Origin of the sequence: Silvanigrella paludirubra (assembly GCF_009208775.1) — a bacterium.
Lineage (GTDB): Bacteria > Bdellovibrionota_B > Oligoflexia > Silvanigrellales > Silvanigrellaceae > Silvanigrella > Silvanigrella paludirubra.
On the sequence record NZ_WFLM01000009.1, the window covers coordinates 1 to 53983 of the forward strand.

General features: G+C 28.1%; 83 protein-coding genes. 60 read left to right on the plus strand and 23 right to left on the minus strand.

The features are described from left to right. Window positions 1-318: 318 nt before the first annotated feature. The 5 genes from GCL60_RS16660 (at window position 319) to GCL60_RS16680 (ending at window position 3023) form a co-directional block, all read left to right on the plus strand. The gene (locus GCL60_RS16660; RefSeq protein WP_153421812.1) at window positions 319-615 is read left to right on the plus strand and encodes a hypothetical protein; all 297 of its coding nucleotides are present in this window, start codon (window positions 319-321) and stop codon (window positions 613-615) included. 103 nt (window positions 616-718) lie between these two features. Continuing rightward, a complete protein-coding gene (locus GCL60_RS16665; RefSeq protein ID WP_153421813.1) occupies window positions 719-991 on the plus strand; it encodes a hypothetical protein in 273 nt (90 codons plus the stop codon). A gap of 22 nt (window positions 992-1013) precedes the next feature. Further along, window positions 1014-1565 (plus strand): helix-turn-helix domain-containing protein, encoded by a 552-nt coding sequence (locus tag GCL60_RS16670; protein ID WP_153421814.1) that lies wholly within the window; start codon window positions 1014-1016, stop codon window positions 1563-1565. 52 nt (window positions 1566-1617) lie between these two features. Continuing rightward, entirely contained in the window at window positions 1618-2625 is a 1008-nt protein-coding gene (locus GCL60_RS16675) for a hypothetical protein (protein WP_153421815.1), read from the plus strand. 62 nt (window positions 2626-2687) lie between these two features. Further along, complete coding sequence (locus GCL60_RS16680) at window positions 2688-3023, plus strand: hypothetical protein (protein WP_153421816.1); 336 nt, start codon at window positions 2688-2690, stop codon at window positions 3021-3023. Here GCL60_RS16680 and GCL60_RS16685 read toward each other — a convergent pair. Genes GCL60_RS16685 through GCL60_RS16710 form a run of 6 tightly spaced genes read right to left on the minus strand, consistent with a single transcriptional unit; the run spans window position 3020 to window position 5826 of the window. Further along, complete coding sequence (locus GCL60_RS16685) at window positions 3020-3907, minus strand: DUF7986 domain-containing protein (protein ID WP_153421817.1); 888 nt, start codon at window positions 3905-3907, stop codon at window positions 3020-3022. The genes GCL60_RS16680 and GCL60_RS16685 overlap by 4 nt on opposite strands. Window positions 3908-3958: 51 nt before the next feature. Beyond that, complete coding sequence (locus GCL60_RS16690) at window positions 3959-4123, minus strand: hypothetical protein (protein ID WP_153421818.1); 165 nt, start codon at window positions 4121-4123, stop codon at window positions 3959-3961. Window positions 4124-4140: 17 nt separating this feature from the next. Next, window positions 4141-4521, minus strand: coding sequence for a hypothetical protein (locus tag GCL60_RS16695; RefSeq protein ID WP_153421819.1), 381 nt, complete (start codon window positions 4519-4521; stop codon window positions 4141-4143). Between the two features lie 40 nt (window positions 4522-4561). Further along, entirely contained in the window at window positions 4562-4945 is a 384-nt protein-coding gene (locus GCL60_RS16700) for a DUF6573 family protein (protein WP_153421820.1), read from the minus strand. Window positions 4946-4998: 53 nt separating this feature from the next. Beyond that, window positions 4999-5379, minus strand: coding sequence for a hypothetical protein (locus GCL60_RS16705; protein WP_153421821.1), 381 nt, complete (start codon window positions 5377-5379; stop codon window positions 4999-5001). Between the two features lie 45 nt (window positions 5380-5424). Continuing rightward, a complete protein-coding gene (locus GCL60_RS16710) occupies window positions 5425-5826 on the minus strand; it encodes a hypothetical protein (RefSeq protein ID WP_153421822.1) in 402 nt (133 codons plus the stop codon). A gap of 213 nt (window positions 5827-6039) precedes the next feature. On the opposite strand from GCL60_RS16710, the gene GCL60_RS16715 reads away from it, so the two are divergent. From GCL60_RS16715 to GCL60_RS16775, 13 genes are all read left to right on the plus strand, one after another. After that, complete coding sequence (locus GCL60_RS16715) at window positions 6040-6429, plus strand: hypothetical protein (RefSeq protein ID WP_153421823.1); 390 nt, start codon at window positions 6040-6042, stop codon at window positions 6427-6429. A gap of 21 nt (window positions 6430-6450) precedes the next feature. After that, window positions 6451-6681: a hypothetical protein gene (locus GCL60_RS16720; protein WP_153421824.1), complete on the plus strand. Its 231-nt coding sequence runs from the start codon at window positions 6451-6453 to the stop codon at window positions 6679-6681. Between the two features lie 3 nt (window positions 6682-6684). Continuing rightward, window positions 6685-6981, plus strand: a complete 297-nt coding sequence (locus GCL60_RS16725; protein WP_153421825.1) for a hypothetical protein — start codon at window positions 6685-6687, stop codon at window positions 6979-6981. Window positions 6982-6998: 17 nt separating this feature from the next. Continuing rightward, complete coding sequence (locus tag GCL60_RS16730) at window positions 6999-7709, plus strand: hypothetical protein (protein ID WP_153421826.1); 711 nt, start codon at window positions 6999-7001, stop codon at window positions 7707-7709. 7 nt (window positions 7710-7716) lie between these two features. Further along, the gene (locus GCL60_RS16735; protein WP_153421827.1) at window positions 7717-8094 is read left to right on the plus strand and encodes a hypothetical protein; all 378 of its coding nucleotides are present in this window, start codon (window positions 7717-7719) and stop codon (window positions 8092-8094) included. Between the two features lie 12 nt (window positions 8095-8106). Next, window positions 8107-8823, plus strand: a complete 717-nt coding sequence (locus GCL60_RS16740) for an exonuclease domain-containing protein (protein WP_153421828.1) — start codon at window positions 8107-8109, stop codon at window positions 8821-8823. 60 nt (window positions 8824-8883) lie between these two features. Beyond that, window positions 8884-9315: a hypothetical protein gene (locus GCL60_RS16745; RefSeq protein WP_153421829.1), complete on the plus strand. Its 432-nt coding sequence runs from the start codon at window positions 8884-8886 to the stop codon at window positions 9313-9315. Beyond that, window positions 9315-9881, plus strand: a complete 567-nt coding sequence (locus tag GCL60_RS16750; protein ID WP_153421830.1) for a hypothetical protein — start codon at window positions 9315-9317, stop codon at window positions 9879-9881. The genes GCL60_RS16745 and GCL60_RS16750 overlap by 1 nt, the downstream gene beginning before the upstream one ends. 8 nt (window positions 9882-9889) lie before the next feature. Continuing rightward, window positions 9890-10126, plus strand: a complete 237-nt coding sequence (locus GCL60_RS16755; RefSeq protein ID WP_153421831.1) for a hypothetical protein — start codon at window positions 9890-9892, stop codon at window positions 10124-10126. After that, the gene (locus tag GCL60_RS16760) at window positions 10123-10719 is read left to right on the plus strand and encodes a hypothetical protein (protein WP_153421832.1); all 597 of its coding nucleotides are present in this window, start codon (window positions 10123-10125) and stop codon (window positions 10717-10719) included. The genes GCL60_RS16755 and GCL60_RS16760 overlap by 4 nt, the downstream gene beginning before the upstream one ends. Continuing rightward, a complete protein-coding gene (locus GCL60_RS16765; RefSeq protein ID WP_153421833.1) occupies window positions 10716-11285 on the plus strand; it encodes a hypothetical protein in 570 nt (189 codons plus the stop codon). The genes GCL60_RS16760 and GCL60_RS16765 overlap by 4 nt, the downstream gene beginning before the upstream one ends. Window positions 11286-11615: 330 nt before the next feature. Next, complete coding sequence (locus tag GCL60_RS16770; RefSeq protein ID WP_153421834.1) at window positions 11616-12023, plus strand: hypothetical protein; 408 nt, start codon at window positions 11616-11618, stop codon at window positions 12021-12023. 1 nt (window position 12024) lies between these two features. After that, window positions 12025-12516, plus strand: coding sequence for a hypothetical protein (locus GCL60_RS16775; RefSeq protein WP_153421835.1), 492 nt, complete (start codon window positions 12025-12027; stop codon window positions 12514-12516). An 18-nt stretch (window positions 12517-12534) separates the two neighbouring features. On the opposite strand, the gene GCL60_RS16780 is transcribed toward GCL60_RS16775, so the two are convergent. From GCL60_RS16780 to GCL60_RS16795, 4 genes are all read right to left on the minus strand, one after another. Continuing rightward, the gene (locus GCL60_RS16780) at window positions 12535-12858 is read right to left on the minus strand and encodes a hypothetical protein (RefSeq protein WP_153421836.1); all 324 of its coding nucleotides are present in this window, start codon (window positions 12856-12858) and stop codon (window positions 12535-12537) included. Window position 12859: 1 nt separating this feature from the next. Then, a complete protein-coding gene (locus tag GCL60_RS16785; RefSeq protein ID WP_153421837.1) occupies window positions 12860-13654 on the minus strand; it encodes a ParA family protein in 795 nt (264 codons plus the stop codon). 153 nt (window positions 13655-13807) lie between these two features. After that, window positions 13808-15217 carry a phage terminase large subunit gene (gene terL, locus GCL60_RS16790; RefSeq protein WP_153421838.1) on the minus strand — a complete coding sequence of 470 codons (1410 nt, stop codon included), beginning with the start codon at window positions 15215-15217 and terminating at the stop codon, window positions 13808-13810. Next, window positions 15207-15698 (minus strand): helix-turn-helix domain-containing protein, encoded by a 492-nt coding sequence (locus tag GCL60_RS16795; RefSeq protein WP_153421839.1) that lies wholly within the window; start codon window positions 15696-15698, stop codon window positions 15207-15209. Before GCL60_RS16795 ends, terL begins: the two co-directional genes overlap by 11 nt. 76 nt (window positions 15699-15774) lie before the next feature. On the opposite strand from GCL60_RS16795, the gene GCL60_RS16800 reads away from it, so the two are divergent. Next, window positions 15775-16194, plus strand: a complete 420-nt coding sequence (locus GCL60_RS16800) for a hypothetical protein (protein ID WP_153421840.1) — start codon at window positions 15775-15777, stop codon at window positions 16192-16194. Next, a complete protein-coding gene (locus GCL60_RS16805; protein WP_153421841.1) occupies window positions 16163-16702 on the plus strand; it encodes a hypothetical protein in 540 nt (179 codons plus the stop codon). The genes GCL60_RS16800 and GCL60_RS16805 overlap by 32 nt, the downstream gene beginning before the upstream one ends. Here the strand turns inward: GCL60_RS16805 and GCL60_RS16810 are convergent. Further along, window positions 16695-17357 carry a hypothetical protein gene (locus tag GCL60_RS16810; RefSeq protein ID WP_153421842.1) on the minus strand — a complete coding sequence of 221 codons (663 nt, stop codon included), beginning with the start codon at window positions 17355-17357 and terminating at the stop codon, window positions 16695-16697. The two genes, GCL60_RS16805 and GCL60_RS16810, sit on opposite strands and share 8 nt — an antisense overlap. Before the next feature lie 595 nt (window positions 17358-17952). Here GCL60_RS16810 and GCL60_RS16815 point away from each other — a divergent pair. Then, entirely contained in the window at window positions 17953-18303 is a 351-nt protein-coding gene (locus GCL60_RS16815) for a DMT family protein (protein WP_153421843.1), read from the plus strand. 148 nt (window positions 18304-18451) lie between these two features. Here GCL60_RS16815 and GCL60_RS16820 read toward each other — a convergent pair whose 3' ends face one another. Further along, window positions 18452-18886, minus strand: coding sequence for a helix-turn-helix domain-containing protein (locus GCL60_RS16820; protein ID WP_153421844.1), 435 nt, complete (start codon window positions 18884-18886; stop codon window positions 18452-18454). A gap of 113 nt (window positions 18887-18999) precedes the next feature. Here GCL60_RS16820 and GCL60_RS16825 point away from each other — a divergent pair, with 113 nt between their 5' ends. From GCL60_RS16825 to GCL60_RS16860, 8 genes are all read left to right on the plus strand, one after another. Next, window positions 19000-19278, plus strand: coding sequence for a hypothetical protein (locus GCL60_RS16825; RefSeq protein ID WP_153421845.1), 279 nt, complete (start codon window positions 19000-19002; stop codon window positions 19276-19278). Between the two features lie 43 nt (window positions 19279-19321). Next, complete coding sequence (locus tag GCL60_RS16830) at window positions 19322-19912, plus strand: SLATT domain-containing protein (protein WP_153421846.1); 591 nt, start codon at window positions 19322-19324, stop codon at window positions 19910-19912. A gap of 52 nt (window positions 19913-19964) precedes the next feature. Further along, the gene (locus GCL60_RS16835; RefSeq protein WP_153421847.1) at window positions 19965-21335 is read left to right on the plus strand and encodes a phage portal protein; all 1371 of its coding nucleotides are present in this window, start codon (window positions 19965-19967) and stop codon (window positions 21333-21335) included. Further along, window positions 21328-22173 carry a phage minor head protein gene (locus GCL60_RS16840; protein ID WP_153421848.1) on the plus strand — a complete coding sequence of 282 codons (846 nt, stop codon included), beginning with the start codon at window positions 21328-21330 and terminating at the stop codon, window positions 22171-22173. Before GCL60_RS16835 ends, GCL60_RS16840 begins: the two co-directional genes overlap by 8 nt. 76 nt (window positions 22174-22249) lie before the next feature. After that, the gene (locus GCL60_RS16845; RefSeq protein WP_153421849.1) at window positions 22250-23320 is read left to right on the plus strand and encodes a hypothetical protein; all 1071 of its coding nucleotides are present in this window, start codon (window positions 22250-22252) and stop codon (window positions 23318-23320) included. 19 nt (window positions 23321-23339) lie between these two features. Further along, window positions 23340-23996, plus strand: a complete 657-nt coding sequence (locus GCL60_RS16850) for a hypothetical protein (RefSeq protein WP_153421850.1) — start codon at window positions 23340-23342, stop codon at window positions 23994-23996. Between the two features lie 2 nt (window positions 23997-23998). Continuing rightward, window positions 23999-24850, plus strand: a complete 852-nt coding sequence (locus GCL60_RS16855; RefSeq protein ID WP_153421851.1) for a hypothetical protein — start codon at window positions 23999-24001, stop codon at window positions 24848-24850. Then, complete coding sequence (locus GCL60_RS16860; protein WP_153421852.1) at window positions 24847-25806, plus strand: hypothetical protein; 960 nt, start codon at window positions 24847-24849, stop codon at window positions 25804-25806. Before GCL60_RS16855 ends, GCL60_RS16860 begins: the two co-directional genes overlap by 4 nt. Here the strand turns inward: GCL60_RS16860 and GCL60_RS16865 are convergent. From GCL60_RS16865 to GCL60_RS16875, 3 genes are all read right to left on the minus strand, one after another. Further along, window positions 25793-26437, minus strand: coding sequence for a hypothetical protein (locus GCL60_RS16865; RefSeq protein WP_153421853.1), 645 nt, complete (start codon window positions 26435-26437; stop codon window positions 25793-25795). The genes GCL60_RS16860 and GCL60_RS16865 overlap by 14 nt on opposite strands. A gap of 114 nt (window positions 26438-26551) precedes the next feature. After that, complete coding sequence (locus tag GCL60_RS16870; RefSeq protein ID WP_153421854.1) at window positions 26552-26866, minus strand: hypothetical protein; 315 nt, start codon at window positions 26864-26866, stop codon at window positions 26552-26554. Beyond that, entirely contained in the window at window positions 26841-27287 is a 447-nt protein-coding gene (locus tag GCL60_RS16875) for a hypothetical protein (protein WP_153421855.1), read from the minus strand. Before GCL60_RS16875 ends, GCL60_RS16870 begins: the two co-directional genes overlap by 26 nt. Before the next feature lie 103 nt (window positions 27288-27390). Here GCL60_RS16875 and GCL60_RS16880 point away from each other — a divergent pair, with 103 nt between their 5' ends. The 30 genes from GCL60_RS16880 (at window position 27391) to GCL60_RS17025 (ending at window position 48196) form a co-directional block, all read left to right on the plus strand. Beyond that, entirely contained in the window at window positions 27391-28560 is a 1170-nt protein-coding gene (locus GCL60_RS16880) for a DUF2213 domain-containing protein (protein ID WP_153421856.1), read from the plus strand. Window positions 28561-28576: 16 nt separating this feature from the next. Beyond that, window positions 28577-29065, plus strand: a complete 489-nt coding sequence (locus tag GCL60_RS16885; RefSeq protein ID WP_153421857.1) for a structural cement protein Gp24 — start codon at window positions 28577-28579, stop codon at window positions 29063-29065. Window positions 29066-29084: 19 nt separating this feature from the next. After that, window positions 29085-29984: a major capsid family protein gene (locus GCL60_RS16890; protein ID WP_153421858.1), complete on the plus strand. Its 900-nt coding sequence runs from the start codon at window positions 29085-29087 to the stop codon at window positions 29982-29984. After that, window positions 29984-30307, plus strand: coding sequence for a hypothetical protein (locus GCL60_RS16895; RefSeq protein ID WP_153421859.1), 324 nt, complete (start codon window positions 29984-29986; stop codon window positions 30305-30307). Before GCL60_RS16890 ends, GCL60_RS16895 begins: the two co-directional genes overlap by 1 nt. Next, window positions 30308-30658: a DUF4054 domain-containing protein gene (locus GCL60_RS16900; protein ID WP_153421860.1), complete on the plus strand. Its 351-nt coding sequence runs from the start codon at window positions 30308-30310 to the stop codon at window positions 30656-30658. Next, entirely contained in the window at window positions 30655-31173 is a 519-nt protein-coding gene (locus tag GCL60_RS16905) for a hypothetical protein (RefSeq protein ID WP_153421861.1), read from the plus strand. The genes GCL60_RS16900 and GCL60_RS16905 overlap by 4 nt, the downstream gene beginning before the upstream one ends. Beyond that, complete coding sequence (locus GCL60_RS16910) at window positions 31170-31505, plus strand: hypothetical protein (protein ID WP_153421862.1); 336 nt, start codon at window positions 31170-31172, stop codon at window positions 31503-31505. The genes GCL60_RS16905 and GCL60_RS16910 overlap by 4 nt, the downstream gene beginning before the upstream one ends. Next, complete coding sequence (locus GCL60_RS16915; protein WP_153421863.1) at window positions 31502-31990, plus strand: phage neck terminator protein; 489 nt, start codon at window positions 31502-31504, stop codon at window positions 31988-31990. The genes GCL60_RS16910 and GCL60_RS16915 overlap by 4 nt, the downstream gene beginning before the upstream one ends. Then, entirely contained in the window at window positions 31990-33081 is a 1092-nt protein-coding gene (locus GCL60_RS16920; protein ID WP_153421864.1) for a DUF3383 family protein, read from the plus strand. The genes GCL60_RS16915 and GCL60_RS16920 overlap by 1 nt, the downstream gene beginning before the upstream one ends. 21 nt (window positions 33082-33102) lie before the next feature. Then, window positions 33103-33561, plus strand: coding sequence for a phage structural protein (locus GCL60_RS16925; protein WP_153421865.1), 459 nt, complete (start codon window positions 33103-33105; stop codon window positions 33559-33561). Then, window positions 33561-34094 carry a phage tail assembly chaperone gene (locus GCL60_RS16930; RefSeq protein ID WP_153421866.1) on the plus strand — a complete coding sequence of 178 codons (534 nt, stop codon included), beginning with the start codon at window positions 33561-33563 and terminating at the stop codon, window positions 34092-34094. The genes GCL60_RS16925 and GCL60_RS16930 overlap by 1 nt, the downstream gene beginning before the upstream one ends. A 106-nt stretch (window positions 34095-34200) precedes the next feature. Next, window positions 34201-37719 (plus strand): phage tail tape measure protein, encoded by a 3519-nt coding sequence (locus tag GCL60_RS16935; protein ID WP_153421867.1) that lies wholly within the window; start codon window positions 34201-34203, stop codon window positions 37717-37719. A 5-nt stretch (window positions 37720-37724) separates the two neighbouring features. Beyond that, window positions 37725-38300, plus strand: coding sequence for a phage baseplate protein (locus GCL60_RS16940; RefSeq protein WP_153421868.1), 576 nt, complete (start codon window positions 37725-37727; stop codon window positions 38298-38300). A 95-nt stretch (window positions 38301-38395) separates the two neighbouring features. Beyond that, complete coding sequence (locus GCL60_RS16945) at window positions 38396-39244, plus strand: DNA adenine methylase (protein WP_153421869.1); 849 nt, start codon at window positions 38396-38398, stop codon at window positions 39242-39244. A 49-nt stretch (window positions 39245-39293) separates the two neighbouring features. Beyond that, window positions 39294-39611, plus strand: a complete 318-nt coding sequence (locus tag GCL60_RS16950; protein WP_153421870.1) for a phage baseplate plug family protein — start codon at window positions 39294-39296, stop codon at window positions 39609-39611. Between the two features lie 11 nt (window positions 39612-39622). Continuing rightward, window positions 39623-40441 carry a baseplate hub protein gene (locus tag GCL60_RS16955; protein WP_153421871.1) on the plus strand — a complete coding sequence of 273 codons (819 nt, stop codon included), beginning with the start codon at window positions 39623-39625 and terminating at the stop codon, window positions 40439-40441. Then, complete coding sequence (locus tag GCL60_RS16960) at window positions 40438-41211, plus strand: Gp138 family membrane-puncturing spike protein (RefSeq protein WP_153421872.1); 774 nt, start codon at window positions 40438-40440, stop codon at window positions 41209-41211. The genes GCL60_RS16955 and GCL60_RS16960 overlap by 4 nt, the downstream gene beginning before the upstream one ends. Beyond that, the gene (locus GCL60_RS16965; protein WP_153421873.1) at window positions 41211-41438 is read left to right on the plus strand and encodes a hypothetical protein; all 228 of its coding nucleotides are present in this window, start codon (window positions 41211-41213) and stop codon (window positions 41436-41438) included. Before GCL60_RS16960 ends, GCL60_RS16965 begins: the two co-directional genes overlap by 1 nt. Then, window positions 41435-41812 carry a contractile injection system sheath initiator gene (locus GCL60_RS16970; protein WP_153421874.1) on the plus strand — a complete coding sequence of 126 codons (378 nt, stop codon included), beginning with the start codon at window positions 41435-41437 and terminating at the stop codon, window positions 41810-41812. Before GCL60_RS16965 ends, GCL60_RS16970 begins: the two co-directional genes overlap by 4 nt. Further along, the gene (locus tag GCL60_RS16975) at window positions 41805-42977 is read left to right on the plus strand and encodes a baseplate J/gp47 family protein (protein WP_153421875.1); all 1173 of its coding nucleotides are present in this window, start codon (window positions 41805-41807) and stop codon (window positions 42975-42977) included. Before GCL60_RS16970 ends, GCL60_RS16975 begins: the two co-directional genes overlap by 8 nt. After that, window positions 42978-43550, plus strand: a complete 573-nt coding sequence (locus GCL60_RS16980) for a hypothetical protein (RefSeq protein ID WP_153421876.1) — start codon at window positions 42978-42980, stop codon at window positions 43548-43550. It abuts the gene before it with no gap. A gap of 2 nt (window positions 43551-43552) precedes the next feature. Continuing rightward, on the plus strand, window positions 43553-44239 hold the full coding sequence (locus GCL60_RS16985; protein ID WP_153421877.1) for a hypothetical protein: 687 nt from the start codon (window positions 43553-43555) through the stop codon (window positions 44237-44239). Window positions 44240-44249: 10 nt separating this feature from the next. Next, on the plus strand, window positions 44250-44621 hold the full coding sequence (locus GCL60_RS16990; RefSeq protein WP_153421878.1) for a hypothetical protein: 372 nt from the start codon (window positions 44250-44252) through the stop codon (window positions 44619-44621). Further along, window positions 44618-45040, plus strand: a complete 423-nt coding sequence (locus GCL60_RS16995) for a D-Ala-D-Ala carboxypeptidase family metallohydrolase (RefSeq protein ID WP_153421879.1) — start codon at window positions 44618-44620, stop codon at window positions 45038-45040. The genes GCL60_RS16990 and GCL60_RS16995 overlap by 4 nt, the downstream gene beginning before the upstream one ends. A 6-nt stretch (window positions 45041-45046) precedes the next feature. Next, the gene (locus GCL60_RS17000; protein ID WP_153421880.1) at window positions 45047-45727 is read left to right on the plus strand and encodes a hypothetical protein; all 681 of its coding nucleotides are present in this window, start codon (window positions 45047-45049) and stop codon (window positions 45725-45727) included. Between the two features lie 17 nt (window positions 45728-45744). Then, window positions 45745-46302, plus strand: a complete 558-nt coding sequence (locus GCL60_RS17005; protein ID WP_153421881.1) for a hypothetical protein — start codon at window positions 45745-45747, stop codon at window positions 46300-46302. 16 nt (window positions 46303-46318) lie between these two features. Next, window positions 46319-46924: a GNAT family N-acetyltransferase gene (locus GCL60_RS17010; RefSeq protein WP_153421882.1), complete on the plus strand. Its 606-nt coding sequence runs from the start codon at window positions 46319-46321 to the stop codon at window positions 46922-46924. Between the two features lie 71 nt (window positions 46925-46995). Further along, on the plus strand, window positions 46996-47520 hold the full coding sequence (locus GCL60_RS17015) for a hypothetical protein (RefSeq protein ID WP_153421883.1): 525 nt from the start codon (window positions 46996-46998) through the stop codon (window positions 47518-47520). A gap of 13 nt (window positions 47521-47533) precedes the next feature. Continuing rightward, window positions 47534-47944: a hypothetical protein gene (locus GCL60_RS17020; protein ID WP_153421884.1), complete on the plus strand. Its 411-nt coding sequence runs from the start codon at window positions 47534-47536 to the stop codon at window positions 47942-47944. 51 nt (window positions 47945-47995) lie between these two features. Continuing rightward, window positions 47996-48196: a hypothetical protein gene (locus GCL60_RS17025; RefSeq protein WP_153421885.1), complete on the plus strand. Its 201-nt coding sequence runs from the start codon at window positions 47996-47998 to the stop codon at window positions 48194-48196. Window positions 48197-48212: 16 nt separating this feature from the next. On the opposite strand, the gene GCL60_RS17030 is transcribed toward GCL60_RS17025, so the two are convergent. Further along, window positions 48213-48497, minus strand: coding sequence for a hypothetical protein (locus GCL60_RS17030; protein WP_153421886.1), 285 nt, complete (start codon window positions 48495-48497; stop codon window positions 48213-48215). Next, the gene (locus GCL60_RS17035; protein ID WP_153421887.1) at window positions 48494-49507 is read right to left on the minus strand and encodes an acetate and sugar kinases/Hsc70/actin family protein; all 1014 of its coding nucleotides are present in this window, start codon (window positions 49505-49507) and stop codon (window positions 48494-48496) included. Before GCL60_RS17035 ends, GCL60_RS17030 begins: the two co-directional genes overlap by 4 nt. A gap of 356 nt (window positions 49508-49863) precedes the next feature. Here GCL60_RS17035 and GCL60_RS17040 point away from each other — a divergent pair, with 356 nt between their 5' ends. Further along, complete coding sequence (locus GCL60_RS17040) at window positions 49864-50304, plus strand: DUF2513 domain-containing protein (protein WP_153421888.1); 441 nt, start codon at window positions 49864-49866, stop codon at window positions 50302-50304. Window positions 50305-50367: 63 nt separating this feature from the next. Here GCL60_RS17040 and GCL60_RS17045 read toward each other — a convergent pair whose 3' ends face one another. Genes GCL60_RS17045 through GCL60_RS17070 form a run of 6 tightly spaced genes read right to left on the minus strand, consistent with a single transcriptional unit; the run spans window position 50368 to window position 53873 of the window. Then, window positions 50368-51294: a hypothetical protein gene (locus GCL60_RS17045; RefSeq protein WP_153421889.1), complete on the minus strand. Its 927-nt coding sequence runs from the start codon at window positions 51292-51294 to the stop codon at window positions 50368-50370. Between the two features lie 31 nt (window positions 51295-51325). Next, window positions 51326-51952, minus strand: a complete 627-nt coding sequence (locus GCL60_RS17050) for a hypothetical protein (RefSeq protein ID WP_153421890.1) — start codon at window positions 51950-51952, stop codon at window positions 51326-51328. Between the two features lie 22 nt (window positions 51953-51974). Beyond that, a complete protein-coding gene (locus GCL60_RS17055; protein ID WP_153421891.1) occupies window positions 51975-52421 on the minus strand; it encodes a phosphatase domain-containing protein in 447 nt (148 codons plus the stop codon). A gap of 47 nt (window positions 52422-52468) precedes the next feature. After that, window positions 52469-52894 carry a single-stranded DNA-binding protein gene (locus GCL60_RS17060; RefSeq protein WP_153421892.1) on the minus strand — a complete coding sequence of 142 codons (426 nt, stop codon included), beginning with the start codon at window positions 52892-52894 and terminating at the stop codon, window positions 52469-52471. Between the two features lie 28 nt (window positions 52895-52922). Then, window positions 52923-53264 (minus strand): hypothetical protein, encoded by a 342-nt coding sequence (locus GCL60_RS17065; RefSeq protein ID WP_153421893.1) that lies wholly within the window; start codon window positions 53262-53264, stop codon window positions 52923-52925. Between the two features lie 33 nt (window positions 53265-53297). Continuing rightward, complete coding sequence (locus GCL60_RS17070; RefSeq protein ID WP_153421894.1) at window positions 53298-53873, minus strand: siphovirus Gp157 family protein; 576 nt, start codon at window positions 53871-53873, stop codon at window positions 53298-53300. Window positions 53874-53983 lie beyond the last annotated feature (110 nt).

The following is a 53983-nucleotide window of genomic DNA, read 5'->3' on the forward strand; positions in this document are numbered from 1 at the left end:
CACCATAATGATAGTTATCATAAGTGATTGTTATTGTGCTTAATTTTTAGGCGTTAATTTCGCTCGTTTATAAACAATTTCTGAGCTTTGAGGTTAGGGAAAATTTTTAAATTGTTGCTCTAATGGAATTTGTGTTTATCAGTACCTATATAGTTACCTTATTTAAAATTATTGAACTTGCAGTTAAGAAACTAAAATTATTAAAAAATATTGACCGAGGATTTGACAAGCCGACCATTGGACGGTATAAATATCTTATGAAGATTCCAGGGTTGGAACTTCATAGAGCATTTAAGCTCATTTTTAGGAGATCATGCAATGACTAATTTAAATTATTCTGCTTTTGATTTAAATCGCCACGAAGAGCTTTTTAATATTATTAATGCGCATGATGCATGGCGCGAAATGATTGATGATGGTTTAAATAAAACCCCAGAGCAAATTTTTAACGAATCAGTTTCTATTTTGTATGAATGTTTGCCATATTACGACCAATTAAGTAACGAATCAGAAGAAGAATTTGAGGCCAGAAAAGAAGGAATGCCAGACAAATTAAAAAAATTAATTGAAGAATTTTGCTTTGATATGAAAAAACAAAAAGAAGAGATGAACTAAAAAACCCCCATGCAAATGGGGGCTAGCTTCGGGTGATTGCTGCTGAGAACAGCAATCGCAACTTTAAACAAACTACTAACTAAATGCAATAAGGGATTTTAAAATGACAGATTTTATATCAAAAAATGGCATATATTATAATGATTTTAATGACGAATTTAATTACATTGTTTACATTGAAGAAACGACTTCTTTTAATGATTCAGGCGAACCAGGAGAATGGAACGCAAGGATAGAAACAATAAAAGTTTTTGATCCAAGCCAAGAAGAAGAGGCTTTAAAATATGCAGAAAGATTAAATTTAAATGTGATAGAATTTCCCAAAGGCTCGCGCGTTTCAATTTCTACTCATAAATCCATGTTTAATTTTGTATAAATTTTAAAAAAGGAATATTAAAATGGAAATGACAAACCTAGTAAAATTAATTCGTAAAAATGCAAATTTAACGCAAGAAAAAGCCGCTAATATATTGGATGTTGAGAAAAGGACTTGGGAGCGATGGGAAGAAGGGTCACGCACCCCTAGTATTCAAAACATGGAATTATTTTGTATAAAAACTAATCAAAATTTTGATGATTATAAAGATGAATTTGAAACTTATTTAGAAATAAATAAATTATTTAGTGAACATAAATTTGATAAAGAGAAAATTTTACTTATAACTGATATAGCTGAAAAAATTACGAAAGATATTTTAAAAGAATCTGAAAAAAGAAGAGCAAACGCAGAATTTTGTAAACTAGAACATTTTAAAAACGAAATATTAATCACTAGATGGGGTGATAGGGCTATTTATGCTGGTACTAAAATAGACGCAAATATTAGAACTTGGTACAATTTTTTGTTAGAAGATTTTCTAATTAAAAAACAGGTTATAAATTATTTAATTGAATGTGACAGTAAAAATTTAAGTTTAAATTACAATATTTCGGAAGAAAATGCCTCTTAAATAAATAATTATTCCAATTTATTTATTATTATGATTTTGACCGAGGTTGATAATGGGTAATTTTTGTAAAAATTTTTTAAAGCTTTTTGATTTTGAAATAGAATCATTAATTAATAAAGATTTAAATATTTTTAAAGCAAAAGAATTAGATTATAGTAATTTAATTACAAATAATAATGATAATTTAATTTCAAAATTGCATAAGATTTCAGATATATATGAAAATAATAAATTTGAAATAATAAAAAATATAGGCTTTGATCCAATTCAAGATTCTGAATATACATATATCCAAAGACGTTTTATTATAAATAATTATTTAATGTTTTTACAAAATGGTTGCTTAATGTATAAATTTAATGATGATTTTTTAAATGATTTTTTAAACTATCCATTAAATATTGAGGACTATATTTTAAGTAATAAAATATCATTAAATAACGATTCATTTTGTATTTATGCTAAAGATATTTATAATTTAGAACATAATAATAATAAATATAATTATAATTTAATATATGTTTCTAAAATGACTATACTTAATAATGGCGTGAGAAAAAATATATACCGATTCACATTAAAAGATATCAATAAAAATTATGGTAATATGTATCATTTTTTTAGAGAGACAGATGTAAATTTTAGTCTGGAAAGTATCTTTAAAATTAATAATATTTTATCTAATAATAATGAAGATCAAAATATAAACTTAGAATTAGCTAAGAAAATAATTAAATTAATTATTTATATTCAAAGTTCAAATGTTGATTTAAGAGAAATTAAGACTGAAGTTCCTAAAAATGATACTAGAAAAGAAAGAGACAGAGCTACAACAATTAATAATATTAATGATTCTTTAATTTCCTACTATAATGTAGGATATTCATGGAATAAATTACCAATTTATACACAAGATCAATGGTCTGTAATAGGGCATTTTAGACTTCAACCATGTGGACAAAATAGACAAAACCACAAAATAATATTCATAGAACCTCAGATAAGAACAAGACAATCTTCTAAAAATATAGAATTATCTAGTAATATTGCACAAATATAAATCTATTGATTTTCAAATTAGAGAGTGTTAATCCTTATTTTTAGAGGTTATTTTTCTAGTATTTGAGATTATATATGATAGATATTGAAGATTTAAATAGATATGACTTTACAGATGTGCTTCGTCAAATGAAAAAATACGTTGATATTACCATAAACGACGCTATGGAAAGCCAAATATATGAAGCTCTCGATACTATAAGCGTTGAAGAAATCATTCTTTTTCTAAAACACTATAATATAGACGACGTTAAATATCGGAGTAAAGAGTTTATTAAAATTCTTTCAATTTATCTTAATGAAGAAATTAAGAGCTATATTATTAGTAAGGGATATATAGCAAAAGAGTCTTATTTTATGAAAAATAAGACTAAAATAAGTGGTGTGGTTTTGAATTAGCCTATTGTCATCCCATGCAGCGCACCACCACGTAAAGCTAGGCCATACATTTTTCTTACACATTCCCTAACATCAGGGCTAAAACAATCATTAGTGTTTCTTATTTTATCTAAATATTTTGAGAGAATAGACAAAACTGTTTTTCCACCTGTAGATTTTGGGTCTAAAGGAAGACCGCCACCGCTAGAAATAACATAATCATTTAAATTTAAAATTGAACAAGCATAAAGTAACCCTTCTTTTTTAGAACGATTTAGTGCCTTATCTATTAATATATATTCATTTTGAGAAATTATATCAGTTACTTTAATAGCCCCATGATCTAAATTATTATCAAGCCTTAATAATGCAAAACTAGCCTGCTCGTATGCTTTTATTAATTCTTTATTTTCATCATTTATTAAATTAGGATTTTTTAAATACCAATTTATGATTGCTCTTTTGTCATCTAGTTCTCTGTACAATGCAATATAATCAAAAAATATGTTCATCTCAGAATCATTTAAGAGAACTATTTTATTACTAAATTCGTTGTAATTACCTAATTCTTTTGCCGCTTCAATTCCGCTTGCCATAGCATTGTCGTAGTTAGCATGGTCAAATTTTTCTATAATTTTTCTTTTATCAGTATATTGATTTGATAATAATTCTAAATTTTTAGGAACTTCAACTTTATTTATTGGTTTTAATTTAATGATTGTATCTATAAAATCTTGATTATAGTCGTTAATATCATCAGGATCAATATAGCCATAATTTGGATTTGTTTTGCGACTCATTAAAAAATCGCTACCAGCAACCGAAGAATGGTTGCCTGTCATCATCAAATCCAGAGCTGTATATAATTCATTTAAATTATTTTTTCTTGATGTTTTCTTAGCCATAAAAAAAGCCTCCCTATAAGAAAGGGAAACTTACATATATTTAAATTAATTTCAATCTTTTCTCCTATCATATTTTTTACAATAATCCATAGCCATTTCAACATGCTCAAACATATTATTGTACAATTTTTTATCTATTTCCTCGTTTTTTATGCCTTCATTTAAGGTATCAAATACTACTTTATAGCCAGACTTATATTCTTTTTTTGCTTCCATAAAACACCTCATTTTAATTATCTGTCGCCATAATTTTCATAATATTCTATCATATCAAAATTTTCTATCTCTCTATTCATTAAATCAAGATCAATTAGATTGAGTTTATTGATTATATAATCACTAATTTGGTCTCTTGTTTGATATTTCATTTTAGTGTTTAATTTATCAAATATGATTTTATATTTATTAATTATTTTTTTAATAATTATGGCAATTTTGTCATCCCAAACAATATACCCTTTATCGTTGAATTTGCTTATTTGATAAGATTTATTAGTTAATTCCCAATTTTTAGGCTCGCCTTTTAAATACCCTTCTTTATATAAAAATAAGTTTATTATAAAGCTTTCATATTTGATATTATTCTCATTCAAATGTTTGCTTAATGATTTCATTTTATACCCCATATTAGCGCATATTAATGAGCATTTTTTATTAGTCCTCAGATAAATCTTTTAAAATAAAAAAATTATAACCATCAAATTTTAAAACTGCTGTTATCTCTTTTGCTTTCATTTCATCAACAACACAATAAAATACAAAATGTGAATAGCCATTTTTAACTGCTTTATTCATCATAAACCCTGCCATGAAAAGAATATCCCAAGCTCTACCTTTTATATCATTTAACATTTTTTTTGCGCATTCAGTTAGATTTATGTAATTTTCATAAACATATTTTGAGCAATACACGGGGACACTAATTCCTAATTCGCATACTTCATTTTTAAATTCTCTTGATAAATTAAAAAGACATCCATCTTCAACGGCATTCTCAATTGTGTACTCAAAAATAACTTTAGCATTTTGATTTGACATTATATTATTCCTTTAGTTTTAAACTTATTATTGTTAGCCGCAATTTATGCGGATTATAGGATATTCTTAGAATTTTCCCAATATTCTTTTTTTCTTAGAGCTTTATTATATAACGAATATAATGTTTTATAAATTCTTGGGTTTTCATCCGAGTTATATTCAAACATACGTAATTCTTTTAAGAATCTATCAATTAAATCAGGTTTTAAATATTGTTTGTAACCATTCCCTGAATTTAATGAAATCAATTCTTTATTAAGCTCTTCTATATGAATACTCATGTTTTCATTATATCTTTCTGAATAAGCGCTCCAGTTGCTTTCTGCTAATTGATTAACTAACTTAATGCAAGGCAATCTAAATTCATCATCATCCTGAATTAGTAATGCTGTTGCAGTAAAGTAAAAACTCATATTAAATGCTATCACGCTCATGATGTATCCTTTTTATATTTTAGAAGTGTATTTATTTGCCGCTATTTATGCGGCTTTTTGAGCGCCTTGAACTGAATTAAAAAGCTTTTCTCTTAATTCTAAATCAAACAAATCATCAATATTATAAAAGTCAAAAACTTGATCGCCGCAGTGAAAATGTAGTTCATTTTCAAAATCGCTTGATTCGTCATAAACAACAACATCAATTTTAAATTTACCAATGAAGTCTACAGCTACCTCGTCATTAGAATCATAAATCTCATTAAATAAATGAATATATTTTAGTTCTTTAGATAAAAAGATTAATTGTTCAAGACCATCATTTTTATCAATGTAAGCAGCTTCTGAATATATATAGTCATTTGGTGAAATATTAATTTCTTTCGAGGATAATTTACAAGCTAAATCAAAAAAACTTGGGTAAGATAAATATCTTTGGTATTTCATTTTCGATACTCCCTATGGGAATGAGTTAATTGTGAGTCGTTTTGTCTCACAATTAATTGTTTACACCTGTTAAAAAAATTTGTCAATTTAATTTTGAAATTTTTTTAACAATTAATTTTCTAATTTTATTTGACAAAATTTTAATTACATGTAAATATTTATTTGTGGAACGATAGGCGTCCATAAATAAACTTTCCCATAGGGAGAACCGATATGACAAAGTCATTAAATATTTTACCATTTCAAAAGATAAATTTATTAAAACTAAACCCAAAAGATGAAGTTTTGCTTTCTGACGGCCAAATAAGAAAAGTTAAAAAAGTTGAGTTTGATACAATTAAAAATAAAACATTTTTAGATATAACATTTGATAAAAAAGTAACTGGTTATATTAATTCTAAATTAAAATCTAATAATCAATTATACTATTCAAATGGCAATCATATTGAAGAAGAAAATGGTAGTTGTATAAATATAATTGGTATAATCAAAAGAAAGAATCCAATCAAACTCACTGATAAATATTCAAACTACACTAGGGAAGATTTAATTTATCAATTAGATAATCTAATACAATGCCAAAGAAAATTAGTAAATCAATAATATATTTTGAGGTATTTTAATATGAAAATTTCCGAGATAATAGAGCTTTTAGAGATAATAAAAGAAGAGCACGGGAATAAAGAATTTTGGATATTTAATGATACTTTTGGCGACCACAAAGTTTATTCTATTAAGGTTGGCCAAAACAAATTAAATAAAACTGTCGCATATTTTGACCACGATGATAAAGAAGATGCGAAAGATATTGAGTATACATTGACAGATTTAAACACAACAAAGAAAGCGAGTTAAAATATGAATTGTTCAGAATGCAATAACTCAGGACATGTTGAAGTTTTTACTTGCTGCAAAGGTTTCGATGACTTGCTTAATAAAGAATGTTGTGGAATGCCTTATTTTGCTGAAGAATTTTGTAAATGCGGAATAATAAAACTGTATCAAATAACATATATCCATAACAATGATGAAGAAGAATCAGAAATTTATATCAATGCTAAGTCAGAAAAAGAAGCAAAGAAAATTTATTATTCAAAGGTTGAGAATGATGAATTGCCAGAGGATTCTAGTTTTTCAAGTATATCTGAAATTTAATCAAAGAAAGCGATAATATGACTAAAGAGCTTATAAATTTCAAAGAATATTTTAATGAACATATTCTAAAAATTGACACAGAAAATGAAATAATTAAATCATTTTTTTGCGCACGAAAAAACAATTCTGCCTACTGGTTTAGGGTTATTTTTGCTCCATATCACATAACAATTTATGGAGATATCGGTAATTTAGCTTTTCATGTTTCCGACTATGACTCATTAAAATGGTTATTATCTACCGATAAAAAGCATATTCAATATTTGATGAGTAAAGTTCCTTCTGAATTTAAATCAGCAGTGTTTGAGTTTTCGCATGAAAAAGCATTGTCTTTTCTTGATGAGCAAGAAAATGATTTAAAAAAATCTATACAAGACAAAAAAGAATCAGACGAGGATATGGATTTTTATGATGATAATTCTTTTTTTGTAAAGGAAAATATAGTCATAAAAGAATGTGAAGACAAAATTAATAAAATACTATCTCTAAAAGATGATTTACCAGATATTAGCGAAGAAGAATTTTATCAAAGACTTGTTGTTGATTTAGATGAAAGTGATTTAGAAACTTCTAGTTTTAAAGACTATACAAGCCATTGTTATTTTATTGCTGCCGCTTTATTTAAGTTTTGCAAATTATATAAAGAATATAAAGAAATAAATTTAGACCATGATAAAAATATTTATATGAATACTCAAGTAATAGTCAACTCTAATAACAATTATTGAGGTTTAAATGAAAGCTTATATCAATAAAAATACTCATTACAAATGTGACTACGATTTAAAATATCCATGGCCTGATCATACGGTTTTAAAACCTATGTATGATACTGATGAAAATAATAACAAAATAAATTTTTGTTTTGATCTTTATATTAAGAAACCTGAAACTATTATATTTACAGAAGGTGAAAGTTTTGAACAATGCGAAGATTTTGCTTGGAATAAATATAATGACTTTATAAATTGTTCTCTGCATGATTATGAATTAATAAATAAAAACCTCTTTCCAACTTCTTCTTGGGTTTTTGTATGCAACAAATGCGGACACATGAATTTAGGTGACAAAGCTTTATTAATCAAAAATAAATTAGCGGATACAGCTTTTTAAAGGTAAATATTTATGAATAAAATTTTAATTCTTGACACTGAGACAACTGGTTTAGATCCAAAAAAAGACTCCATAATTGAAGTAGCTGCAATTCTTGTTGATTTAAATCATAAAAGAATTGAATGCCAAAGATCAGGGTTAATTTATGCGCTGACAAATGAGGACTCAGAAAAAATAACGGGAATTACTCAATTAATGTTAGATGGAGTTAAGAACGCTTTTGATGATCCATTTAATTCTATTAAAATAATGGCTGAACAAAGTATTTGCATTGTCGCTCACAATGCAGAATTTGATAAAGCTTTTGTGGAAGCTAAGGGGATTGTTTTGAGTGGCATAAATAATCTACCTTTAGCGTGGATTTGTTCATATCGCGACATAAATTATGACATTCAAACTGAAAATAAAAAACTAAGCACGCTTGCAGAGGCTTATAGCGTCGATTCTGGCGGCGCTCATCGTGCGTTATCAGATGTTACGATGCTCGCTCAAATATTATTTAAAGTACCAAATATTGAATCGCAAATTATTAGTGCAATCGAAAACAAAAAAAAGCCAGAAGTTAAAATAATTTCATTAGCTCCGTTTGATATGAAAGAGGATGTAAAAAAAGCTGGTTTTCGTTGGAACCCTCAAGATAAAACTTGGTGGAAGAATATTCGAGCTGCTAATGAGAATGAAATAAATAATATAATTAGCTCATTTGGATTTGATGTCAAAATAGCTTAATAAAATTAAGATGTTTTCATTTATAACTGAGACATGATTTTATTATAACTAGGAATGAAAATGATTTTGAAGAAAAAAAACCGCAAAATAAAAGAACTAACGGAACATCAAATGCTTTCTATGAGTAGTGAAGAGTGGCGTGCGTATAAAAAAAGACAATACCGTGCCAACAGAACACCAGAAGAAAGAGAAAAAGAGCTAGCTAAGCGTAGGGTTAATAGACCTAAATTAAAATCTGGCAAAAAAGCTCCTGCTTGGTTTGTAGAGTTATTAAAGCTTCCAAAGGGAAAATATTTAGCCAAAGATATTGCTGATAAATTAGGAATTTCAGATAGAAATTTAAAAATTGTTTTGCGTAAGAGAGGAATAGAACCAGCAGGAACGGAATTGATTGAGGGTTATTATTTTGCGTATTATTTAACTTCTCAATTTAAAGAACTTCCTAAAGAAGATATTGAGGAAGCAAAAAACAAATTAAAGGAAGAAAAATAATGAAATTCAGGGCAATAAATTTAGAAGGTGATTATGATATAAAAACTGATTGTTCATCAGGGTTAGATGCAGTTAAATCATTAATACAAAATATTGACGACAATTATAGTCATGATGATTTTTATGATGATGGTTATTTTTATTATTATGTTAAAAATATTGAATCCAAAAAAGTTAAAAAATATAATCATATTAGAAAAATTGAAGTCACATCAGAAGCAGAAGAACAAGAATTAACAGAATCAGATATTAATTTTATGACTGAAAATTTTAAAAATCAAAATCCCATAAATAAATTCCTTATCATGTCGGATGATGATGCTAAATTTAATTTTGATAACGCATTTGAATCAGAAAACTTTGATACAGCAGCAAAAGATTTTGCGGATTCTTTTAATGAAAGAGATGTATTATCAGACGAAGAATTAGACTTTATGGTCATAAATTTGTTAACAAATGAATATAAATCTTATCATCTTTGGGTTAATGTAAAAGTTGATGATATAATTAATGAAGTAGAAATAACTGAAAATGATAAAGAAGATATCAACAGGTATTTAAATTAGGAGTATATATGACTAACTTAGTACAACTTGATTTATTTGGATTGTCTGCAATAGTAAAAAAAGTGATTGAGAAAGTTACTTATGAAACAAGATATTTTGTTGAACTTATAGATGGTATTTACCACTGCTTTGTTCAGAGAAGAAAAGGCAGAGCTAAATGGTCAAAGAAAAACGTAATTGAAAAATCTAAAAAACAAATATTTTTGACTTACGCAGATAGTGATTTGGGTTTAAGGTTAATATGAAAGCAAAAATCGCTTATAATTATTATTTTGATTATGAATCAAAAATAGACACTTGGCCAGAAGGAACTTCTATTGTTCCACATGAAGATCATAAAACAAGTATTTATGATAAAGAAAAAGATGATTATATAATTAATGATTACTATTTTGAAATATATTCAAAAAATCCGGATTCTTATTTTTGCAGCCCTTCAGCTAAAACATTAGAAGAAGCGGAGAAACTTGGATACAAAAAATTTCAAGAATATGTTAACTGCATTGAGCATGAATTTGAACGCAGAAATTATACAACTGGCGTAGGTTATTGCAAACATTGTAATCTATTTAAATCTGAAGCTTTTTTGCCTTCTACTTTATGCATTATTTGCAAACAACCTACAAATTTTTGCTATGACAGCATTAAGAACTATTACTGTGAAGATCATGCATTTGAAAATAAAGATGAAAAGTATTTAAATGAAAAAAAAGAATTAGAGTTATTTAAAGAGAAAATGAAAAAAATAAAAGAAAGCAAATTTGAAAGGGAAAAATTTAAAGAAAGCTTAAAAAATGTAATGCATGCTATAGCTGATAGTGTGAGTATAGAAAAATGAGCGCATTCATTTTTGACAATCATTACCGCTATTCATCTAAAATTAGTTCATGGCCTAATGGAACATTTTTAATACCTCAAAGTACAGAAAAATACGACAAAGAATTAGATAAATACTCGTTCGATAAATATTATTTAGAAGTGTATTCCAAAAATCCTGATTCTTACTTTATAAGTCCCCATGAAAAAACATTAGAAAAAGCAGAAAGAAAAGCTTATAAGATATTCTTAAATTATTTGAATTGTAAAAATCATGAATTTGAACGTCAAGATTATTTTAGAGGTACTGGAATTTGTCGTAAATGCAATTTATTTTCTTTTCATGCTTTCACTCCTCTTTTTAGATGTGAAATTTGTAATATTCCTACAGATTATTGCCATGATGATTATTATAAATTTTATTGCGAGGAACATAAAGATCTTAATAAATCACAATACTTTGCAATCCTTCAAAACAATATTTTAAGATCGAAAAGATGTTATGAGAGAATTGCTAAACTAAATAATGAAAATAATTTTGAACAAATTCGTTATATGGTTGAGAGAATATATTTCAACAAAAGATAATTTTTTATAGAATGGTGAAACTGATTAATAATTGTGTCGAGGAAAATAAGGCGGATCTTTAGGAAGATCATAAATCGTACAAAGATTTGGACTTATCCACCTCCATTTACAAGGATTATTTTTAAAGAATACCGTAGTTGCAAACATGCCTGATAAAATCAAAATCATTTTTATTTGTTTCTTCATTTAGACCTCTATTAAATTTTAGAAATTTATTTTTATAAGTATGGACATGTATTTAATAATTTATTATAAATAGTATGTCAATCAGTTTTTCAAAAAGTCAATATATAGTTTTGTTTCTTTACCTTAATTTGAAAGGGTATTTTAATGGTTGTAAAAAAAGCCAGAAAAGCTTCTACCAAGAAGACCAGTGCAAGAAAATCTACTAGAAAAATAACTACAAAAAAAGCAGGAGCAAAGAAAAAGAAAGTAGCTGCTAAAAAGACCGTTAAGAAGAAAGTAACTAAAAGAAAAACAGCTAAAAAAACAACAAAGAAAGCAGTGAAAAAGAAGGTAGCAAAAAAAGCCGGAGGAAAGAAAAAAACAGCAAAACGTGGTCGCCCAAAGAAAGTAGGAGCAAAAACCGTAAAGAAACGTGGTCGTTCTAATAAGTCAGATAAGTTAAAAAAAATAAGAAGTAGGATTAATTTAGGAACAGATTCTAATACTCAACAAAACGTTTCTAAAGGAACTGATCCAAATAATCCTCAAAATGTAAAAAATAAAAGAAAGTAATATGAAAAATTGGATTAATTATCAAGGAATACAAAACAGATATGGAGCACAATCATCAAATTTAACAGAAGCACTTCGTTATTTTAGTTACTCATTTATTGCATCAATAATTATAAGTAGTAAGGAAGAATTTAAAATTGGTAGCAATATTTTGCTTTCTAATACTCAGATAAAAATACTATTAATATGTTGTATAACTTTTATATTAATTGATATTTTTCAATATACCGTATCTTCATTGCTTAATTTTATATTAGCTAATATTATTCATATTGATAAAAAACTATATAAAAAAGATAGCTCAAGTCAATATAAAATATTTGACTATAAAAAAGAAAATGATGATACTGAGAAAATATTTGAATTAGATTGTATATCTGTTTTTATTTATGAGATATTTCTGCCAATTTTGTTTTTTTTAAAATTCATTATTTCTCTTATTATGATAATTAGTGCTCTTATTTTTTTAATTACTACTATTAAATCAATTTAAAATACTTTATTAACTAACTTATTTAATCCCCAAAGTCTTCATTATAATCTGAGCAACAACCTTACTTTTAGTTAGTCCCGTTTGTTCAACTAAATTTTCAAGAGCTTCATTAACATCAGGTCTTAAATGAGTCATTACAGGTTCTAGGCGTGCTTTTTTTTGTTTCTTTTTTAGTTCTCTTAGTTCGTCAACAAAAGAATTTACGCTAGCAGAATTATTTTTTGGCTCTTCTGTTACGGTAGCGGAAGCTCCTACTATTTGGGGTTGTGGCTCATCTGTTGGTGTTGCTTTAATTTTAAGTGATTCTTGTAACCTTTTATTTGTTGATGGCGCGATGCTCATTTTAGACTCCTTCTACTATATTGGACAACTCTTTATATGCTACCGCAACGTTAGAATCAGGAGCGAATAAACCTACGGGAGTTTTTTGGCGCTGACTTTCAATTACTTTTACAGAGTCCGGAACTTTCACGGTTAGAAATTTTTCTTTGTACTCTTCTTCTAATTCATCGAGTAGAGCGCGTACAGCATTGGACCCGCCCTTTTGAAATGAAGTAACAAACACGCCTAGAAGTTGTAAATCGGGATTGTTACCACTTTCTTTTATCATCTGAGCAACTTCATGAATCGTGCGCATCCCTTTTTGTGAGTACACGCTTAAATCTGTAGGAACCAAATAATAATCAGCCGCAACAAGAGCATTAATAGTTAGAACATTCATTAATGGAGATAAATCAATTAAAATATAATCAAAATTATCTTTTATTTTTGCAAGTATACTTTTTAAAATATGTTCTTTATTCAGTCGGCTGTGCAAGTGATCACTGATAGTTGCGAGTCTACAATCAGAAGGAAGTACAAGCGTATTTTGCCATGCTTCAATGGCTGGTTTAATTATTTCATCCAATTGAACCTTATTTTTAACATCTAAAAAAGCATCAAAAATAGTTTTAGTTTCCTCGTCTGTTACTTCACTCATACTCTTACCTAAAAGCATTTTGCTTGCATTTTCCTGTGAGTCTAAATCAACAACGAGCACGCTTTTACCAGAATTTCCAAGTTGGTACGCGAGTTCAATTATAGTTGTAGTCTTTCCTACACCGCCCTTTTCGTTCACGATTGCAATTGTTCTTGTCATGGTGTTTTACCTCCATAATTATATTACTCTCATAAAATATTTTGTTAACTTAGTTTGATTAAATTTTTGGCAGTGAGATTTTTAGAATTGTAGAACGTTCGTTTTTATGAATGTTCGTGCGTACGAATTTGTGAAACACTTTTATATTTGTTTTTACAAAAGAGCTTTTAATCTCTCTAATCCGTCATTACTTAATTGTATTACTGCTAAAGCGGTGCAATCAAACTGATCATCATATTTAGCTTTTGGAAATTTACTCATTTCACTCACATATTCAGGAACCCAAGGGAACAATTTAGGGTTCGGTAAATAAATATTTCCAGCTTGTTGCAAAGGTTGAACAACTAAACCTCTGTTGAATTTTTCGGTTTTAGGATTGAATGGAATTAAGCCTGAAATTTTATTTTTTAGCATTGAAATAACAGCACTACCATTTGCTTTATCTTCTATATATTTAGCATGTGCTAACGGATATTTATTTGATAATAATTTTACTTGTTCTATTTGTTGTGGGAAGTCCCAATGACCACGAACTTGATCCAATAAATAAAGGTTAACACCTTTTTTGCCCCAAACTTGCCCGACTGTAAAATCATTATCCTCTGAGCCTTTGAAAGAAAAATCCCAAGTTTGAATAATGCGGTCGTAAAAAGTAAATGGTTGATCGTAGTAACGCCAATCTTCTCTTTTAAACAAAGTACCACTAGCAGGCAATGGGTCCTGTTGATATTGAGCGTTCCAATTATAATCGCCAATTGTCTCTTTAATGTCCTGAAGCGCTTCTAAGTCATAAAGCTCAGGAAATAAAGCCTCTCCTCTTTTTCTGTTTATTTCGTTTTCTGTTGCTATAGCTGGATAGCAAACAACTTGCCATTTATGAGGTTCTGTTCTTAATAAATAACCGCTCAAATCATCTTCATGCCAACGGGTTTGGATTATTAAAATTCCAGCACCTTTGTAGCGTCTAGTATAAACTGTGGATTTGTACCAGTTAATTACTTTATTACGCATTGTATCGGAGAGGGCTTCTTGTCCATTTTTATGAGGGTCATCAATAGAGATAATATGACCGCCTTTTCCAGTAATTCCAGAATCCACACTACCAGCAATGAATGAACCGCCGTAAGTTGTTTTCCATTTTTGCAATGACTTACAATCTTTTTTTAAATCAAATTTTGGAAATATTTCTTTGATCCAATCTTCTTTGATTAAGTCCCTGCATTTTCCTGAAAATTCTTCTGAAAGTGTTTGACCATATGAAGTAGAAATATATTCGCCTTTAGGATACTTACCCAAAAACCATGCAGGAAATCTTTCACTAAAATGAAATGATTTTCCATGTCGTGGTGGCATGAACATCATTAATCGAGGGGATTTTTTATCAATAACATCTTGAGCAAATTTCTCTAATCTTCTGCATATATCAACATGTACCCAACCAGGAATATAATCTGAAAAACTTTTTTGACAGAAGTTTAAAAAATCATCCTGTTCATTTTTACGTTTCTTTATTTGATTGAGTAATTCAAGAATTTTAATTTTTTCTTGAATACTACTTGTCATTTTTCTCTGCTTTTTGGTGTTCTTTTAAAAGTTTTTCATAATATATATCTAACTCTTCCCTTGTCATTTCTTCTATTGCTTTTGTATTATTTTGATTATTAGAATTGAATATGTTTATCTGAGAAGAATCACCATAATCATCACGAAACCTTTTACTCATTTGATATTGTATTTGATTACCATTTCCTTTTGCTGTTACAGCATTATTTAAGGCCAATGTTTCCCAAAATGCTTGGCATGCAGTTTGTGCTATTTCAAACGACTCTTTAAAGTTTTGAATTTCATTAATCCAGTTATAAACAGTTTGTTTACTCACTCCGATTTTTGAAGCAAAAAAAGAAAGGCTTTGCCCTTTCTTCATTGAGTCAATTATTTCGTTGTGATATTTATCTTGGAATAATTTTTTTCGGCCTGCGCCCTTAGGATTTTTAATTTGTTTAGATTTATTTGAATTTTTGACAGACGGTATAATTTTCTTCATTACAACTAATCCCCCTTAAAATATTATTAAAAAGAAGATAACGGACTGTCTAAATTAAATATTGGAGTTTATTTTTTTGAATCTCATAAAATTTTTTATAATTTTAATTCTTTTTATAAATAATACATGCTTTCCAAATGAATCAGCTTGCGAAAGATGTGAAAAAGGTTGTAGTACAGGTTTTAATAATAAAAATAATTCATTCACCAAAAAAGAACTAATAAATATACTAAATAATAAAAATAAATATAAGATAGTTATTATAGATAAAATTAAAATTAATGAATTTATGATTCTTTCTGAGAATAGCGAATTAATTAACTGTAACTTAATTAACTGTGATGGACTAAAGCATAAATTTTTAGCTTTAGAAGAAGATTTAAATAATAAATTAAAAACAACTGATAAATACATAGTAATGGATAAAAATACTAAAAAATATTTTATACTAGGATGTGCATGTTGTGAAAAATGTCCGCAAAAAAAATGTGACTAAATTATTCAAAAAACCAAGATATAATAAATATCATAGATGTATATGTAAATATATAAGGGAATATACACCAATTATAATATCTGTTTTATCTCTTTTTTTTGGAATATACTTTTCAATTATAACTAATAACTTTGATAGAACAAAAAAAGTAATTGAAATATCTCCAATTTTACAAAATAATATAGAATCATATAATAAAGAAATTATGTATTCTATTATTGAAAATAAGAAAAATAATTGCGTGATTAGCGATACGCAATACGAAACAGTTTTAAAACTAAAATCTTTATTATGGGCATACATAGAAAGTGCAAAAGTGTTTTCAGCAAGTAAAGAATTATATAGTAAATGTAATGAATCATTTAATACGTCATGGAAATTATTTAATAAATACTATTCAGATTTAAAAGTAATAGATGAAAATGATTACAATATTTTTGATAAGCTAAATTTGAAAGATAATTGCACAAACTTCAACAAAGATATAATTGAAAATAATGTCAATTGAACATCTTCCCAGTTTCTTGAATATTTTTATCAATTTGTTTTCTTTGTTGAGCGAGTAGCTCTAAAGCTTTAGGTAAATCATCTATATTATCAACAACAATTTGTTTACGCTCTGGAGTATCTGGTGGGTTTTGATGCAAAACAAATTCAGCAACTTTTTCAATTTTTCTATTTGTCTCTTTAAGAGCTATCTTTAATTCATCAACTTCAGATTTTAATTTACCAACATCATCCATTGTTGCTACAGTTGATGATGATATTTTTTCTTTATTAATATATGTAGTCAATGACTCACTTGGAGCAAAATAATTTTTATTATTTATAAATTGATAGTCATTAGGTCTTACGCGCCAATTTAATATTCCACGTTTAATCATTAAATCTCGCCAATCTTCAAACTTTTCTTTTTTATCTAAAATTCCAGCTAGTTCTAAATCATGCTTAAATATCAAGACAAATTCACCGTCTCTTTTTTCAAGAGGTGAATTTACATAAGTGTCAAGTAAAAATGTTGCAACTTTTCCTGAGTTTTCAATCTTTTTTCTCTTTAGATACATCAATAAATTTTGATATGTTTTAAATTTTCTATCCTTTTTTTCTTTTTTGTTGCTATTTTTAGAACTCAACTCTTCAGATTCAAAAATTTGTTCATCCATAAAATTCCAACCTTTCAATCCCTGTTAGTTGTTTATTTACTGTGTAATTATTGCATTATGACAATTTTATGTCAAATGTTAGCAGTATAGTCTCTGACTATCAACTAACTACGTTAGCACTTTGTGCTAACGCTAAAAAAAGCGGTGCTAACGCGGTGCTAACTGTAAAGTAACAGTTTGTTAGCACCGCGTTAGCACTAAACAATATAACTTATTAAAATACCAAGAAATACTAGTTTATAAGTATGTTAGCACCGCGTTAGCACTGCGTTAGCACCGCGTTAGCACAAAGCAGAAGTTTTTCTCTCGTATGTATGAAATCTCAGCAATAGTATGTATGTATGTTATACTATGCTCGATCTTTCTTGCCAAAATAAAAAGCATACGATCTCGACGTTTTAAAACCAAAGGCAAAATCTGCGCAGCTTGTGACGGCTCTTTGATTTTCTTAATATCTGTAAATTCATAGCCGCCACATAACTTGCATTTGCTTCGCAAATTGCAAGTTCATTGAAAAAAATAAAATTATTTCTTGTTGTTATTAAATAGAATAAAAGCTATTATTGTAGATATTAATTTGAAAATAAGGTTAAAAATGTTTACATATCTCATTACAATATTTCTACTTTGTGCAAGCTCATCTATCATGATTGTTGCATGGTATGGACATCTCAAATTTGTGAATAGTCCACTGTGGATTGTTATTTTAATCTCTTGGGGAATTGCATTTTTTGAGTATTTATTACAAGTTCCAGCTAATAGAATTGGTCATAAAGTTATGTCTGCCGCACAATTAAGAATTATTGCTGAAATGTTCACATTATGTGCATTTTTCTTCTTTTCAACTTTTTATTTAAAAGAAAAGTTTACATTAAATTATTTTTTAAGTTTCCTTTGTATTTTTGCCGCTGTCTATTTTGCTTTTTTTGGACCATTTAAAAATTGATGAGATTTTTAAATCTGGGTAAAACTTTCCCGTTACCTTTGAAGCCTATAAATTAATTTTAAAGCTATGAATTCAATTTTTAGATACTAACTGTCATGAGAAAATTTTTAGGTACCTTAAAACGCTTTAAAATGATTTTGTTTATTTATTATGCAATTTTCTTTTTTTGGATATTTAAATGCCACTCAAAACCCATTGCATCAAGAATTTCAGAAAATTTTGTTAGCGAAGGTTCTCGCTTTCCTTCTTCGTATTGAGAATAAGAAGTTCTTTCGCAACAAAGATCAATCGCAACTTTAGCCTGTGATAGTCTTTCAGACTCACGAATATTTTTAAATATTAAAGAAGTAACATGTTTTGAATTGAAAAATTTAACTGTGAATTTATTATTAGAAATTATTTCGATTTTAAAATCATCATCTGAAGCTTCACCTTTAGAAATTCCCTTTAAAAGCTGCAAAAGTCTTTTATTCAATCTTAAAAATAGATCTTCCTCTGTTTTTCCGAGCTCGATTAAATCAATAAGCTGAATCTTAGCGCTCCATACCTCGCTACCAAATCCAAAGCTTCCTTCTAAATTCATCTTTACCTCCAATTCTAATTTTTTTAGCAGTCAATTGACGGCAAAGCAAATTAAAATTTTTTAAAATGGAAATTGATTTAAATTTTTGCAATTATGATTTCACGAGGTGAAAAATGGATGATCAAATTTTAGTAACAGAATCAGAAATTGAAAATGTAAAAAAAGAATTTGAAGGATATGTAAATAAAATAGCAGAGGTAAGTAATTATTTAAATAACGAATTGGAAGCCTCTTTTGTTTTACTCTCAGCAGCAAGAAAAAATATTGATTTAATTAAAGCAAAATATGAACTTGATTTTCCTATAGCATCAGAAGTATATAGGAATTTGTCATTACAGGTAATTGATTTTGAAAATGAGATTGCAGCCCATCTAAGCGTAGGAAAAAAATAAAGTATTTTTTAAATTATTACCGTGCATATTTGGAGTTATTCGTATGTGTAATAATTTTGATAATATAGAGAATCAAGCAAGGATAAATTTAAAAGGAAGAATTGATATAACAAAAAGGGCTAGAATGATTGCTGAAAAGAGATTGAAATTTTATTCTTTTTGGTTAAATTTTGGAGTTGGTTTTATTTCTATAATGAATATATTTATAACTATATTTATGTTAATTTATAAGAAAGACGTTCATTCTAATGATGTTTTAAATTTAGCTGTTATTTTTTATTCTTTATTATTAATTATTGTATCTTTAATAATATGGAATAGTAATTTTGAAGTTAGATCAGAGAATTTTAGAAAATGCTATTTAAAATTAGATAAATTGATGAGAATTGATTTTGAAGAAAAAAGTTTAAATGATATTGAAAAAAAATATCATTTAATTTTAGAAAATTTTGATAATCATCATGATTTAGATAATATAAAAGCAAGAATTTTATTTAATAGAAATTCAAATAATATTCCATTTAGCCTTAATATATATGATAAAATATATTACTACTCTTTAAAAATAATAACATATTTATTATATGTTTTTATATTAATAAGCCCTTTAATAATAATTTATATATTCAGATAATACTTTTAGACAGTCCGTATCTATCCTCTTAACTTATCTCTAGGGGGGATTTATGAAAAAAGCTCTAGTTAAAGCTCAAACAAAAAATAAACAAACAATTACAAATTTAGATGGCTGGCAAGATGTTAAAAGAGGTTTAAATTCTTTTAAAGATAAAAGAACTTCAATTATGTTAACTGATTTCTCAGTTAGTAAATCTTATTCTGATATACTTTATAAAACAGATAGCCTTGCAAAAAAAATAGTGAACGAACCAGTTGAGGATTCTTTAAGAGAAGGCTTTAATTTTGTTTTAAAAAGAAAAAAAGAATCTGAAAAACTAAACCATGAATTTAAACGCTTGCTTTTAAGAAATAAAATTGAGACCGCTTGGAAAGATGCAAGAAAATATGGTGGATCAGTTCTCTTGTTTGGATTTGAAGATGGGCTTACATTAGTTGATGAATTAGAAATAGATAGAATAAAAGGTATAAAGTGGATACTTCCTTTTAATAAACATCAAATACAGGCAGAAGGAATTGATGAGAATTTAGAGTCATCAAACTTTGGTAGACCTTTGTTTTATAAATTTAATTATTCAAATAATTTTAAAGAAAAAAACAACACAGTTGAAAAATTTCACGCCTCAAGATGTATTGTTTTTGATGGAGATATTTTAGATTATGAGAGTTTTAAAAGTAAAGGGTTTTTTCATGAAAGCATTCTAACTTCAATTTATCCAGCTCTAAAAAACTATAATATTGCGCATGAAAGTATTGCGGCCGCTTTTCCTGAAATATGGCAAGGGATTTATAAAATTCCGTCATTTATGGACGCAATAGCTTCTAGTAATGAAGAATTAGTTAAAAAAAGAATTGAAGTCATGGATGATATGCGTTCAAATTTTCGGGCATTAGTTTTAGGAGAAGGTGAAGATTTTGATAGGAAAGCTTTATCATTCGCTGGAATTCCTGAACTATTAAATAAAGTGACAGAAAGACTTGTTGCTGTAGCAAAAATGCCTCACACAAAATTATTAGGTGAAGGCAGCCAAGGAAACACTAGCGGACGCACAGAACAAACAGAATGGTACGATATTGTATCTCACATTCAAGAACAATATCTACAACCTAAATTGGAAACTATTGGCGAATTCTTAAAACAGTATTTATGCCAAGATAAAGAGCAGGAAATCCAGATTGAATTCAATTCTCTTTATCAGCAAGACCCACTTAAAGAAGCAGATGTTTATCTTAAATATGCGCAAGCTGACAATCTTTATATTACTAATCAGACTATAGATCCCCATGAAGTAGCACAATCTAGGTTTAGTGGACTTAAATTTGGAAATAGAATTATTCTTGATAAGAAGATAAGAAAAGCAAATAAATTAACTTCTGAGATTCCAGAAGACAAAGAAAACAACGAGTCAGAAAATGAATAGCATTCAATTTATTGAATATGCTCTTTTAAATTCAAAACCAAATTTAAAAGTCAGAATTCAAGCTGAGCCACCAATATCTTTAGAACGTCAATTTCAAAATGAAATTTTAAATTTAGCAAAGCCGTTTTTTAAAAAATTTAGAAGTGATTTACTTTTAAAATATGACATTTGGAATGATAAATATTCTTTAAATTTAGATTCAGAAGATAATGAAGAAGATAAGAGTGATATAGAGATTTTTTTTAATAATATTTTGAAAGGTATCGGAATTTATTTCAGTTATAAAATCTTAAAATCTTTAATTAGTAAATTTTCTCAAAAAATATTAATTTATTCTAAAACTAAGTTATCAAATCAAATGGAAAAAATATTTAAATTAAAACCATTTTATAGTCAAGAAAATTTAAAAATATCAATTAATTTATGGGTTGAGAAAAACATCACAAAATTGAATAGTAATTTAATTCAATGTGTTCAAAACAGTAAAATATCTATTTATTCAATGTTTGAAAAGGAAGAAAAAGGAAAAGAATTTTTTAAAAAACAAGTGATTGAAAATCAATTAAAATTTGAATCTTCAATTGCTTTTTTTGCCCGTGATCAAGTTTCAGGTCTTGATGGGCTTTTAACAAAAATTTTGCATGCAGAAATTGGGATGGATAATTTTATTTGGTCTACATGCAGAGACGATAAGGTAAGACCTACTCACAGAGCATTAGAAGGTAAGCTATGTTCTTGGTCTAACCTTCCGAAATTAAACGGTATTTCTGTCTTTCCAGGCTCTGAAAATTGTTGTAGATGTGTAGCTCGCCCAATAGTAAGTCATAAATTAATTTAGACAGTCCGTTCTCCTCTGAATAATTTTTAAATGATCTGAAGAAATTATTCTTTGATCATTTGGAGAATTTTATTTAATGGGTGCTAATGTTTTTCCTAGCTATTCAAGGCAGGTCACTAATTATACTTTACAAAGCGAAGAGAGTGAATCTATTAATTTGCAAGGTCTGCAATTTAATTATAACGAGTCACAATTTATAGCTACAGTTAATAATAAATATGAAAAAATTATAAATTTTAAAAAAGAAGGGAGTAATATATTTTTTGAAACTGATTCTTTGTTAATCACGCCAGATATTAGTAAACCCACTACTAATATTATTGTAAAAAACAAAACTAAATCAGTCTTTTCCTATACATTATATGTTGTTCCATGGCTAGATATTTACCAAGATGAGATTAATGAAATTAAAAAATCTTTATCTAATAATTCATTTAATTTCTCTAAAACATTTCCTTCAATTGAGTTTGTTCCATCAAATATAGTTTCAACATTAACACACAATTTGGATAAAAGTGTTTCAGAATTAACGGTAAATGTTTTTGATTTTTCGGAAAATCCTACTATAAAAAGGCCTGTTTACGGAAAATTTGTTGGCGGTATTTTTCAAATTGGTGACATTGTTATTTCTCAAAATCAAGCAAATCCAAACAATGCAATTGACGTTAAATTTAATTCTGAAGTAAAGCCAAGTTATTGTTTGTTAAAATTAGAAGGTCGAAGCTTAACTCTTGAATTATTGGATAGTCAAAATAAAAATTATAACTATTCAAATAGAAATTTAGATCAAGGAACTTCTGAATTAATTAAACACAATTTAAATATTGATGTTTCAACTTTACCTATACACGTAAAGATTGAGTATTTAGTAAATGGAAAAGCTGTTTTCGTTCCTGCAAACAGACCAAGAACATTAAAATTTGGTAAAATTGGAAATAGCACATTAGTTAATTTATTAAATCAAGATATTCTTTCTGATAATGGTAACATTAGTTTAATTATTTCATCCGAAAATCCAAATAAAGAACTTAAAATTGAAAACAATGTAAATTTAGTTTCAAATAATTTTAAATCAATTGGATACACAATTGATGTTAGTGAAGTTTTTATAGGTTTAACTTTGCATATAGAGCTTGAACATCTTTAAGAAAGTAAAAAGATAAAATATGAAATCAATTGAATTATCAAATATAAATGATGTTAATAAATTAGAAGAAACGGTTAAGAAAATTATTGGAGTTCCTTTAGGGGCTGCAATTTCTACTTTTCCTAGTCTTGGTGGCTATAAATGCGAGGCATTAGAAATAGCTGATAGCTACGGATTTGTTCTTTGTAATGGACAAGAAATAAAAGACAAAGATTCAATTTTTTTTGGAAAAAAAATTCCAAATTTAAATAACAATTTATTTTTAAAAGGTTCTTTACAAGATAATACAACGCAAGGAAATAAAGATCACAAAGCTGATTTTGATCATACGCATATTTATTCACATACGCATAAATATTGTGAATATCAAATAAAAATAAATGAATCACAAAAAGTATTAGAACAATATTTTTATACTACTGCCGATAAAAATGAACAACCAAATCAGAACATTGTTTTCCAGTACTCAGGTATAGCAAGCAGTGGAGGAAGTGGCGATGCTATGAGGCTTTTAAATTCACCTTCCTCATTAACAGAGATGTTCACATCTGGCGTATTCGGAGACGCTATAAATGGTGTGCTAGAAAATGCTCAAACATCAAAAGTAACAGATTATAATAAATTAAATGTCGAGCCAGAAAATATTACAACAGTATATATTATGAGGGTTAAATAAAAATGAGAAAAATTATTTTAAGTTGTTTAAGTTTATTAGTAATATCTTGTGGTGGAAAGGCTTATGCAGATTGTGCTACTGCGCCAAATGGTGGAACAGTTTGCACGGATTCTAGATCTAAAAGTTTAACTATGACGGCATATGAAATTGCAAGCAGCGGTAATGCTTGTCTTGGAACATCTCCAGATTGGTATAATGCTTATAAGAGCGGATCAAAATGGCACAAATATTGTGGCTACAATTCGGGAGTTTATGGCGATTCGTGGACATATTCGGGGGTTTGGTCAAACTCTCCTTATGGAATTATTGCAAAAACAAACCTACTGAACTATAAAACAAATGCCTCAACAGTGAAAGTATTTGGCCAAGCTAAAGTAATATTTAGAGCTCGGAATAACGGTTATATGGGTGAATGGAATGGACATGTTGGTTCTCATCCAAATAATGGGAATTTTTTTATTGTAGAATTAATCAGTACTGATGGCACTGTTTTAGCAAGAAATTCTTACGGTCCTCAAACTATTGTTTGGGATTCTCCTATGTTGATATCTTTAACAGCTGATATAAATAAAGATGATTTAAAACAATTTTATTTTAAAGCGTATACTTCTGTTCCGAATAATACTTGGACCGCACCAATTCCATTAATTGAAATTGAAAGAATTTTTTTACAAGCCCAAGATATTGGTGAAGTGTACAAAACTCAGGTTAGCTTTTCCGAAATTAAACATACTGCAAAACCAATTGCTAAAGGAAATTTTAAAAATAGATTAGCAGAATTAGCGAAAAATGACACATCACCGGACCAATATTTTAGAAATAAATACATCACAATGTATGGAGAATTACCATGAAGAAATCTATTGCTTTATTATTTAGTTTAATATCATTTCAAAACTTATACGCTTTAAACATCGGTGATAAGCTCATGAATTGTGAATATAACTCAGATGGAACTTACGATTTTTGTAAAGCTGTAACTGGAGAACTGGAAAATATCCCTTCACTCAAAAATAGAAGTGATATTAATTTAAACTATGATATAACATATAATTATAGTTGTAGCGATAATATTAGCCAATATATTGGTGTTAGATCAACTTCTGGAAACTTTGCACAATTCAAATATGACGAAACAAAGTTAAGAATTACTTCAGCAGGTAAACTATCAATTGTGGATATTAATCCTTACAAAACAAAATCAGCTCAATTTGTTCGAGACTGTAATTTGCATATTAAGGAAATAAAAGCAGATTTAACCCAAGAAACAGTTAGCAGCTTAATAAAAGATGCTTGTTATATGGGAGTTTTAAATACGCAAATTTCTCAGTCTCAAATTATTATTTATTTAGCGCAGAGCATGATGAATAATTACGGAACATTACCTATTAACCAATTAAAAATGCAGTTAAGAAATTTGCAATTTGGCTTACAAAGTATATCTGTACAAAATAACAAGAAACTTTCTCAGCAAATACAAAATATAATTGGAAATTCATCTACTAATGATCAAGTAGGTACTTTAAATTATATATTAAAAAATAGTTCATCTTGGGGTGTCGGGTCTGCCTCTTTGAAAAACAGTCTGACCATTTTATACAGTAATTTATCGACAATTATGGCTGATATTTCTGATACAAGTCGAGATAGTATAAATAAGCTGTATGCAAATGGTGAGAGTATTACAAATTCTTATAATGATTTTAAATCTGCTAAACTACCTCTTGAGTACTTAAAATATCAATACTCATTATCAAGAGGAGAAGATTCTAGTAAATATAAAGCTCCATCTTGCTTTAATTCTCCTTAAAGTCAAAATAACAGCCTTCGCTTTCTCTAACGTTAGGATTGGTAGAAACGCCAATCCTTGTAAAAAAGTCACTCTGCTCGAACCATCCAATTTTTTTAGTAAATTGAGGGAATAATATTAGACCTGTTACTTTGCAGCCATTTTTAATTAATTTTGCATTTATAGGTGAATAGCTACTACCAAAAAATTCTGCTTCATATTCTGTTGTTTCTGTGCAATCTATAGTTGCTTTTATATCATCGCCATTTTGTAAATGAGCTATACCTGAGTAAGTAATTTTGACTAAATTATAATCTAATTTTTTTACGTTAATATTAAAATTTCCAGAAATATTTGAATAATAAACACTTATGGGTCTAATATTTTCTCTTAAAAATGTCCTGTGATCTGTATAATCAACCTCAGAAATAGTATAATTTTTTCCTTGTCCTACTAAACTAACAGCATCTACATCTTGTTTTATTTCTGGAACAATAGGAGGTTTTGGGGGTAAATTAATGGCTGGCATTTCTTTACTAGGATCATAACTTTCTAATGAATTTTCATTATTAATATTATTTTTTTTGCCGTTTTTAACACCACAACCTACTATCATCAATGATGCTGCAATAAAAAATCCCTTTTTTATCATTTTAAAAATCTCCTAAACAGATTCTATAATAAATTATATTTACAATATAGTCTTTTAAAACAGTTAATTAGTAGCATAGATATTTTTAGCGCGCAAGATTATTAGGGAAAACATTTAAGAGTATTTTTCAAAAAGTTTAAGCTTCATTTTGAGAATTTTTTTAGAATGTATGTTAAAATCTTTTCCATTTTTTTTGATTTCAGAATACTTTTCTTTAAGATAATTTGAGTTATACAATGAAAAAATAGTTCTTCCTATCTTTTTTGAAGAAGTCGATTTGATTTTCCATAATTTAAAAAACATAAAAAGATTAGATGTAGATGTATTCATTAAAATTGATAACTCTTTTATTGTATAATCTTTATCGTTTTCAGATAACAAAACTAACTCAAACCACTTTGCCCTAGGTTTTTGTCTTGTAAATCTCATTTATATTTTTATTAACCTCATACTCAATTTGATCGATAATATCTAATTCAGTTTTTAGTTCTGGATTTATTTTTGATTCAGTTATTAAAAATAAATCAAGTTTTTTTTCTAAACTATGCTCGCCTTTATTAAGGGTTTTTTTGCAAGAAAATATTTCACTTTTGTAATAATTTTTTTCAAGATATACTCTTTTTTTATAATGAGAAATAATATCTTTGCCGAGAAAAAAAGCTCTTCTAGTTGTTTTTTTGATTTGTAAATAATAAATTGGCTTAATGTTTAATCTTCTGACCTGACCTTCGATTTCATACTTTTTTTTTGATAACACAACTTCTAAATCTTCAAATGAATATTCAAAATCTTCTTTTAAATTCAAAAATTCTTTAGTCCAAGGTGCTAGTTTTCTGCCTCGTTTAGTCATTCGGTTCTCCCTGAGGGAATGTTTAGAGGAGCGGACTGACACAATTCATCTTTTAATTCGTCAGTCCGCTCTGCTGCTTTTATATTGCGCATAGGAGGGCTAAATGTCAACTGGGTACAATTTTGTAAAATTAAATACCGACAAACCAGAAATAACATCACAAGGATTTTTAAGATGCAAAGTTGCAGCAAGTAAAACAGGAGTCTTCACTTACTACGATAAAAAAGGGAATATTAGAAGAGAACTAAGATTACCAGAAGAAGTCTTTAATAAAGATAGCATGGCTTCTTTAGCAAATATTCCTTTTACTAATGAACATCCACTAGAAGCTGTAAATGCTTTTAATTCGAATAAATATACAAAAGGTTTTACAGATTCTGCAGTTCAACAAAATAAAGATTTACTAGAAACTTTTGTAACCATTACTGATGCAAAAGTAATTCAAGATGTTTTAAATGGAAAAAGAGAAGCATCAGGAGGGTATTCTAGAGATCTCGAATATAAAAGCGGAGAATACAACGGAAAGCCTTACGACTGTATACAAAGAAATATCCGCTACAACCATTTAGCTCTCGTAAAAAAAGGAAGAGCTAATAAAGATGAAGAATTAGCTAGAGTAAAATTAATATTAGATTCAGCAGATTTTGATGATGATTTCTCAATAGAAACACAAGATGAAAATTTAAATAGTTTAGATAAAAAAGGAGAAAAAATTTCTATGAAATTAAATTTAGATGGCAGTGAATATGAAGTTGCAGATATAAGTTTAGGAATTGCTATGCAAAATAAAATAAGCAGCGATTCTATTAAACTAAATGATTTAAAAAATGCAAATGAAGATTTTAAGAAAAAGTTTGATGCTGTTAGTGCAGAAAAAGATGCTCTTAAGCTTAATTTAGATTCATTAAGCAATGAAATTAATGAATTAAAAAATGTTCCAAAAATTGATGATAAATTGATATTAGAAAAAGCAAATGAATTAATTGAAGTTAAATCTTTTGTGTCTAAAGCTTTACCAAAACTAAATCTTGATGGACTTAGTGCTGAAGAAATAAGAAAACAATTTGTTACTGAAAAATTTGGAAAAGAACATGTTAGCGACAAATCAATTGATTACATTAGAGCTTCATTTGATGCATTTAAGAAATTAAATAACGTTACTAATAATGATGCAGAAGCAAAAGCAGTAGCAGGTCATTTCCAAAATAGCACTAATGATTCAAAATCTTCGGCAAGAGATAGTTATATGAAAAAATTTACAGAAAATTATTAAATTTAAGGAGAATATTATGGGTTATAGCATGTATATGGATGTTGCTTATGCTGGTCAATTAGCAGATATAAATACATATATATCAAGAACATATTCAGCAAGTGAAGTTATTCCTGCAGGTACTTTAATAGCAAGGACAGAACAAGGAAAAGAAATAGCAAAAAAAGCAACTAAAAAAGAAGATGAAATATTAGGAATATGCTTGAGAGATACTTCAGGAATTAATGATGGAATAGAAGGATTTAAAGCAAAATCAGCGATTGCTGCAATAAGCTTCGGATGTGTTTATGTTGTAGTTGAATCTGATGTAAAGTCTGGACAATCTGTTTATGTAAGAGTTGTAGATGATGCAAGCCTAAAAATTGGTGGATTTTCTGGAAAAGAAGATGCAACAAAAGCAAACACATTAAAAGTAAAAAATGCAAAATTTGTTACTTCAGCCCAAGCTGGAAAAGTTGCACAAATAGAATTACTTGGTGGACTTGAATTACTTGCAGTTGTATAAATAAGGAGAAAGTAAATAAATGAATGATACGATTTATGTTGAAGAACAATTAACAAATATTCTTCCAAAAACTTATGAAGCAAAATTTCCAAATTTAAAAGCAAAAGAAATATTTCCTGTTGATTACTCAGATGGCGACGGTGTCGATATCATAGAATGGATTTCATATGATGCTAGAGGCATAGCAAAAATTTTAGCTAGTTATGCTGCTAAGGATATTCCACGAGTAGATATCAGTGGAAAAAAGAATTTTACTCGTGTTTTTACAGGAGGAGCTTCTTTTGGATATTCTGTTGATGATATAAGAAAGTCTCAAAAAACAGGAAAATCAATTGATGCCAAAAAAGCCTCCACTGCACTGAGAGCTAATGAAGAATTAATTGAAAAAATTTCATTTAATGGAGATGATAAGCATGGTATCGTTGGAATCTTAGCACATCCAAATATTCCAAGATTTTCTACTTTAAAAAATGCTGCTACAAAATATTTATGGAAAGATAAAAATCCTAAAGAAAAATTAGACGATTTGTATTCAATGTTTAATTCTATGACTAAAACAACTAATGAATTGGAAACACCTGATTCAATAGCTTTGTCTCCAGATATTTATAATTTATTACATGAAACGCCTTATTCCGATAGAGATTCTACTCCAATTGTTGAAACATTTAAAAAAGCTAAACCTGAAATTAAAAATTATTATAAAGTACCATATTTTGCTAAAGCTGGAGCAAACGAGACAGATATAGTCATGATGTTTAAAAAAGATTCTGAAAAAATATCATTAAAAATTCCTCACGAAACAGAATTCATGCCTCCTCAAGTAGATGGATTAGAGCAAGTTGTATTTACAAGATTAAGAATAGCAGGAGTTGTTGTTTTTATGCCTTTTTCTTGTCTAATTGGTGAGGGATTTTAATGAAAATTAAATCAAATTTTAATTGCGTTCATTACTTTGAAGATGTGGCGATATTGCCAAATGTAAATGATATTAGTGATGAAGATTATAATAAAATTAAAGATAATCCTGTTTTTAAATGTAAGCTTGATGAAGGTTTATTTGAAACTAAATATGAATTTAATCTTCAAATTTTGACTCAAGCAAAAGCTATTAAATCTGTTAACGATTGTATTGATATAAATTTACTAAATAGTGAGCTTGAAAAAGAGACAAGAGAAGCGGTTAGAAAAGCGATCTTAAATAGAATAAAAGATATTTCAACACCAGAAGAAGTGAAATAAATGGAACTTAATGCTGATTTTTTTAAATCAATATTTCCTGAATTTAAAGATTATGAAAATAAAATAATTCAATATTTTATTGATTCAAATTCTAAGAAATTAAATAAAGATTTTTATAACAATGATTGGGAAATAGCTGTATTAAATTTATCAGCACATCAAGCTTTATTATCTAAAAAAGGTTCAAACAAAAAAGGTGAAATAGTTTCTGAAACCATTGCTGGAGTGGACAGAACCTATAAAACAAGTCACACAAATCCAAATGATTCTTATTTTTTATCAACTATCTATGGTTCTGAGTATCTGAGGATTAAAAAGGAAAATTCATATTTTAGAGGTTTCACTACATGAAAGTTTCTATTAAAGAAAAAATAAATATTAATTTAAAAAAGAAACTTGGTGAAATTTGCTCATATGAAGCTAAAGTTGGAATAAATGAAAGAGATGCTCAAAGAAAAAAAACATATTTTAGTTATTCTGAGAAAAATGGAAAGCAATTAAAAGTTTCAAAAGAAGTTACACTTGGAGAAGTAGCTGCAATTCATGAATTTGGAGACCCTTTAAATAATATTCCTGAGCGTTCATTTTTAAGAGACACATTAGAAATAAAAAAAGATGAAATTATAAATAACATTAAAGAACAAATAGAAACGGCAATAAAAAGTAAATCAAGTGCAAAAATGGCTGTTAAAGTGATTTCTAATGATTTTCTGAACAAGGTTCAAGAAAGAATTTTAGATGGAATCGAGCCACAGCTAAGCTCTGAGACAGTTGAAAGAAAAGGTCATGATTTATCATTAATTGATACTGAACAGCTATTTGACTCTATAAAAAGCAGGGTAAATAAAAAAGGATCTTCTACATGAATATTTTAGAAATGATGGAGGATAAGCAAATAAATATTAAAATTTTAAGACAAAATCCTGCTAGATTTGAAAGAGGGAGAGAAATAAAAGGCTCTGCTAATCAATTTGAATTAATTGGTTTTGCTTCTCCTACAAAAAATAATTCCTCCACTCAAAGTCAAGGGGCTTATTCTTTTACCTCATTAGATATTTATACTAATGAAGAATTATTAACTGATGATAATGAAAATACAATTGCAGATAGGGTCATTATAAATAATAAAAAATACAAGATTTTAGGATGTAATTTTTGTCATGATTTTTATATCTCACATGGAGAGTTAGAAAAATGATCAGTTACATCGAAACTTTTAAAGATTACTTATATGACTGGCTCATTGATTTTGGTGAAGTGCGCTTTGCAAATCAATCTGTAGGAATTCCAAAATATCCTTTTATTATTTGCAATATTAAATCAATTAATAAAAAAGGATTAGATCAAGAAATTCTGAATTTAAAAGATGATGAAGTTTTAAGATATGGTTCTAGAGATTTTAATATCTCAATTGATATTTATGATAATGAAAATGGAAATGCTAATGAAATTGCACAAAATATAGCGGATTCTATAGATTCAAGAACTACAAGTTTATTTTTTAGAAAAATAAATTTTGTTTTAAATAGTGATGTTAAAATTATTGACTTAACAACTTTAATTAAAACAAAATTTGAACAAAGGTTTCATATTGATTTACTAGCTAAATATACTTCAAATATTAAAGAAAAAATTGAAACAATTGATTTAAACAAAATTAAAATAAAAGGAGAATTTAACTAATGGTATCAGTTAGCAATGTAGTTGAGGTTAATTTATCTCGACAAACCGCTGTTCCTAAACAAGAAACGTTTAACGTTCCTCTTATATTAGGTTTTAATAATTTACCTGCTTTTAACGATAAACTCGCATTAGAATTTTATGACCCAAGTGAGTTACTTGATCCTAGTATTGGATTTATTTCAGCAAGTAAAGAATATTTGATGGCACAACAGATTTTCATGCAAGAGCCATCAATTAAAAAATTTGTCGTTGGGAAAAGAAAAGTAAGCGTTGTAAATTCAACAGATGCTTCAAAATCTGTTTATAAAATTACAGATGATATAGAAGAAATTATTAGAGCTAATAACAATTGGTATGCACTTTTTTTATCTGATTTTTCAGAAAAAGACGACTTGATGCCAGCTTGCAGATGGATTGAAGCGAGTAAAAATAAAATTGCTTCTTTTAGATCTACTGATAAAACAATTTTAGATATTTCAAAAAATTCTGACATAGCAAATACTTTAGCAGCGGTTGGATTTAATCGATCAATATTGACTTATCACGCTACAAATAATGAATTTGTTGATGCTGCAATTTTAGGGAAGTTTTTATCAAAAGAAGCAGGAACGTATTGTCTTGCGCATAAGAATCTAAATGGGATAACAAGTCAAAATATTTTGGATAGAGAATTTAAAGCAATTCAAGGAGCTTCTTGTAATGTTTATACGGATATTTTAAATACTCCCACATTTCAAGACGGTCGTGTATTAAATAAAGTCACTAATTTTATAGATAACACAATTGCAGAAGATTCTCTTAGAGCAAAGTTGCAGTCAAGAATTTTTGGGACACTTTCATTGGTAGACAAAGTTTCTTATGACAGTGACGGAATTTTAATAATTGAAAATCAAATAAGATCAGTATTAGAAGATTTTGAAAAGAAAAAAGCTATTCTTAAAGGTTGGGAAGTTCGGGTTCCGAAATTAGAAGAAATAATTAGAAAATATAAAGAAGACAGACAAAAAAGAGAATTAAATAACATTTGGTTTAATGCAACTATAAATGGAGCAATTCAAAAGGTTTCAGTAAATGGATTTATTTCTTACTAATTAATATAGAAAGGTTTATTAATGGCAATAGCAACGTACTCTCCAAAAGATGTAAAAGTCATCATAGGTATTGCGCCTATGATTGGTTTTGCAGATGGTAGCTTTGTAGATATTGAATTTAATGAAGAGGCTTTTAAACCATTTACGGGTGCAGATGGTAATCATGCACGCACAAAAAATGCAAATGAAAGTGGTAAAATCACCATAAAATTAAGTCAAACATCTCCATGCAATGATATTTTATCCGTAATTCACAACGTGGATAGAGAAACAGGAAATGGCATTGTTCCAATTATTATCAAAGATAATTATGGGACAACTTTAGTTGTTGGAGCAGAATGTTATATCGAAAAATCTCCCAAAATTGGTTACGGAAAAGAAATTGAAGCAAGAGAATGGGTTTTTTATGTAGCTAAATTAAAAATGCATCTTGGTGGAAATAATGTTTATGGGCAACTTTATGATGGGGGTAATAAATAATGAGTAAAGATTTAGGAAAAGACTTGTTTACAGTAATTGACTTAGATGGGTACGAATATGTTTGTTACTTATGGAACTCTGACAAAGCTGCAAGATGGGTAAGGAGATGTCAAGAAATATTTTTTAAACCCATTGCTGCTACGATTGGAAAAAATATTTCAATTGAACAATTTTCTCCTGATGAGTTTGAATTAAAAAATATGCATTTAGATATCGAAAATGGTTTTAATTCATTTTTAAACTCTGTTGATGAAGTAAAATATGTTCAATATTTAAAAGAATTATTTGCTGGAGTTGCTTACAAAAATAATTCAATAAATTTTGAAATGCATTTTAGAGGGAAAATGCTCCATATGCACAAACTCGCATACAAAATTATGGAGTTTCAATTGGCGGATTTTTTCGACGCCGTGAGAGGCGGCGCATCCAAATTCCTCTCTCAGACATCGAACAAAAAATCCAAGGACTCGACGGAGGAGAAATTGAATGGGGAGTCTGGCGACTGGTCGCAGGAAGACTTGGAAACCCAGTAGAAATTAAAAATCAATGGTCCCTATATGATGTTGCAAACGCCCATGATTATCTGGATTTAGAACAAGAGCGACAATATCTAATGAATGAATACATGAAGAGTAAAAAATGACTATAATTCAAGATTTGCAGATTAAAATTGATTTTGTTTTAAACGAAAAGCAATTAGAAAATCTTGAAAAAATACTCCACAATATTAAAGCAGACTCTTTAAGCTTAGGAAAAAGCCATGAAGAGATAAATAAAAAGCTAAAAGAAACTGCTAATATTTATGCTAAGGAAATCTTTAGTAAAAGAGAAAATCTAAGCTTAAATAAAAAACTAAGCGACTCGCAGCATAAATTTAATGAGACAATCAAACAAACAAATAAGCTTATATCGTCTAGTAAAGATTTAACCAAAGACCAATTAAAGCAATTTCAATTTAAAGCTCCAGTAGCTCCAAGAGCTTCTCGACAAAAAAAAGAAGTTATAGTTGAAGAAGTTAAAAAGGTAATAGAAGAGAAAGTTCAGCCTAAAGTTGAAAAAAAAAGAAGAACTTTACCTGATGCTAAACTAAGGATTCAGGAGCTTGAAAATAATCTTTACAGCGGATTTTTGAATAAAAGCTATGGCGTAACTCCAGCTTTTCTAAAAAATATTGAAAACCAAAAACCTAAAGATAATTCATTAAAACTCAATTTAGGAAGCAATTTAAACAAAAATATTAATTCAGCCAATAATAGTGCAATGAATTTAAAATCAAATTTAAATTCATTGAATTCTGTTTTTTTAAATGCAACTAAAATTAAAGCTCCTCCGTCACAAATTCCAATTCAAAATCCTGTACAAAATATTCCTATTGCTCCAAAAGTTCCCAATTTTGTATTAGAAAAAAATTCAGGAATTGTAAAAGATTTAAATTTAAAAATAAATTTTGATTTAAATGACCAGCAATTAAAAGCGTTAGAAAATACTATTCACAATATTAAATCTGAATCATTAGGCTTAGGGCACAGTCATGAAGCTATTAATAAAAGTATTCAAAAAAATGCGAATTTATATGCAATAGCAACTTTAGAAGCTGACAATAAGTTAAATCAATTAAGTAATTCAGATTATGAGTTTGCAGAAGCTTTAAAACAATCCAATTTAGGAATGTACGAAGATATTAAATTAAAAAGCATACAAGCTAAAGAAGGAAGTAAAGTTTATCAAATAAATAACAAGCTCATCGAGTCACAAAAAAGATATAATGACTTGAAAAGACAAGGAGCAAATTTTACTTCATTTTCTGACTTCTTAAAAAAAGAGGCTCTTGTTGAAAAACAAATTCAAGATCAGAATAATAAAAATTTATTGAAAAAAATTATTCTATATAAAGATTTATCTACTCAGGTTGCAACCACTGGAAATAGAATAGCTCAATCTAATCAAACAATAAATAAGAGTTTATCTAGCGCAAATTATAGAATAAATAATTTTTCAGACAATCTAAGAAATTTTACTTCTCAATTAATGTTTGTAAATCCTGCCACAATGTCTTTTGCATTTGCTTTGCAAGGCTTTGGGCAAATGTTTAAATCTCTTTCTGTTATTGCTCAAAATTCAACAGATATCGTTAAAAAATCAATTGCAAGTTTGCAGCAAATTATTTTTGGATTGGGAGTTGCGGCTGCTGGAGCTGCTGGAAGTGTAGCTTATATTTCTCTATCAACCGCTAAATATGCTGAAGATATTAAAAAGAATTCTGAAATTATTGGTATGAGCGCAGACGAGTATCAGAGAATTTCATATGCTGCAAAAATTAGTGGAATAAATCAGCAAGAAATGGCGAGTTCTATGTCTGGCTTATTTCAAGCTCTAAAATCAAATAAAGATGGAACTCTTTCTGAAGTTCAAGAGAGATTTATAAATCTTGGCGTTGCATTAAAAAAGTCCAACGGCGAAGCAAGAAATGTTTCAGAAATTCTTAGTGATGTAGCAGATAAATTTTCAAAAATAGATTCACCAGTAAAACGAGCTACTCTTGCGGCGGAATTATTTGGTGAAGGCGGTAGAAAAATGCTGCCATTTTTAAGCGAAGGTTCAGAAAAATTAAGACAACTAGGAATTGAAGCTGAATTGACTGGAAATGTTTTGTCAGATGAGCAAGTAAGTAAATTAGTTATTTTGCAAAATAGTTATCGACGTTTAACTTCAATGTTGCATGGATTAAAACTTTCAATAGGCATGAGTTTAATTCCATTCATGAGCAATGTTATTCGTAGACTTTCGGATTGGTACGAAGCAAATGGCATGATTATTCGTCAAAATTTATCTGCATTTTTTAAAAATGTAGCTGATGGGCTTGGCCGATTCGCTCAATTAATAAGAAACACATATAACGTAATTACAGGGTTTGCAGAAAGCTTAAATAAGATAGGTATTTCACTTTCATTTATTGCAAAAATATTACTGCTTTTTGGAAGCTGGAAATTATTCGGAATTATTGGAAATATTTTATTAGGTAAATCAGCTACGGGATTTTTTGGTTTTTTAGCTTCCAAATTTAAATGGCTTTATGCAGTTATTTCAGGGCTTTTCACAAGCATAGCAACTTTTGCAACAACTTTAATAACTGTTTTTGGTTCAAGTGGTTTAACTGGTGTTTTAATATTTTTAGGTGATGTAATTCTAGGAATATTGGCAGCAATATTTACTGTACCTGTTTTAGTTGGACTTGCTGTGGCTGGAATATTTTTATTAATTCAAGATTTTTTAACATGGATGGAAGGTGGAGATTCTTTATTTAAAAGAATATTTGGAGATTGGGAACCTGCAAAAAAGAAGATCGAAGAATTTACAGATAAAGTTAAATTATTTTTTAAAAATATGTGGCTCGATATTAAAAATTTTTTCATTGACAAATTTATTAATCCAATAAAAGAACATGGATTAGTTGGAATAGCAGAAGGATTTGTAAATCTTTTTCTAAAAATCTGTGAGATAGTATCAAAATTTACTTTATATTTATTAGATAAATTAATTGACTTGGGTTCCTATTTATTTGATTTTATAGCGAATAGTGCACCAAAATTATTCAGTTACATTTGCGATAAAATAAAAGAAATATGGAACTTTTTAAAGCCATATCTAAAAACTTTTTTTAATTGGCTAATATATTCTACTCTTGATGGATTTAAATTTGTTGGCGATAAAATATTTAATGCATTTTCAAAAATTGTTGATGATATTAAGAAAATATTTTTAGGCTTATTTGATTGGCTTGGTAGTAAATTAAATAAAGGTTGGGATGCTTTTAATAATTTTTTGGGACTAAGTAATCCTTTTGGATTATCAAAAGGGAATTCTTATGTGATTAAAGCAATTAGAGATGAGAATGCTAAACTAAAAATAATTGAAGAAAAAGAACCTAGTAATAAAAACCTAGATAATTCTTTAGGGTTTTCTTCGGGAATACCAAGATTAAATAACAATATAAACAACACTAATAAAAATGTTAATTTTAATATTCAATCTCCTTTGAATTTAAATGTATCTTCTAATTCAGATCCTCAAGAAATCGCTAGCATGGTTCAAAAAACATGGACTGAAAATTGGGAATATCAAATGCGAATTGCAAATGATAATATTTATAGAGGTTAATTAATATGGGATTATTAAGCTTTTTCCAAAATGGTAAATCATGTTTGGCTTTTGATGATTTAGAAATTGATGTTTCTTTGTCAGAAACGCATACTTATGAATCAGATATTACTAAAAACCCTGTAGAAAAAGGCTCTCCGATATGCGATAATATTGTGCACAAACAACCAAAGGTTTCTATAAAAGGTTTATGTAGCCCATTAAAAATTGAATATTTAGGTGGAATAAAAGCTATGTCTGCTCAGTCTTTCGTTCAAAATAAATGGCAACAATTATTAAAATTAAAACTTTCAGGTGAGAAAATTACATTATTTACAGGTCTTGACATTTATCCAGACATGATCATGACGACATTAAATAAAACAAGAGACTCATCTAATGTTAATCATCTTGAGTTTACTGCAAATTTTGAAAGAATAAAAATTGTTCCAGTTGAATATACATCTATGAAAATAAATATACCAAAATCCGCAAGCAAGACAAAAGTAAATTCTGCAAATAAAACTAATGCTGGATTACAAGATAAAAAGCCAGTGGATAACTCTTATTTAGATGCAGGACTAAAGTGGTTTGGTTTTTAAATTATAATTATCATAATTATTAAAATTATATAAAAAAAATAATTTAGACAGTCCGTTCTTTCCCTCCTATTAAAAATTTAGGAGGTTTTTTATTTATGCAACCAGCATTTAGTTATTATGGCGGCAAGTGCCGTATGGCAAAAGAGATTTTAAAATTGATACCCAATCACGTTACTTATGTAGAGCCGTTTTGTGGTTCTGCTGCGGTTCTATTTAAAAAAAATTACATAGAACCATCAAGTAAATATCAGGAGGTTATTAATGATAGAAATGGCTATTTAATTAATTTTTATCGTCAATTAAGAAATAACGGTGAACAGTTAATTGAGAAACTTGAACAAACTCTTTATTCAAAAGCCGAACATGAGCTTGCTATTAAAATTGCTAAGAATATTGATCAGTATTCTGAACTTGAAAGAGCATGGAGTTTTTATGTAAATATCCAACAGTCATTTTCTAGTTCTTTAAATAAAGTTTGGAATATTTCCAGATGTTCAAAAAATATGTCATTCACTTGGGCAAATAAGTTAAAAAATTTAAGAGAAATTCATTCAAGGCTTTTAGAACTCACTATTGAAAATGAAGATGCAATTAAATGCATTCAGAAATGGGATGATCATGGAGTCTTTTTTTATGTAGATCCTCCTTATATCAATACTGATTGCGGGCATTATAAAGGTTACACTGTAGAACAGTATAAAGAACTCATTTATACTTTAGATCACTGCAAAGGTTCTTTTATTTTGTCATCATATGAGAATGAATACTTGCCTAAAAAATGGAAAAAAGAATTTCATGAATTGAAAGTCACATTTAATTCAAAAATAAAAGATAAGTCTCGGACAGAAGTTTTAAGCTTTGTAGATCGTTCTCGCTATATAAAAGATGAAAAAATCAAGGAAAGTTCTAAAAAATTTGGAGAGATATTAAGAGCTGCAAGTTAAAATTTAGACAGTCCGTTCTTCTCTTTTTAAAATAAAAAGAGGAGGTTTTATGGCTTTATTTGAAATCCCATTACTAAAATCTAAATATTATGAATTTTCGATACCTCTTGATGGAACTGTATTCAATTTTGAATTCTGCTGGAATGAAAGATCAGAAAGATTTTTTATCAGTCTTTATGACTCAGAAAAGAACTTAATTATTTCTAGCGTTCCTGCAGTTATAAAAATTCCACTTTTCTATGGAATAAAAGAGAAAAAACTACCAAATGGAAAACTATTTTTCATAGATACAACTAATTCATTAAAAAAATATATTTTCCAAGATTTTGGAACAAAAATAAAGCTTTTCTATGAAGGAAAAGGTTAATGGAAAAGGAAATGCAATTTGAAAGGAATATTTCCATTATTGTCACTCCTTCTATTGGAGGAGAAGGTTTAATTTTTGAAAACTTTAGAATTAATTTTGAAGTGCAAAAGAGTATTGAAAAAAAAGTACAAAACACAGCAAAAATTCAAATATACAACTTAGGAGATAATTCGTTTAATTTTATTAAACAAAATAATATGGCAGTAACAATTAAAGTCAGTCGGAAAGAACAAGCTTATAAGTTATTATTTTTTGGAAAAATCAATAGAGCTTCAAAAGAAAAAAAAGATACAGATTGGATTATAAAAATTGAATCAGGAGATTCTGGTAATGCATATAATTCAGCAAAATTAAGCAAATCATATCCAGAAAAAACTACTCATAATAATGTTTTTGATGATTTAAAAAATGAGTTATTAAAGGGAAATATTATAAAAGGAGTTAAGGGAGTTTTTGCTAGTGATAATTTATTTAATAATGGCTTTGCAGCGCATGGGAATGTTGGAAATATAATGGATAATATTTTAACTGCTAATAACTATGAATGGCAAATAAATAATGGAATTTTAGAAATACAGAAAAAGGGTAATTCTTATCAAGTTATTAAATTAAGCTCAGAAAGCGGCTTAGTGGATTCTCCTGAAGTCACTGAAAATGGAATTAAGGTCACTTGTTTATTGCAACCTGAAATTGCTCCGTTAAGGCAAGTTTATGTGGAAAGTCTTTACATTAAAAGCGTTTATATTCCTTCAAAAGTTACACATACAGGAGATAATTTAGAAGGTAAATTTCTAACAACATTCGAAACTGGTGAGAAGAAAAAGAAATGAGTACCCCATCATTTTACCAAATTATTTATGATGCAATTGATTCTAATATTAAAAAAATCCACACTGCAATGCCTGCTATAGTAAAATCCTATGATGAAAAACTTCAAAAAATATCTGTACAACCATGTTTTATGGATAAAGAAATTGATGTAATTACAGGTTTAGAAATTCCTAGACCGTTGCCAGTTATTCAATCTGTCCCTGTTTTGTTTCCAAGAACAAAATTGTCTTACATTCACTTTCCAATTGATATAGGTGATTATGTTTTATTAATTTTTTTAGAAAGAAGTATTGATAATTACACACAAACAGGAGGTCTTGTTGAATCTGATAGTAACTATAAACATGAATTATCCGATTGTGTAGCATTAGCTGGATTTTATCCATTTTCTCAGCCAATGCTTGGAGTTAATAAAAAAGCTTTGCAAATAGTAAATAGTTTATCAGAAATTAAGCTAACTGACGATGGCAAAATATATTTATCAAATCGTGGAGCTGTTTCTACAGAAGCGAAACTTCCAGATGAACCTTTGGTTTTAGGAAATATTTTAGTTGAATTTGCAAATAAATTAATAGAATCAATTGATAAAATTGCAGATGCTTTACAAAAAAATATAGGGGTTGGAAATCTAGGAGCCCCTGTTACTGCCTCTCCATCATTAATTACTGAATTAAAAAAAATACAAATTGACTTAAAAGAGAACAAAATTATTTATCTAGATAATAATGAGACAAATATAAATTCTAATCATTTTTTTGGAGAAAAATAATGTCTTATACAATTGATGCAGGAAAAGCAATTTATTTAAAAAACTTAAAAAATTCACTAAATATGACTGACTCGGATGCAAATCAAGAAATTTTAAATAAACAAGCTGAAGCTTTTGCTAAATCAATAGAAGAAATTTTGCCTTTAATTTTAGTTACAATTAATGGCACTGGTTTGGCAAATCCAGCTGGCGATGTAAAAGGCATTGCTATGGGTAAATTGTCATGATCGATTTAAAATTAGATGAAGAAAATGATTTGATAATTAATCATACAGGTGATTTTGAGCTAATAAATAATGAAAAAGAATATTACAAGCAAAAAATAAAATTAGAATTAAATACATTTTATAGCGAGTGGTTTTTAGATTCTGAAGTAGGTCTTGCTTGGCATGAGATGTTAGGAAATAAAGATTTTGATGAAGCAAAACTAAATCTATATTTAAAGAAAAAAATTGAGGAAATCGATGGTGTGAAAGAAGTTGAAATAATTAGTTCAGATTTAAATAGAGAAAAAAGACAATGTAATTTAAGTTTAAAAATAAAATCAAAAAATGAGATTATTAAATTAAACAATATTAAATCAGGTAATAAAAATGGATAAAAAGTATGGCCTAACTAAAGCTGGATTTGTAAAAAAAGATTTTCTTACTTGTTACTCCGAGATTAGCGAATCATTTAAAAACAAAATAAATCAAAATATTGATTTAAGTCCTACATCTGTTTTTGGAAATATCATTGGTATTTATGCAGAAAGAGAATCCTTATTATGGGATGGTTTGCAAGAATTGAGTACAACAATGAACCCAAATAACGCCACAGGAATTCCATTGCAAAATGCTATTTCGATTAATGGAATTTCAAAACAAGAAGCTACAGCTTCAAAAGTTATTCTTACATTTTATGGTAAAACAGGAATAAAAATACCTTCTGGTACTGGCGTTGCAATCCCTGAAACATCTTATCAATTTAATACAAAAATAGATGCAGTAGTTGCGCAAAATGGAATTGTTGAAATTGAAGCCGAATGTTCAATTTTAGGGGAAGTGAAAGCTTTAGCAGGAACTATAAATAAGATTTTAAACCCTATTTATAACATTGAGTCATGCACAAATAAAAAAGATGCGGTTGTGGGTCAATTTGAAGAAACAGAAGAAGATTTAAAAATCAGAAGACTTCAACTTTTACAAAGAGCTGGATCAGCTACAGAAAAAGGAATTCGTGCAGCAATACAAAAAATTGAGGGTGTAAAAACATCGATTCTATTAAATGCAGAAATTGCGAATTATATTCCTTCAGGCTCCATTCATCTTTATGTTGAAGGAGGAGAGCCTTTAGCAATTGCTAATGCTATTAATAGTTCGAGAGGTGGTGGCTGCCTTTTATATTTAGATGAAAGTTCAATTAAAAATACCATAAAAGATTCTCAAGGAATCGACAGAATAATTTCATTTTCTCGACCAAAAGAAAAAATAATCTATCTCTCAATTGCATTAAAAACAAATTCTGATTTTCCTTCAAATGGATATGAACAAGTTAAAAATGCAATTATAGATTATGCAAATAAAAATTTAACGATTGGAAAATCTCTTATAAATTCTTCATTATATGTCCCTATAAATTCTGTCAGTGGGATAATAGGAATTCAAATTTATCAAGACTTATTACCTAATCCTTCAAATACATTAAATATATCTGTAGAGCCAATTGAATATGCAAAATTAGATACATCAAGAATAAATTTTATAGATTGGAAAGGTAAATTTTAATTGGAAAAAATAGAAAATCATGCTGATGAAGCTAAAAAAAGATTATTAAAACAATTCCAAAATAGCAAAATATTAAACGCTTTTGTTGAAGCAATTGGAGAAAGATTTCAAGAATTAGAAGATGAGCTTTTTAATTTATATTTACTGAATTATTTGAATGCAGAAGGAAATAAACTAGATGATTTTGGAGATATTATTGGCTCTTTGAGAGCTGGCCTTGACGATGAGAAATTTAAAAACTTATTAACTGCAGCGATTTGTGAAAATAATTCAGAAGGAACTATTGAGGATCTGATTCAAATATGTAGGCTCCTAACCCGTCCAAAAAAGGTTCAACTTTTTGAGCCAGCCCCTAATCAGGTTGCTCTAGCTGTTATTAATCCACAACCATTAACTGATTTAAAAACAATTTCCAAAGCACTAAAAAGTTCTAAATTAGCAAATACTGAGCTTTCTACATTTTTAATTAATTTAGACAGTCCGTTCTTATTCAATGAATCTAATTTTCAGGAGACAAGAGGATTCGGTGATGAATCGATTCTTGGAGGAAGATTTGCAATAGAATTGGAGTAAAAATGGCCGAAGAAAGACCTGAAGAATTACCTGAATGGGGAACAAAAATTGAATCGTTAATAAAAGCACCTTCACTTGAGAAAAGAAAACTAGGTTATTCTATAGATCCTACCACTGGATTAGCGGATATTCCTTCTCTTAAAGGAGAAAACTGGTTTCGTAATTTAGTATATAAATGGATTAAATATTTTGATGAAAAAATTTCAAATTTAAACATTTCAATTAATTCATTATCTATCTCTGATAAAGAAAAACAAATAGATCTAAATAAATGGCATGATTTAATATCTTTTGTCCTTCCAAAAGGAAAATGGATTTTTATAATTTCATTCAAGCATTCTATAGCTAGAGATCAGCAATTAAATAATTTAGAGCAATCTCCTATTTTTGTTTGTGGAATTTCAAAAACAAGTGGTCCATTATCAGAAATAAATTCAGGCAATAATATTGAAATAGTAAAAAGAATTCTTAGTTTAAGTGAGGTAGGGAATACTCTTTATAGTTCATATTTAGCAAAAGAATATGAGCAAGGTCATTTAGGTTCGGCTGTAGAAAATATTGGCTTTTCATGCATCATTGATAACCAAATTGATACAACTTATTACGTTAAAGATTTATGTTTTTCTTACCCTAATGGCTTAGATGTATTTAAAATTTTTTATCAAATCAATGCAATTAAAATAGGATAAAGGAGAATTAATGTCAGAATCAAAAGAAGATATTGCTGCTGCTGTTAGAGAATTCTTTGTTGCAATCAAGTCATCTCCAAATGCGATGATTTTATTATTGGTATTTGTTTGTGTTGGATCTTCTTCGTTGGTTACATATTTTGGCTTTCAATTGACAGGACAGAATAATAAATATTATTCAGAATCATTAACAAATCAACTTCAAGTTGCAAATCAACAAGTAAAGCAATTTAACGAGAATATTTCAGTAACAAATATTGCTTTGTCTCAATTAAAAGAGCAATTCTCTGATTTTAAACTAATGCAAAGCGAAATACAGAATTCAATTAAAGATCATGAAAAAAGGCTTATTAAAATTGAAGTAAAAGAAGGTATTAGATGAAATTATCCAATAACTTTTCTCTCGAAGAATTTGAACATTCCTACGTTGCGATTGCAAGAGGAATAAATAATAAAGCACCAGAAGAAGTTATTAATAATTTAAAAAAATTATGTGAAAATGCTCTTGAACCATTGAGGCAGTATTTAAATAAACCAATTAAAATATTGTCTGGATATAGATGTGAGGAATTAAACAATGCGGTAAATGGGGTTAAAAACTCACAACACTTGTTGGGTTGTGCAGCAGATATAACAGTTGAAAATATTCCTCATCCAGAATTATTTGAAATAATAAAAAATCATTTTGAATTTGATCAATTAATTCTCGAATACGTAAAACCAAATAATTCTTTTAGCGGCTGGGTTCATGTTAGCTGGAATGAAAATAAAAATAGAAATAAATATTTTAAACTAGGGTGATTAATAATGGATACTTTTAATGATTTTATGAAAAAAACTTTTGAAAATTTAGAATGTGATTCTTATTTAGAAGATTTATTTAGTAACATAGAATTATTTACAAATGATTTTATTGAAAGGAAATCACCTAGATTAATTGTAAACATGCCACCAAGAAGCTTAAAAAGTGAATCAATATCAATAAGACTTCCGGCATATTTACATTCAAAAAATCCAAAATTAAATATTGGCGTATTTGTTGCGAATCAAGATCTTGCAAATCATTTTTCATGCAAGAATAGTTGTATTTATAATAAACCAAATAATATAAAATATATAGGAATAAGTAATGAAAGCATAGATGATTTAAAATTTGATATTATTATAATAGATGACACTATAAGAAGTTCTAAAGAATCAGAATCTTTAAAATTTAAATTCAAGACACATACTTTTATAAAAAAACTTTTAGAGAAACATTTAAATCCTTATGGTGGTTTTATAAATGTTCAATCTCGCTGGTGTAAAGACGATACAACTGGATTTTTGATAGATGTATGTAATAATCATGATTGGAAAGTTTTAAAATATCCCGCGTTAAATAGTAATGACGAACCTTTAACAAATCTATTCAAATACAAAAAAATAAAGAAAAATATTAACTATAAATATTTTCAAGCCTTATATCAGCAAGATCCTATTTTATGATTTTAAGGTATAAAAAAATGACTTTAAAATATAAAATAATAATCTGCTTTGTTACTTTAATTGCTGTTTTTTTTGCTGGCCGTTTATCTCGACCAGAGGCTCAACCTACGGTGGTAAAAACTCAAAAAGAAGAAAAGCAATCGGTAAATTTAGTTGATACAAAACAAGAGGAAAAAAAATCAAAAACAATAAAGCATAAAAACAAAATCAAATTGTCAGAAAAAAAACCTGATGGTTCTGAAAAAACGCTGGAAATTGTATCAAATGATACAAATGAAATTACAAGCGACCAAATTTTAAATTTATCAACTTTAAATAGTGAGACTAGGACCACCGAAAAAATCGAGCTTAAAACGCCTAAAAACAATTTAGCGATAGAAACTCAACTAGCAATTGAAAATAAATTTAAAAGCTTTTCGGAGTTACCAAACACATTTAAATTTTCGCCTAATGTTTCGGCAAAACTTGATTACAGGCTAACAGGCGACTTGTGGGCTTTTGCAAGAATTAAACACGAAATTTTTAACAACAATAACTCTTGCGAGATCGGGATCTCGCACAGACTCGAATTTTAATAAGGAAATAATTATTATGAAACAAATTTTAAATTATCAAGTGCAAGAAGTAAATCAAGATCAATATTGGGACACCTACTATAAAGAGTTTATGCAGGATTTTCCAGAAGAGCTAACCTTTATTCGTGAAGGACTTCTAACAAAAGAGCAAATGGATAAAAGAAAAAACCTATTAAAAATGACTTCAAATATCTCACATCATTTTATTTTAAAAGATGGTGATAAAGCTATTGCATTATTTCGTGGAGAACAAAAAGATATAGATGTTTATTATTTACGCCACGGAGTTGTAAAAAATGAGTACAGAAAGCAAGGGATTTTGTCCGAATGTTTAAACAAGGCAATTGAGTTTTGTAAAGAATTAGGATTTGTCCAAATTACATGCTGTTTTGTTCTTTCAAATAATAACATTCTATCGCAAATGATCAAAAAAGATTTTTATTTAACTTCAATTGAGTGTCACGCTGAGTATGGTCAAATTGGGTGGCTTAGTCATTACCTAAATGAAGATTTAAAAAGGGCTTTCTTTTTCCGTTGTGGAATGGTTGAATTTTCAAAAAAGCTTTTAGATAATTCTGAGGGAAATGTTAAAAAATTTAATAAAATATTAAATGGATTTTAATTCAATTTAAAATTGACGGATTTAATTATTTTTGTTTTCATTCATACCGTCATTAATAATTCGAGGTGTAAATGAAATTTCTTATTTTCTTTGTAATGCCATTTATAATTTTTATAATTTATCTATTTTCTGGCGATGATAAAACACTTCTTTCCGATAAAGAAGCTTCTGAAAAATTAGATAAAGCAATTGAATTATGTTTAGGAAGAATTGGAGTCATGAAAACAATTTTATCCAATATGTTAAATGATGATTATTCTTTTAAAACTGACAATAATGGGTATGTTTTAAGTGTTTTATCAAGAGAATTCGGAATATCTAAAGATAGATGTGAAATGGCAAAAAGTAATATCAATAAAAATTTAAGTGAGTTTAAATTTTCAAACGAAATGGAAAGTATTTATAATAATAAACTCGAAAAAATTAATTTATACTATGAATATAATTATAAATTTTCATCGGAATTATCTAAATTTAATAATACAAGAATTTTAAGCTCTAAAGAGTTTAATAACTTTTTTTATAATAATAGTCATCAAGAATTAGCTGAATTATTGAGTAAATATTTAAAATTTGAAAGTCAGAACAATACTTAAATTAGGAGATTTTATGAAAAAAATTTTTATTATTCCCTTGTTATTAAGTCCATCTCTTTTGTTTGCGTCAAATAAGATAGATTTTAATTTATTTCCAACAGATCGAGGCGGTAACTCTGACGCAGCTACTTTTTCAAATGAAAAAATTAGAAATAATCCTAGTAATTTTATAGGAAAAACAGCTACAACGGCATTATTGAATTGTATTTCCAGTGAATTAGTTGGCAAAGATTTAAAAAACGTAAATATAAGCTATGATGGAGTAATATGTAGATATAATGATGTTTCTTTTGGTGTAATAATGGATTTAAAGCAAAGAGAATTAGTAAAACACAATAAAATAAAAATTGTTACTGGAACGATTGTTGGTGTTAACCTAAGTGGTAACAATACTATAATTATACAACCAGAAAAAATTAATTAAAGGGGTCATGGACGCTTAAAGCATTTTGTCATAAAAATTAGGAGTTTAAATATGCCAATTATTCTTGATAGACATAAAGGATATATTTGTACAAATTGTAGTAATACTATTTGTAATAGTTCAAAAGGTATTTACACTTGTCCTAAATGCAAAGAAGTCTTTGACTCTATTAAAAATACTTTGCATAGTGGAAATGAAAATGATTATGCTAAAATATCAAGAGAAAAAATTCTTGAACCAAATTTGGATTGATATTTATTTTTATTTTTTATTTCAGTAAAGATAGAAGATTATTTTTATCTTGTATTATATCTTTCTCTACAATAGAGATATCAACCGCACTTGCTCCTTCAATTCTATTCTCTTTCGCAAGCATATCCAATGCATAATTCATAAGCCAAATAGCTCGATCCGCCTGAGACTTTTGACCTCTAGGAAAGTTAATTTTTGAGCTATTAAAAGAAGTTTTAGCATTCTTAATAAAGTTTAAAACATCTGTATTCTCTTCCGAGTCAGGCAACCGCATTTGATAAAACTTTTTTTCGTCACTCATACTATGGACACCTTTACGCTAGAGTTTCCAATATCTATTGATACATGTTTGTATGATGATTTTAACTTAGACAAACCAGCAACAACGCTAAAAGTTGGATCTAAGTCTTCAACAAGTTCGGTCATTAGAATAATGTTATAACCGTTACCTTTAGCGATTTCCTTAAGTACAGACATAAATACATGATCTTTTGCTGCACCACCACTGACAACAATATTTTTTGCTCTATCTTTATAACGGGCATTTTTATTTAAAAGTTCTCCAATAACTGAACGGATAAATTGTCTGGCAGCAGTTTCTTTTTCCTTCAAACAATCAATTCTTTTTCCATTCATACCGGATTTTTCTGGCATGTTACCTAATTGCCATGAGTTTATTGCTTCACTTGATGATAAATTTTGTTGGTCAGAAAAAACCTGAATTGCTCCTGCTAAACCTTCAACGCGTGCGTAAGAATCTGGTAAATTCTTTCCATCAACTCTACTTGCTTGTTGCCAGTCACCGTGCCCGATGTGCCAATATAAAAAAGTTTTTGCGTCAAGTGGAATGTTGAGCATAGAAGCTAGGAATTCATATGCAATAGTTGGTTCTTCCTGAATAATGATTTCGCAATTTTTCCAATTTGAATCAGTGGATTTATCCTTGAACCTAATATTTGCTACTGTTTCCTTAAGCAAAGCAAGTTTATTTCTTGCAAGGGTATTATCACCTACCTGATCACGAAACTGATCCATAAACTGAAAAGGGACGCTCATGGCTAATGAAATTACGTGTGTCCCTTCTCCCAAAGCTCTTGCAAGTCCTGCTTTTAATAATGTTTGGTAATGATCTGACTCTAAAGTTCCACCAAATATTCTTGGGCTATGAGGATTTAAAGTTTGCGCCAGATCGCCTACAACCGTTTCAATTCCCTTATCATCAATTAAAATTGATTGTTTATTTAGCAACTCTTTTTCTTTGGGGGCAGAACAAATAAAACTTGGTAGAAATTCCATTAGATAGTTCCTCATATTTTAAAGCATAAATATTTTAGCTTTAAAGGGTGAATTCTGTTTATTGCATAATTAAAATACATATAAAACATAAAATTCACTTCCTTATCACACAAATAAAATTTATTGCATAAATAACATTTGTTTATTTATGCAAATGCAATGTAACGGAAATTTTTAGAGAGGGGAAGTGAACTAATATAAAAATTTTAATTTTTATAACATATTAATTTGACAAATTAGAAAACAAGATGAGTATATCTAATGATTTAAATAATTTTTATAATTGGAGGATTTATATTATATGATGAAATACTAGAAGAGAAATAAATTTAATCTTTTTAATTAAATAATATTAAAATAGGAAATATATAATGAATATTGATCAGAATTTACTTAAAGAAGTTTTGTTAAATGCTAAAAATGGATTAATAAAAACAAAATATGACTCAATGGAAATTCCATGTGATGGCTTAGGCGAATACTCATTCATACTATGCCCAAATAAAAATATTGATCCATTTGAAGAGGAAAATAAATATAATGAAGAAATTGAGTATATTAAAACTCTTGCATATCATTTGAAAATATTAATTGATAATAACTATTTATATGGAGAAATTCGAAAAACACATCCTTTTTACATGGTTTCAATAAATGGATTAACTCTTAGCGGACATCAATTTCTGGAAACTTTATCCAATGATAATATTTTAAAAAAAGTTATCGAAAAAATTGGAAATATATCTTTAGATACTGTTTCAAAAGTCCCTGCTTTAGCTATCGGAGCTATAATAAATTCTTCACTAAAGTAACTTTATAATTATTATTTTGATTTGATAGATTATTTAGGCATTATATATTATAAAAAATACTTATTAAATATAGGATTCTAAAGATTTAAAATTCTTCAAAAATTCTTCGCTTTTTTTATTTTCTAATCCATAAATTTTCATGCAATTATCAATTTGATTTACAACAAGAAATAAACTAATTAATGCAGTTTTAAAAATGGTGTTTATACTGAACGAAGGTAATTTATGTGTATTTACCAAATTATTCATGAAACACAAGTATGACTCATTTCTGTGATAAGTTTTTGAAGACATTTCAAAAAGTGTTATTATTTCATTATCTTTTATAAAATGGTTATTAAAATCTTTTTGAATATTAAAACATAAATTTTTAACGACCATTGTATCGTTTAGAGGTTTAGAACTTTCATTTAATCCTTTTGAATTAATCTCTTGAATAATTTGTCTTTCATAAGTTGTAATTAAACTTTTACTTGTTTTATTAAAGTTGTAAATTTTTTTATTATCGTTGAAAATATCTATATAATTATATCTATCTAATTCATCATTTGAGAAGATATTTTTTATTATTTCCTTAAATTTATCATCAAACAATTCATCATCTTTTTGATTAAAATATTTATTGAATTCATAATATAAGTTAACATATGCAGAATTTAATATAATGCTTCTAGCTAATATAAAAAGGCTAAATATATTACTTCTCGTTAAATAGGAAACTACAGATGAGGATTTGCCTTGATAATAGCATTTAGTAGTAGAAGAGTAATAGTCTCTTAATAGGTCATTTCTAATAGTATCAAAATATGATATTGATGAAGATAAATCTGAACTCATAAAAATTAGATGCCATTTATTGGCAATCATTTGCTTTTTATTATCATTTACTGAATTAATAATATTATCATACTTTATAATATATTCGTTCAAAAATATTTCAGATAATTTAATGAAACGCATTGCATTAATATCTGAATTTACAAATTCCATCAAGAATCACCTTTATTTTAATTCATTATTATTAAGTATTTTTATTTAATCTTTTTTCTCTAATCAACCTTCTTTGCTCATTCCCTATAGCCTGCATTCTAATATAGTAAGAACGATGTCTATACCCAGCCTCATAATATTGAGGTTCATGAATTAATTTAAAAAGTTCATCTGGAGATTTTGCTAATGCTTCTTCAGCTTTTTCTTTGCCTATGGCTTTAATTGCACCACAAGCATGTGCGATAAAAGCAGGTCTTGCGATTGATGGATTTTTTAAGCATTTTGCTAGTAATCTTCTAGTCCAGTTACCAATGCGTTTATCTATATGATAAAGCAAAAAATTAGGCGCGCATTTTAAAGTTGTATCCTTACCTCGCCTATCAACGCTAACTTTTCCACGATTTAAGATATGTTGGATCTCTTTTTCAGCAAATTCTGCGTCTTGAATTTTATCAGCTTTAATAAGCATAATAGAAAGACCTTTTTTCTGGCTTTCAGAAAGTTTTTCCCCATCTTTAAATGAGCAAATAATAGCGGCCACAGCTTCGACAAATTGAGGATCAATTTGCTTCACAGTCTGAGGAATCCGAATTTTACGAAGCTCTTCTTTAAATTCATTTTTTTGATTTCTGAGATAAAGAGACCTATTTTTGCTCATTTTAATGCCATTTCTTTAAATTTTAAAATTGACCTTCGTCGCATTGAAGACAGATAAGCCCCATGCGTCGCCACATGTCGACTACCTGTTTACGATCATCAACGCAAAAGGTCACGTCAAATCTTGGCTGAATGTGCAAATTATAAATCTCCTCCTTAATCACTGCATCCTGACGATAATCTTGGTCTTTTCTCATTAGTAATAAATCGTAGAATTGATCATGGGTAGCTAGCCATTCCTCGGTTATTGCCCTTGTAAACTCATTACGACCAGTAACTAATATTATTTTGTGAGAGCCTTTAAAGTTTGTAATAATTGAAGCGCACCATGTATTTAACTTGTCTTGAATTATATTTTCATCTTTTAAAAAAGACTTCCAATCCTTTTTTGAGCCTTCAATAAATTTTTTTCTATGTTCGCAATCTGCTAAAGTACCATCCAAATCAACAATAATTGCTTTTTGTTTCATTTTATTTTTCCTTGAAAATCAAAATAATCTTTTAATATTTGCATTACTCAAAAGGGAATATCATCTGTAATTGGACTAGAATTTGAACAAAATTCCGGCTCCTGATTATTATAATATTCATTATCATTTTGATTTGTACTTTGCGAGTTGCTTTCTAGAAATTGAATCGAGTTACTCAAAATTTCTGTTGTATAGCGTTTCTGTCCCTGTTGGTCTTGCCATGAACGAGTTTGAAGTTTTCCTTCAATATAAACGAGACGACCTTTTTTTAAGAACTTGTGTGCTATTTCTGCCAATTTTCCCCAAAGTATAACTCTGTGCCATTCTGTTTTTTCTTGCTTGATACCCTCTTTGATAAAACTTTCACTTGTAGCAATGCTAAGAGTGCAAACATTTTGTCCGCTTGTTGTGCTTCTAATTTCTGGATCTTGTCCTAATCTACCAACTAAAATAACTTTGTTCACGCTTGACATAAATTTTCCTTTTGTTTATTTTTTTATATTAATTTTTTAAAGCCCAATTTTTACACATTAATATATGTCCATTTTGTGCATCTTTCGGATGATTATAAGCGCTAAAATCTAATTCGATATATTCATCAACCTTAGGGCATCCGCATTTTTTAAATTCACCATTAGTTTTAAAGACCTTTGTCTCATAAAATCTTTCATCACCAATTTCTAAAAATATTTTATTATTTCTATCATACAGCTCTCCGATAGTAGAGATTAAAAATCCATTTGGGAGAAGTGTTGCTAAATTAAAGTCACAGTCATTTGCGCAAATATGATGTTGATGATGAGCAAGCCAAACCCATTTATCAAATTGATAATTATCGTTCATTATATATTCCTTTATTTTTTATTAAATTTTATTTTAAACTATTGCTAATACTTCTTCTCGGCCCGCTTTTGTTCCGCAAAGCATATCATCGCCTTTTCTGATTGCCTCTGATAAAGCTTTTTTATTAATTATTTTGATTGTTTTTTCTTCTATGAATTCTTTAGGAATTAATGTTTCTTCATTTTCGGAAACGACATTTTTTACTTCATTAAAATCAACAAGCCAATTAATCGCTTCAACTCCGCCTTTATTTCTAATTTTAAATGATTTAATTGAGCCATGAATTTCTCGAATATTATTTTCACGCATTATATCTAATGTTTTTTTATAAATATTATCTTGAGCTTTAATAAGTTTTGTTTGTCTCAGTTTGATATCTTTTATCATTTCATCAAAATGATTTATTTGAACATCTAAAGCATCAATTAAAAAAATTCTTCTATCAGCAGCGGCCCGTGAATTTATTTCAACAGCATCTAGCGAGGGTATTAAATCGTCCGGAATTTCTCCTGCTGTTATCTCAAGGTATTCCATAAATTCAGCTAGTTTTTTTTGAGTTTCAGCGAAAGGAATTTTTACAGGAATAATAGCAGTATCTTTTTTTGCCATGTCGGTTCTCCCTTTGGGAAAGTTTTTTCATCGTCACTGTGACGATAAAATTATTTTATACTAGATGTAAATTTTTGTCAACGGGTCGATATTATAAAAAATTTCCTAAA

Bases quoted from the DNA above. Each gene is read 5' to 3' on its own strand.
- GCL60_RS16660 (WP_153421812.1), top strand. From the start codon at position 319: ATGACTAATTTAAATTATTCTGCTTTTGATTTAAATCGCCACGAAGAG.
- GCL60_RS16665 (WP_153421813.1), top strand. From the start codon at position 719: ATGACAGATTTTATATCAAAAAATGGCATATATTATAATGATTTTAAT.
- GCL60_RS16670 (WP_153421814.1), top strand. From the start codon at position 1,014: ATGGAAATGACAAACCTAGTAAAATTAATTCGTAAAAATGCAAATTTA.
- GCL60_RS16675 (WP_153421815.1), top strand. From the start codon at position 1,618: ATGGGTAATTTTTGTAAAAATTTTTTAAAGCTTTTTGATTTTGAAATA.
- GCL60_RS16685 (WP_153421817.1), bottom strand. From the start codon at position 3,907: ATGGCTAAGAAAACATCAAGAAAAAATAATTTAAATGAATTATATACA.
- GCL60_RS16690 (WP_153421818.1), bottom strand. From the start codon at position 4,123: ATGGAAGCAAAAAAAGAATATAAGTCTGGCTATAAAGTAGTATTTGAT.
- GCL60_RS16695 (WP_153421819.1), bottom strand. From the start codon at position 4,521: ATGAAATCATTAAGCAAACATTTGAATGAGAATAATATCAAATATGAA.
- GCL60_RS16700 (WP_153421820.1), bottom strand. From the start codon at position 4,945: ATGTCAAATCAAAATGCTAAAGTTATTTTTGAGTACACAATTGAGAAT.
- GCL60_RS16705 (WP_153421821.1), bottom strand. From the start codon at position 5,379: ATGAGCGTGATAGCATTTAATATGAGTTTTTACTTTACTGCAACAGCA.
- GCL60_RS16710 (WP_153421822.1), bottom strand. From the start codon at position 5,826: ATGAAATACCAAAGATATTTATCTTACCCAAGTTTTTTTGATTTAGCT.
- GCL60_RS16715 (WP_153421823.1), top strand. From the start codon at position 6,040: ATGACAAAGTCATTAAATATTTTACCATTTCAAAAGATAAATTTATTA.
- GCL60_RS16720 (WP_153421824.1), top strand. From the start codon at position 6,451: ATGAAAATTTCCGAGATAATAGAGCTTTTAGAGATAATAAAAGAAGAG.
- GCL60_RS16725 (WP_153421825.1), top strand. From the start codon at position 6,685: ATGAATTGTTCAGAATGCAATAACTCAGGACATGTTGAAGTTTTTACT.
- GCL60_RS16730 (WP_153421826.1), top strand. From the start codon at position 6,999: ATGACTAAAGAGCTTATAAATTTCAAAGAATATTTTAATGAACATATT.
- GCL60_RS16735 (WP_153421827.1), top strand. From the start codon at position 7,717: ATGAAAGCTTATATCAATAAAAATACTCATTACAAATGTGACTACGAT.
- GCL60_RS16740 (WP_153421828.1), top strand. From the start codon at position 8,107: ATGAATAAAATTTTAATTCTTGACACTGAGACAACTGGTTTAGATCCA.
- GCL60_RS16745 (WP_153421829.1), top strand. From the start codon at position 8,884: ATGATTTTGAAGAAAAAAAACCGCAAAATAAAAGAACTAACGGAACAT.
- GCL60_RS16750 (WP_153421830.1), top strand. From the start codon at position 9,315: ATGAAATTCAGGGCAATAAATTTAGAAGGTGATTATGATATAAAAACT.
- GCL60_RS16755 (WP_153421831.1), top strand. From the start codon at position 9,890: ATGACTAACTTAGTACAACTTGATTTATTTGGATTGTCTGCAATAGTA.
- GCL60_RS16760 (WP_153421832.1), top strand. From the start codon at position 10,123: ATGAAAGCAAAAATCGCTTATAATTATTATTTTGATTATGAATCAAAA.
- GCL60_RS16765 (WP_153421833.1), top strand. From the start codon at position 10,716: ATGAGCGCATTCATTTTTGACAATCATTACCGCTATTCATCTAAAATT.
- GCL60_RS16770 (WP_153421834.1), top strand. From the start codon at position 11,616: ATGGTTGTAAAAAAAGCCAGAAAAGCTTCTACCAAGAAGACCAGTGCA.
- GCL60_RS16775 (WP_153421835.1), top strand. From the start codon at position 12,025: ATGAAAAATTGGATTAATTATCAAGGAATACAAAACAGATATGGAGCA.
- GCL60_RS16780 (WP_153421836.1), bottom strand. From the start codon at position 12,858: ATGAGCATCGCGCCATCAACAAATAAAAGGTTACAAGAATCACTTAAA.
- GCL60_RS16785 (WP_153421837.1), bottom strand. From the start codon at position 13,654: ATGACAAGAACAATTGCAATCGTGAACGAAAAGGGCGGTGTAGGAAAG.
- terL (WP_153421838.1), bottom strand. From the start codon at position 15,217: ATGACAAGTAGTATTCAAGAAAAAATTAAAATTCTTGAATTACTCAAT.
- GCL60_RS16795 (WP_153421839.1), bottom strand. From the start codon at position 15,698: ATGAAGAAAATTATACCGTCTGTCAAAAATTCAAATAAATCTAAACAA.
- GCL60_RS16810 (WP_153421842.1), bottom strand. From the start codon at position 17,357: ATGGATGAACAAATTTTTGAATCTGAAGAGTTGAGTTCTAAAAATAGC.
- GCL60_RS16815 (WP_153421843.1), top strand. From the start codon at position 17,953: ATGTTTACATATCTCATTACAATATTTCTACTTTGTGCAAGCTCATCT.
- GCL60_RS16820 (WP_153421844.1), bottom strand. From the start codon at position 18,886: ATGAATTTAGAAGGAAGCTTTGGATTTGGTAGCGAGGTATGGAGCGCT.
- GCL60_RS16825 (WP_153421845.1), top strand. From the start codon at position 19,000: ATGGATGATCAAATTTTAGTAACAGAATCAGAAATTGAAAATGTAAAA.
- GCL60_RS16830 (WP_153421846.1), top strand. From the start codon at position 19,322: ATGTGTAATAATTTTGATAATATAGAGAATCAAGCAAGGATAAATTTA.
- GCL60_RS16835 (WP_153421847.1), top strand. From the start codon at position 19,965: ATGAAAAAAGCTCTAGTTAAAGCTCAAACAAAAAATAAACAAACAATT.
- GCL60_RS16840 (WP_153421848.1), top strand. From the start codon at position 21,328: ATGAATAGCATTCAATTTATTGAATATGCTCTTTTAAATTCAAAACCA.
- GCL60_RS16845 (WP_153421849.1), top strand. From the start codon at position 22,250: ATGGGTGCTAATGTTTTTCCTAGCTATTCAAGGCAGGTCACTAATTAT.
- GCL60_RS16850 (WP_153421850.1), top strand. From the start codon at position 23,340: ATGAAATCAATTGAATTATCAAATATAAATGATGTTAATAAATTAGAA.
- GCL60_RS16855 (WP_153421851.1), top strand. From the start codon at position 23,999: ATGAGAAAAATTATTTTAAGTTGTTTAAGTTTATTAGTAATATCTTGT.
- GCL60_RS16860 (WP_153421852.1), top strand. From the start codon at position 24,847: ATGAAGAAATCTATTGCTTTATTATTTAGTTTAATATCATTTCAAAAC.
- GCL60_RS16865 (WP_153421853.1), bottom strand. From the start codon at position 26,437: ATGATAAAAAAGGGATTTTTTATTGCAGCATCATTGATGATAGTAGGT.
- GCL60_RS16870 (WP_153421854.1), bottom strand. From the start codon at position 26,866: ATGAGATTTACAAGACAAAAACCTAGGGCAAAGTGGTTTGAGTTAGTT.
- GCL60_RS16875 (WP_153421855.1), bottom strand. From the start codon at position 27,287: ATGACTAAACGAGGCAGAAAACTAGCACCTTGGACTAAAGAATTTTTG.
- GCL60_RS16880 (WP_153421856.1), top strand. From the start codon at position 27,391: ATGTCAACTGGGTACAATTTTGTAAAATTAAATACCGACAAACCAGAA.
- GCL60_RS16885 (WP_153421857.1), top strand. From the start codon at position 28,577: ATGGGTTATAGCATGTATATGGATGTTGCTTATGCTGGTCAATTAGCA.
- GCL60_RS16890 (WP_153421858.1), top strand. From the start codon at position 29,085: ATGAATGATACGATTTATGTTGAAGAACAATTAACAAATATTCTTCCA.
- GCL60_RS16895 (WP_153421859.1), top strand. From the start codon at position 29,984: ATGAAAATTAAATCAAATTTTAATTGCGTTCATTACTTTGAAGATGTG.
- GCL60_RS16900 (WP_153421860.1), top strand. From the start codon at position 30,308: ATGGAACTTAATGCTGATTTTTTTAAATCAATATTTCCTGAATTTAAA.
- GCL60_RS16905 (WP_153421861.1), top strand. From the start codon at position 30,655: ATGAAAGTTTCTATTAAAGAAAAAATAAATATTAATTTAAAAAAGAAA.
- GCL60_RS16910 (WP_153421862.1), top strand. From the start codon at position 31,170: ATGAATATTTTAGAAATGATGGAGGATAAGCAAATAAATATTAAAATT.
- GCL60_RS16915 (WP_153421863.1), top strand. From the start codon at position 31,502: ATGATCAGTTACATCGAAACTTTTAAAGATTACTTATATGACTGGCTC.
- GCL60_RS16920 (WP_153421864.1), top strand. From the start codon at position 31,990: ATGGTATCAGTTAGCAATGTAGTTGAGGTTAATTTATCTCGACAAACC.
- GCL60_RS16925 (WP_153421865.1), top strand. From the start codon at position 33,103: ATGGCAATAGCAACGTACTCTCCAAAAGATGTAAAAGTCATCATAGGT.
- GCL60_RS16930 (WP_153421866.1), top strand. From the start codon at position 33,561: ATGAGTAAAGATTTAGGAAAAGACTTGTTTACAGTAATTGACTTAGAT.
- GCL60_RS16935 (WP_153421867.1), top strand. From the start codon at position 34,201: ATGACTATAATTCAAGATTTGCAGATTAAAATTGATTTTGTTTTAAAC.
- GCL60_RS16940 (WP_153421868.1), top strand. From the start codon at position 37,725: ATGGGATTATTAAGCTTTTTCCAAAATGGTAAATCATGTTTGGCTTTT.
- GCL60_RS16945 (WP_153421869.1), top strand. From the start codon at position 38,396: ATGCAACCAGCATTTAGTTATTATGGCGGCAAGTGCCGTATGGCAAAA.
- GCL60_RS16950 (WP_153421870.1), top strand. From the start codon at position 39,294: ATGGCTTTATTTGAAATCCCATTACTAAAATCTAAATATTATGAATTT.
- GCL60_RS16955 (WP_153421871.1), top strand. From the start codon at position 39,623: ATGCAATTTGAAAGGAATATTTCCATTATTGTCACTCCTTCTATTGGA.
- GCL60_RS16960 (WP_153421872.1), top strand. From the start codon at position 40,438: ATGAGTACCCCATCATTTTACCAAATTATTTATGATGCAATTGATTCT.
- GCL60_RS16965 (WP_153421873.1), top strand. From the start codon at position 41,211: ATGTCTTATACAATTGATGCAGGAAAAGCAATTTATTTAAAAAACTTA.
- GCL60_RS16970 (WP_153421874.1), top strand. From the start codon at position 41,435: ATGATCGATTTAAAATTAGATGAAGAAAATGATTTGATAATTAATCAT.
- GCL60_RS16975 (WP_153421875.1), top strand. From the start codon at position 41,805: ATGGATAAAAAGTATGGCCTAACTAAAGCTGGATTTGTAAAAAAAGAT.
- GCL60_RS16985 (WP_153421877.1), top strand. From the start codon at position 43,553: ATGGCCGAAGAAAGACCTGAAGAATTACCTGAATGGGGAACAAAAATT.
- GCL60_RS16990 (WP_153421878.1), top strand. From the start codon at position 44,250: ATGTCAGAATCAAAAGAAGATATTGCTGCTGCTGTTAGAGAATTCTTT.
- GCL60_RS16995 (WP_153421879.1), top strand. From the start codon at position 44,618: ATGAAATTATCCAATAACTTTTCTCTCGAAGAATTTGAACATTCCTAC.
- GCL60_RS17000 (WP_153421880.1), top strand. From the start codon at position 45,047: ATGGATACTTTTAATGATTTTATGAAAAAAACTTTTGAAAATTTAGAA.
- GCL60_RS17005 (WP_153421881.1), top strand. From the start codon at position 45,745: ATGACTTTAAAATATAAAATAATAATCTGCTTTGTTACTTTAATTGCT.
- GCL60_RS17010 (WP_153421882.1), top strand. From the start codon at position 46,319: ATGAAACAAATTTTAAATTATCAAGTGCAAGAAGTAAATCAAGATCAA.
- GCL60_RS17015 (WP_153421883.1), top strand. From the start codon at position 46,996: ATGAAATTTCTTATTTTCTTTGTAATGCCATTTATAATTTTTATAATT.
- GCL60_RS17020 (WP_153421884.1), top strand. From the start codon at position 47,534: ATGAAAAAAATTTTTATTATTCCCTTGTTATTAAGTCCATCTCTTTTG.
- GCL60_RS17025 (WP_153421885.1), top strand. From the start codon at position 47,996: ATGCCAATTATTCTTGATAGACATAAAGGATATATTTGTACAAATTGT.
- GCL60_RS17030 (WP_153421886.1), bottom strand. From the start codon at position 48,497: ATGAGTGACGAAAAAAAGTTTTATCAAATGCGGTTGCCTGACTCGGAA.
- GCL60_RS17035 (WP_153421887.1), bottom strand. From the start codon at position 49,507: ATGAGGAACTATCTAATGGAATTTCTACCAAGTTTTATTTGTTCTGCC.
- GCL60_RS17040 (WP_153421888.1), top strand. From the start codon at position 49,864: ATGAATATTGATCAGAATTTACTTAAAGAAGTTTTGTTAAATGCTAAA.
- GCL60_RS17045 (WP_153421889.1), bottom strand. From the start codon at position 51,294: ATGGAATTTGTAAATTCAGATATTAATGCAATGCGTTTCATTAAATTA.
- GCL60_RS17050 (WP_153421890.1), bottom strand. From the start codon at position 51,952: ATGAGCAAAAATAGGTCTCTTTATCTCAGAAATCAAAAAAATGAATTT.
- GCL60_RS17055 (WP_153421891.1), bottom strand. From the start codon at position 52,421: ATGAAACAAAAAGCAATTATTGTTGATTTGGATGGTACTTTAGCAGAT.
- GCL60_RS17060 (WP_153421892.1), bottom strand. From the start codon at position 52,894: ATGTCAAGCGTGAACAAAGTTATTTTAGTTGGTAGATTAGGACAAGAT.
- GCL60_RS17065 (WP_153421893.1), bottom strand. From the start codon at position 53,264: ATGAACGATAATTATCAATTTGATAAATGGGTTTGGCTTGCTCATCAT.
- GCL60_RS17070 (WP_153421894.1), bottom strand. From the start codon at position 53,873: ATGGCAAAAAAAGATACTGCTATTATTCCTGTAAAAATTCCTTTCGCT.